This window comes from Paracoccus chinensis (assembly GCF_900102885.1).
Taxonomy (GTDB): domain Bacteria; phylum Pseudomonadota; class Alphaproteobacteria; order Rhodobacterales; family Rhodobacteraceae; genus Paracoccus; species Paracoccus chinensis.
In genome coordinates this window covers 1-55630 of sequence record NZ_FNGE01000009.1, presented here as the reverse complement: position 1 = coordinate 55630, position 55630 = coordinate 1, and the positions used below count along the sequence as shown (strand labels likewise).

Genomic DNA, 55630 nt, shown 5'->3' with positions numbered 1-55630 from the left:
ACGGGACAGAGGGGCGACACGGCAGCGGCGGGACCAGCCGCGCCCGACCTTTGCCGGCAAGTTTCAACGGACCCGTGACAGGCAAGGTTCAATGGCCGAGGTGTCGATCGTGGCCGGAAACTTCTTAGGGCTGCGGAGCGCGCGCCCCTGCATGAAGGAGCAGCCGAGACAGACCCTCCACCAGATCGAGCCGCCGGTCCGCTACAGGCCCTTGCCGCCCTACTTCGCCGCATCGACCGCATGGGCGCGCAGCAGTTCCAGCGGCACGATCTCGGTCGCCCGAAGGTGGGTCGAGGCGAGGACCACCTGCGGCGCCGCAAATTCCTGCGCGGCCTGAAGGAAGCGGCCCGCGCAGACGCACCAGCGATCGCCTGCCTTCAGCCCGGCGAAGCCATATTCGGGGCGCGGCGTGGACAAGTCGTTGCCAAGATATTTCGAGAAGGCCAGGAATTCCTCGGTGGCGATCACGCAGACGGTGTGGCTGCCCCGGTCCTCGGGGCCCGTGTCGCAGCAGCCGTTGCGGTAGAAACCCGTCAGCGGCCGCGTCGAGCAGGGCTGAAGCGGCTCTCCCAGGACGTTCAGCGAGGGTTCCATGGCAGGCTCCTTCCTCAAGGCCGGGGCTCTGCCCCGGACCCCGGGATATTTGAACGAAGAAGAACCGGCTAGCGAAAACGGTCGCCCAGCGCGCGGAGGCGGTCGGCCATGCTGAGCGGCTCGGGTTCGGATGTTTTCTCGGCCGCAGGAGCCTTCTCGGAGACGCGCGGTTTCCTGGGTGCGGGCGCCACCCGGGCTGCCAGCGCCGTGCCGAAGGCAGCGCCGTCACCCCGCGCCAGCGCCGTGGCGCCGTCCGAGATGCCGCGCAGCAGGTCCTCGACCATGCCCTCCTCGGATTTGGCGAAGTCGGACAGGACATAGCCACTGACGCGATCCTTGTGGCCGGGATGGCCGATGCCGATCCGAAGGCGCCGGTAGTCCTCTCCGATATGCTGGTGGATCGAGCGCAGGCCGTTGTGGCCCGCGTGCCCGCCCCCGCTCTTCAGCCGGCAGGTGCCGGGGGCAAGGTCGAGTTCGTCATGCAGCACCACGACCTCGGCGGGCATGAGCTTGAGGTAGCGCATCGCCTCGCCCACCGACTGGCCCGACAAGTTCATGAAGGTCTGCGGCTTCAGCAGGGTGACGCGCAGGTCTCCCAGCCGCCCCTCGGCCACCAACCCCTGGAAGCGCGCCTTCCAAGGCGAGAAGCCGTGGTCGGCCGCGATCCGGTCCAAGGCCATGAAGCCGATGTTGTGCCGGTTACCGGCGTATTTCGCACCGGGGTTGCCCAGTCCCACCATCAACAGCATCGGCAACTCTTTCGCATTCGACCCATCCCTTGCGGTGGACCTCGCCCGTAACTAAGACTCTGTCAAGTTTTCGCCCCTATGACGGGTTCGATCGGGGATGGTCGGCGGCGAATCGAAATCAGCAAGTGACGGGGCGAGATGCAGGATCCGGCAGAATACTACATGAACACGCTTGTCCCGATGGTCGTCGAACAGACCAGCCGGGGCGAACGGGCCTATGACATCTTCTCGCGGCTGCTGAAGGAACGGATCATCTTCCTGTCCGGGCCGGTGCATGACGGGATGGCGACGCTGGTCTGCGCCCAGCTTCTGTTCCTCGAGGCGGAGAACCCGTCCAAGGACATCAGCATGTACATCAACAGCCCCGGCGGCATCGTGACCTCGGGCCTGTCGATCTATGACACCATGCAGTATATCCGCCCGCGGATCTCGACTCTTGTGATCGGCCAGGCGGCGTCGATGGGCTCGCTGCTGCTGGCGGCGGGGGAAAAGGGCGCGCGCTATTCGCTGCCGAACAGCCGGATCATGGTCCACCAGCCCTCGGGCGGGTTCCAGGGGACGGCCTCGGACATCCTGATCCACGCGCAGGAAACCGAAAAGCTGAAGCGCCGCCTGAACGAGATCTATGTCAAGCACACCGGCCGGACGTTGGACGAGGTGGAGCAGGCGCTGGAACGCGACCGCTTCATGTCGCCGGACGAGGCGAAGGACTGGGGACTCATCGACGAGATCCTCGAGGCGCGCGGCAAGGCCGTCCCCGAGGGCTGACCGCCGCATCTCGCTTTTTTTTGTGAGGAAAGCGGGATTGTGACCGACGACCGCCCTATCTAACATGGGCGGACAGAACAAAAGGCGCCTGTCCGGCGCAGGCCGAACCGTGCGGGGTCCGTTTCGACCGCGCGGTCCCTGAAAGGCAAGGATGACGACGATGGCGAACCAGCCCGGCGGCGACAGCAAGAACACGCTCTACTGCAGCTTCTGCGGGAAGAGCCAGCACGAGGTCCGCAAGCTGATTGCGGGCCCGACCGTGTTCATCTGCGATGAATGCGTCGAGCTGTGCATGGACATCATCCGCGAGGAAACGAAAAGCGCCGGCCTCAAGACAGGCGACGGCGTCCCCTCGCCGCGCGAGATCATGGCGGTGCTGGACGACTACGTGATCGGGCAGGAACACGCCAAGCGCGTGCTGTCGGTCGCGGTCCACAACCACTACAAGCGCCTGAACCACAGTTCGAAGTCCGACATCGAACTGGCGAAGTCGAACATCCTGCTGATCGGCCCGACCGGCTGCGGCAAGACGCTGCTGGCGCAGACTCTGGCGCGCATCCTCGACGTGCCCTTCACCATGGCGGATGCCACGACGCTGACCGAGGCCGGCTATGTCGGCGAGGATGTCGAGAACATCATCCTCAAGCTCCTGCAGGCGTCGGAATACAACGTGGAACGCGCCCAGCGCGGCATCGTCTACATCGACGAGGTCGACAAGATCACGCGCAAGTCCGACAACCCCTCGATCACCCGCGACGTCTCGGGCGAGGGCGTCCAGCAGGCGCTGCTGAAGATCATGGAAGGCACGGTCGCTAGCGTTCCCCCGCAGGGCGGGCGCAAGCATCCGCAGCAGGAATTCCTGCAGGTGGACACGACCAACATCCTGTTCATCTGCGGCGGCGCTTTCGCGGGGCTGGACCGGATCATCGCCCAGCGCAACAAGGGCACGGCGATGGGCTTCGGCGCGTCGGTCAAGGAAAACGACGACCGCGGCGTGGGCGAGGTCTTCAAGGACCTGGAACCCGAGGACCTGCTGAAGTTCGGCCTGATCCCCGAATTCGTCGGCCGCCTGCCGGTGATCGCCACGCTGACCGACCTGGACGAGGACGCGCTGATCGCCATTCTGACCAAGCCCAAGAACGCGCTGGTCAAGCAGTATCAGCGGCTGTTCGACCTCGAGGATGTCAAGCTGACCTTCACCGAGGATGCGCTGAAGGCCATCGCCCGCCGCGCGATCAAGCGCAAGACCGGCGCCCGCGGCCTGCGGTCCATCATGGAGGACATCCTGCTCGACAGCATGTTCGAACTGCCGGGCCTGACCAGCGTGACCGAGATCGTGGTGAACGAGGAAGCCGTGGACAATCCCTCGGCGCGGCCCCTGCAGATCCACGCGGACTCCAAGAAGGAGCCTGCGGCAGCGGGCTGAGCCTTTCCTTGCATAAGCTTCATGAGGCGACCTGCACCCCGTGCAGGCTGTCTCTTCATGTTCATGCGCAACTTTCGATCGGCAGCCTGAGCAAGGGGCATGGAGCCAGAAGTGGCACCGGACCCGGGCTCCGGCCGGGCTTGCGCGGGGACATGCTCCGGCAGCGGCTCAGCCCGCAAACTCCATCTCGGCGCTCATGCGGCCTCCTGGTCCTCCGCTGAGACGCCGCGCAGGGTTGGAGCCCTTCGGCACAAGCACGGGCATGCGCCAGCCTGTCCTTTTCTGCCCCACCGCTGCGGTTACTCCGCCAGCCGCTCTGCCGCGGCCATCCTCAGTCCGAGAAGGCCCCGCACCTCGGCGGAAATCCCGGGGGCGAGATACAGATACTCGGGCGAATAATGCCCCACGCGCGCCAGTCCGACCAGATTGCCCAGGCGCACGATCCCGTCGGACAGGGTACACAGCCCGTCCAGCCGCAGCTCTCCCAGCAGCCGGTTGATATGGACCGAGGTCATCCCGTTGATCTCGGCCAAGTCGTTCTGCGACAGCGGCAGCTCGTAATGCGTGGTGCTGCAAAGGCCGCGGGCGTAAAGGCGCACGAACATCTCGGTCAGGAAGTTGGCGACCCGCGCCTTTCCGGCCAGCCGCCCCAGGCGGAAGATCCAGTAGCGGTCGATCGAGGCATCGATCAGCGAAATCTTCCAGAGCTTGTTGTACAGGTCCGGCCTTTCCAGCGCGAGGTGGCCGAGCTGGCCGTGGCTGGTCGGCCGGATCTCGCAGGCGGACAGCGCGTCGATGTCATGGTCCAGGTATGTCAGCAGGTAGGCCGCAAGGTCGAAATAATCGCCCGCGATCTGGATGCCCACGAACTGCCGCCGTCCCTGGCGGTCCATGCTGTAGCGGCCCAGCATGCCCCGCGTCAGGTAGAGGCTTTGGTCCAGGATCACGTCGGCACGGATGATCCTGGTGCGGCTGCGCGCGACGGACGGCGGTCCCAGCATGTTGGCAAGCAGCTGAGCCTCGGGCTCCGAGAAGATGTCCGGGTAGGCGCGGTTCAGCAGCATGAGGACCCCTTGCGTTCAGAAGGCACCTGGCGGCGATCCCGGGCCCGGGACCAGCCGGGAACTACCGGCTCTTAACTATGTTATCACTTTTGGATGATGTAAAACCTGCCACCCCCTGTTCTAGTCCCTGGTTATGAGTACTCGCAAGTTGCACGGCAGCACCGCTCCACTCGGTTGCACCTTATCGGCCGGCTCCGGGTTCATCGGGCTTTGATCGTGTCGGATCGGGCCTTGTCTCGGGCAGTTCGGGGAGAGGCTTCGGACTTCGCGGCTAGGATACTGATTTTTCAGAAAAGGCGTGATCTCGGGGCCAAGGGCCCTTGGACGAGGTGGCGCCGATTTACAACACTCGGCACGGCGCCAGCCGTTGTCGAGCAACCGTCAGGAACCATTCATCACCGACCCGGCTTGTCCGGATCGCCAGCCGCTCAGCCGGCCCTCGCCGCTGCGCCCGTAAAGGATAGATGATGCACGACGTCTCCCCGATCGCTCCCGTTCTGTCGCCAGCCTTTGCCGACGATCACGGCGCGCATGTTCCCCTGATCTGCTTCTCGCATCTGCGATGGGATTTCGTCCTGCAGCGACCGCAGCATCAGATGAGCCGTTTTGCACGGACGCGGCGCGTTCTGATGTGGGAAGAGGCGATCCCGACGAACCACCACCTGCCCTATCTGGAATTCCACGCCTTCGAGGGCACGACCGTCCAGTCCATCCGCCCCCGCGTCCCCGACCGCTGGAGCCGCGAGCAGCAGGAGGCGGCGCTGGCGCGGCTGCTGGACCAGATGCTGGCGCTGACGGGCATCCACAAGCCGGTGCTGTGGTTCTACACGCCGATGATGTGGCCGATCGCGCGCCATGTGGACGCCGCGGCCGTTGTTTATGACTGCATGGACGAGCTGTCGTCCTTCCGCTTCGCCCCCCCCGAGCTGCGGCAGCGCGAGGATGAGCTGATCGCCGCCTCGGACGTGGTCTTCACCGGCGGCTGGTCGATCTGGGAAGCCAAGCGCAACCGCCACGACAACATCCACCCCTTCCCGTCTTCAGTGGACACGGCGCATTTCGCCTCGGCCCGGCGTCCGCAGGGGTCCGAGCCGCATGACCTGGCCTCCATCCCCCGTCCGCGCCTGGGCTATTACGGCGTCATCGACGAGCGGCTGGACTTCGGCCTGATCGCCGCCGTAGCGAAGGCCCGGCCCGACTGGCAGATCGTGATGGTCGGCCCCCTGGCCAAGGTGTCCGAGGCCGACCTGCCCCGCGCCCAGAACATCCACTGGCTGGGCCAGAAGAACTATGCCGAACTGCCCGCGTACCTGGCCGGCTGGGACGTGGCGCTGATGCCCTTCGCGATCAACGAGGCCACGCGCTTCATCTCGCCCACCAAGACGCCGGAGTATCTGGCGGGGGGGCGGCCGGTTGTCTCGACGCCGGTGCGCGACGTGCTGCGCCATTATGGCGACCTCGCGGCGGTGCATGTGGCGGACGGACCCGGGGCCTTCATCGCGAGATGCGAGGCCGCCATGCAGCAGTCCCGCAAGCCCGGCGCCTGGCGGGACGAGGCGGACCGCACGCTTGCCTCGATGAGCTGGGACGCGAGCTTCGCAGCCATGGCCGCGCAGGTGGCCGCCGCCGCCCGCCGCCGGGTCGAGCCCGCCCCGGTGGACCGCTTCCCCGCCCCCGGCATCCGCCGTGGCGCGCGCGGCTATGACGTGACCATCTGCGGCGCGGGCTTTGCGGGGTCGGTTCTGGCGCGCAAGCTGGCCGAGGACTCGGGCCAGCGGGTGCTGGTGGTGGACAAGCGCGAGCATATCGCCGGCAACGCCTATGACCATCGCGACGCGGCAGGCATCCTCGTCCATCGCTATGGACCGCACATCTTCCACACCAACAGCGACGAGGTGGTGTCCTTCCTGTCCCGCTTCACCGAGTGGCGCCCCTATGAGCATCGGGTGCTGGCGCAGGTGGGCGACAAGCAGGTGCCGATGCCCATCAACCGCACCACGCTGAACCAGCTTTACGGGCTGTCGCTGTCCACGGACGAGGAGGCTGCGGCCTTCCTTGCCTCGCGGGCCGAGCCGGTGGCGGACATCCGCACCTCGCGCGATGTGGTGGTGAACGCGGTCGGACGCGAGCTCTACGAGACCTTCTTCCAGGGCTATACGCGCAAGCAGTGGGGGCTGGACCCCAGCCAGCTGGACAAGACCGTGACCTCGCGGGTGCCCACGCGGACGAACACCGACGACCGCTATTTCACTGACAAGTTCCAGGCGATGCCGCGCGAGGGCTTCACCCGGATGTTCGAGCGGATGCTGGACCATCCCCGCATCGACATCGCGCTGTCCACGGACTTCCACGGGCTGAAGGGCGCGGACCGGGGGGCGCTGACGGTCTATACCGGGCCGATCGACGCCTATTTCGGCCACCGCTTCGGGCACCTGCCCTATCGCAGCCTGGCCTTCCGGCATGAAACGTTGCCGATGCGGAAGATGCAGCCGGTCGCAGTGGTGAACTATCCGGCCGAGGACGTGCCCTGGACGCGGATCACGGAATACAAGCACCTGACGGGGCAGGTGCATCCGATGACCTCGGTCACCTACGAATACCCCTCGGCCGAGGGCGAGCCCTATTATCCGATCCCGCGCCCCGAGAACCAGGAGCTGTTCCGCCGCTATGACGATCTTGCCCGCGCGGAACGCGGCGTGATCTTCGCAGGCCGCTTGGGCAGCTACCGCTACTACAACATGGACCAGGTGGTCGGGCAGGCTCTGGCGGTTCACCGCCGGATCGCGGCCGAGCTTCGTCCCGCGGCGGCGGCGGCGCTGGGGGCGGAATAAGGCTTGCGCGCACTGCTGGTGACGGACAGCCCCGAGCCCTCGGGGGTGGGTGAACACATGCTGACCTTGGCCGCCGCACTGGCGGCCGAGGGCGTTTCGGCGGAACTGGCATTTCCCCATCACCCGGCCGGCCGGCGGCTGGCCGAGCGCGCCCTGGCGCAGGGGATCGCCGCGCGCACGGTCGGCGGCTGCTGGCGCAAGGCCATCGCGACCACGGGGGTCGATCTTGTCCATGTCCATGCGGGCATCGGCTGGGAAGGCCACGGCCTGACCGCCGCCGCCCGCGCGGCCGGCGCCGCGGTGATCCGCACGGAACATCTGCCCTGGCTGCTGACGGACCCCCGGCAGGTCGCGGAATACGCGGCGGCCTCGGACCACGTCGACGCGGTCATTGCCGTGTCCGCCGCAGCAGGCGAGGGCTGGCGCCGGGCGGCGCGGCGGATGCCCGGCCCCCGCCTGCCGGTGACCGCCGTGGCGAACGGGATCGCGCCCGCGCCCCTGCCCCGCCGCAAGGGCAAGGGCGCCGCGCCCGTGATCCTGTGCGTCGGGCGCTTCACCGCGCAGAAGCTGCATTGCACATTGATGCTGGCGCTTGCCCGACTGCACAAGGGCGGGCTGCCCGCGCGGCTGCAGCTTGTCGGCTCGGGCCCCCTGCAGCCGCGGCTGGAACGTCTGGCCGAACGGCTGGACCTGATCGGCGCGGTCGAGTTCCTGGGCCGCCGCGACGACGTGCCAGGGCTGATGGCGCAGGCCGACCTGCTGGCCCTGCCCTCGGCTTTCGAGGGGCTGCCGCTGGTGCTTCTGGAAGCCATGGCGGCGGACCTGCCCATTGTTGCCACCCGCATCGGCCCCAGCGTCGAGGCGCTGGGCGCGGACCATCCGTGGCTGGTCCCGCCGCGCCGCTCGCGGTATCTGGCCGAGGCGCTCAGGGACGCCCTCGACAATCCTGAAAGGCGCGCCATAACTGCCCGCAGGCAGGCGTCGCGCTTTGCCGAGCGGTTCACGGCCGGACGCATGGCCGCCGATACAGCTCGCATTTATCGCGCCGCCTTGCGGCACAGAACCGGGGACAGAATGGACAGACTGAGACTGGGTTTCATCGGCGCAGGCGGCATCGCCCATCGCCATTTCGGCGTTCTGGAGACCATGCCGGACGTGGCCGTGGTCGCCGTCACCGACCCCGACGCGGGCCGCGCCGAGGATGCCGCCCGCCGCATGGGCGCGCGCACCTACCCCGATCACGAGTCGATGCTGGCCGAGGAAGAGCTGGACGCCGTCTATATCTGCGTCCCTCCCTTCGCGCACGGCCCCGCCGAACGCGCCTGCATCGCTCGCGGCCTGCCCTTCTTCGTTGAGAAGCCGATCACCCTGGACCTGGACCTGGCCGAGGAGATCGCGGCCGAGGTCGCCGCCGCGGGCCTGATCACCGCTGTCGGCTATCACTGGCGCTATCTCGACACGATGGACGAGGCCCGCGCGCATCTGGCGCAGAACCCCGCCCAGCTGATGCAGGGCTTCTGGATCGACCAGACACCGCCCCCCGAATGGTGGTGGCGCGAGGACCGCTCGGGCGGACAGGTCGTGGAACAGGCGACCCACATCATCGACGCCGCGCGCTTCCTTGCGGGCGACGTGACCGATGTCTTCGGTCTGGCCTCGCACCGCGAGCGCGGCGACTTTCCCGGCCTGACCGTCCCGACCGCGACGGCGGCGACGCTGCGCTTTGCCAGCGGGGCCGTGGCGAACCTCGCCTCGACCTGCCTTCTGCGCTGGAATCACCGCGTCGGCCTGCATGTCTTCTCGGACGCCATGGCGCTTGAGATCACCGACCACGACCTGATGGTGGACGTGGGCCAGGGCCGCCCGGTGCGCCGCGCCGAAGGCGATCCCGTCTGGCGCGAGGACCGCGACTTCGTCGAGGCGGTCATGGGCCGCCAGAACCGCATCCGCTGCGATTATGCCGAGGCACTGGAGACCCACCGCGTGGCCCTTGCGATCACCCGTTCGGCCCAGGCGGGCGCCCTTGTGAAGATGGAGGGGCTGCGGGCTGACCCGCAGCCCATCTTTCGTTCATCCGTTGCGTAAGATGCCGACCCTGCCGCATCAGCACCGCACCATCCGCAGCCTCGGGATCGAGCGCCAGGGCGAGCCCTTCTTCTTCCACTATGACGAAGGCCCGACCGACCACGGCCGCGTCCGGCTGGACCTTCTGTACACCGGCCTGTCCGCAGGCACCGAACTGACCTTCATGAAGGGGACGAACCCCTATCTGCACAGCCGCTGGGACGACTGGCAGGGGCTGTTCATTCCCGGCGAGCCCTCGGCCCGCTTCCCGGTCAACTTCCTGGGCTACATGGAATCGGCCCGTGTTGTGGACGCCCGCGCGCCGGGCTTCGGCCATGGCGACCTGGTCGGCACGACCTTCGGCCACAAGACCGGCCACACGGCCGACCCGGCCCATGACCTGCTGCTGAAGCTGCCGCGCGCGATGGACCCGATCCTGGGGATCTTCGTGGCACAGATGGGCCCCATCGCCGCGAACGGCATCCTGCACGCGGATGCCGAGCAGTTCGGCGCCAACGTCCCCTTCCTCGGCGCAGGGGTCGAGGGGCGGCCGGTGCTGGTCTGGGGCGGCGGCACGGTGGGCCTCTTCTGCGCGATGTTCGCGCGCATGGGCGGGGCTTCGGACATCGTGGTCGTGGACCCCTCGCCCTTCCGGCAGGAGATCGCGCGGCGCATGGGCTTCGAGGCGATGGGCGAGGACGACGCCGTGCGCCACGCCAAGACGCTGTGGCACCACAAGATCGGGGGGCGCGGGGCGGAATATGTCTTCCAGACCCGCGCGCGGCCCGACAGCCTCAACCGCTGCCTGCAGGCGCTGCGCCCTCAGGGGACGGTGATCGACCTCGCCTTCTATCAGGGCGGCATGGACGGGCTGCGGCTGGGGGAAGAGTTCCACCACAACGGGCTCTCGATCCGCTGCGCGCAGATCAACCGGATGCCGCGCGCCGTGGCCCAGGCCTGGGACCAGCGCAGGCTGGCGGCGGAAACCATCCGCCTGCTGGAACGCGAGGGCGAGGCCATCCGGGCCCACATGATCACCCATGTGGTGCCCTATGACGACGCGCCGAACTTCCTGCGCCATCTGGTGCATGAACGGCCCGAGTTCCTCCAGATCGTGTTTGACGCGACATGAGCCTGCGCGAGGAACAGGACGCGGCGCTGCTGACCGACGCGCCGGACGCGGGGGCGGAACCCACGCCCCATCACGGCGCCCATGCGCCCGAACCCGTGTGGGGCGGCATTCCGCCCCACCACTTCCCCCAGCCGCACCCGGATGCGAACAAGATCCGCATCCTTTTCGTCTTCGCCTGGCTGGTCGTCGGCGGCGAGGAGACCGAGGTGCGGCTGCTGGCGCGCCACCTGCCGCGCGACCGTTACCGCATCGACGTCGTCGCCTGCTTCCGCAAGGAAGGGATGCCCGACCAGACCCACGACCAGTTGCGGGCCCTGGGCATCCATGTCGACACCGCGCCCTACGACATGAGCTTCGACGACACGGTCGATTACCTGCGGCGCAAGCTGCCGGGCTTCGATGTGGTCGTGTCCTGCCAGGACGTGGCCGACATCTATCCGGCGCTCGAACGGCTGAAGCTGCGCCCGCCGCTGATCGAGCATGGCGGGCTGGTGCGCGAGGCGCTGTCGGGGCCCAAGCACTTCACCTCTCGCTATGTCGGCGTCTGCGACAGCATCCGCGAGGCCGCCGCCTCGAAGATGCCCGACCGGCGGCACCATGCGCGGGAAATTCCGTCGATGGTGGACCTGTCCGAGTTCCGCCCCGAGGCGCGAGAGCCGATGCGCCACGCACTGGGTGTCGCGCCAGACGAGGTGCTGATGGGCTGGGTCGGGCGCCTGGACCGCAAGAAGCGAGTCGAGGACTTCATCGACGCCGCCGCCCGTGTTGCGGCCGCCGAGCCCCGCGCGCGCTTTGTCGTCGTGGGCGGGCCGGACGCCTTCATGCCGGAATACGCGCATGAACTGCATGGCCGCGCCCATGCGGCGGGCGTGGCGCATCGGATGATCTTCATCGGCGACCGCCGGGACGTGCCGGACCTGATGGCGGCGATGGACGGGCTTTGCTGGCTGAGCGTCGGCGAGGGGATGCCCCATGTCATCGCCGAGGCCGGGGCCGCGCGTCTGGCCGTGATCGCCACGCCCGACAACGGCGCCTGCGAGCAGATCGTGGACGGCCGGTCGGGGCTGTTCGTGCCCCACGAGAACCCGGACGCGGTGGCCGAGGCCATGCTGCGGCTGATCCGCGACCCGGCCTTGCGCGGGCGGCTTGGCGCGGGCCTTCGCGCCCATGTCGAGGCGACCTATTCGACCGAGGTCGTGATCCCGCAATGGCAGGCGCTGATCCACGAGGTGCTGGACGAGATTCCCGCCGCGCCCCCGCCCTCGCTGTTCCGCAGCTTCGTTCTGGGTGGCTGGGAGTGTTCGACGCATCGGCGCGGCTGGGGTCCGCACCGCGACATCATGGCCGCGGTCGGCCATGACCGGCACGCGGCGCAGGACTACCGCCAGCTCGGCGCGCTGGGCATCCGCAGTTGCCGGGACGGCGCGCGCTGGCACCTGATCGACCGGGGCGGCGCCTATGATTTTTCCAGCTTCACGCCCATGGTCGAGGCAGCGCGGGATAGCGGCACCCAGGTCGTCTGGGACCTGCTGCATTACGGCTGGCCCGAGGACATCGACATCTACCGCCCCGAGTTCGTCCATCGCTTCGCCCGCTATGCCCGCGCCGTGGCCGAGCATGTCCGGGGGCTGACGGACGAGGTGCCCTTCTGGTGCCCGGTGAACGAGATCAGCTTCCATGCCTGGGCAGGCGGGGACGCGCGCTATCTCAATCCCTATGGCGCCGGGCGCGGCTGGGAGCTGAAGTGCCAGCTTGCCCGTGCCTCGATTGCCGCCATGGTCGAGCTGCGCGCCGTGGACCCTCGCGCCCGCTTCGTCCATGCCGAGCCGCTGATCGCCATCCACCATGTGGACTGGTCCGGCCGTCCCCGGTGGGAGGCCCATGGCTGGCACGACGCCCAGTTCCAGGCCTTCGAGCTGCTGGGCGGCTGGATGTGGCCGCAGATCGGCGGAGATCCGTCCTTCCTCGATATCGTCGGCGTCAACTACTACTGGAACAACCAGTGGAACCACGGGGGGCAGACGGTGGACGTGGACGACGTGATCTATCGCCCGCTTTCGGACCTGCTGTTCGAGGTCTCGGCCCGCTATGGCCGTCCCATGCTGATCGCCGAAACGGGAACCGAAGGCGACCGGCGCGGCGCATGGTTCGACTACGTGGCCGCCGAAACCGCCCGCGCCCGCGCCCGGGGCGTGCCGGTCGAGGGGATCTGCCTTTACCCGGTGGCCGACCATCCAGGCTGGGACGACGACCGGATGTGCCCGAACGGGCTTCTGGGCATCGACCCGTCGAACGGCGGGCGCAGCGTCGATCCGGGGCTGGCGGCGGCCATCCGCCGCTCGGGCCTGGTCGTGCGCCGCTGACTCAATTGGCCGCGCCCTGCCCGGGCGCGGCCGCTTGTCTCACTTGAGCCTGGTCCAGGTCTGCGACTTGCAGATGAGCCCGCCCGCGACGCAGCCCGACAGCTTCATCGAACCGCCGCTGACCTGCGCCTTGCCGTTGTAGGTCTTGTTGTCGGCGGGCCGCAGGACCTTGCCCGCATAGGCGCCGCCGCCCGAGGGCGCCATGCCGATCACGATCTGCTTGCCGAGGTTGGGGGACTTGTATTCCTCCTTCCCCTTGAAGGTCTTGACGATGGTTCCGCAATAGGCGCCGCCGCAGGGCGCGATCTGGACCAGCGCAACCGCGCCCTCGTCGGGCTGGGTCTGCCAGATGCCCTCGATCGGGTCGGCGGCCAGCGCTGTCCCTGCGGCCAGCGCGAAGGCGGCGGCGAGCGTGATGGTTCTCATGGGGTCCTCCCTTGTCTCCCTGCCCGCGATTGGTGTCGGGGACGGGCCGTCGGGCAAGCGTGACGTGAAGTCAGGGCGCACTTTCCCCGCTGCCCCGCCTGTGGCATGGGGAGGCCGACTGCCCAAGCGGAGCCTGAACGATGATCCTTTACCCCGCCATCGACCTGAAGGACGGCGCCTGCGTGCGGCTTCTGCGCGGGGACATGGAGGCGGCGACCGTCTTCGGCACCGACCCCGCCGCGCAGGCGCGGGCCTTCCGGGACGCCGGCGCGCGCTGGCTGCATCTCGTGGACCTGAACGGCGCCTTCGCGGGTCAGCCGGTGAACGGCGGCGCCGTCCGCGCGATCCTTGCCGCGGTGGACATCCCCGTCCAGCTGGGCGGCGGCATCCGTGACATGGCCACGATCGAGGCTTGGCTGAAGCATGGCGTCCGGCGCGTGATCCTGGGCACCGTCGCGGTCGAGAACCCCGCGCTGGTTGACGAAGCGGCCCGCCGCTTCCCCGGACAGGTCGCCGTCGGCATCGATGCGCGCGCAGGCCGCGTGGCGACGCGCGGCTGGGCCGAGGAAACCGAGGTCATGGCGACCGACCTCGCCCGCCGGTTCGAGGACGCGGGCGTGGCGGCCATCATCTACACCGACATCGACCGCGACGGGGCCATGCAGGGGCCGAACGTCCCCGCGACGGCGGATCTGGCGCGGGCGGTGTCGATTCCCGTCATCGCCTCGGGCGGGGTGTCGCGGCTGTCGGACCTGATCGAACTGCGCGACACCGGCGTGATCGCGGGGGCGATCTCGGGGCGGGCGCTTTACGACGGCGCGCTGGACTTGGCCGAGGCGCTGGCGGCGCTGGGCTGAAAGGGTCACGGTGTGCCCCATACGGGTAGCGGGTCAGGAAAATGACCCTCGCGTTCCGTGACGTGACCGCTCGGCCGGAATGCACCGGCAGCCCGAGCGGCGGCTTGCCTTCCGGCAACCCCGTGCCTAGATAGGCGCGTTCCGAAACATAAGGCTGCCGCCCGTGGAAAACGTCGTCCTGACCGTGCATCTCATCCTCGCCCTTCTGCTGATCGGCGTGGTCCTGCTGCAGCGGTCGGAAGGGGGCGGTCTCGGCATGGGGGGTGGCGGTGGCGGTGTCATGACCGGCCGCCAGGCTGCGAACGCCCTGACGCGCGGAACCTGGATCATCGCCTCGGCCTTCCTGGTCACCTCGATCGCGCTGACCGTCATCGCCGCGCGCAACTCGGTCGGCGCCTCGGTCGTGGACCGGATCTCGCCCGCGCGCGAAAGCGCCCCGGCGGGCCTGCCGACCCTGCCCACCTATACCCCGCCGCCGGGCGTGGGCCAGCCGGTCCTGCCGCCGGGCGCCGCCCCTGCCGCGACCGCGCCTGCTGCGCCGGCAGAGGCCCCGGTGACGGCCCCTGCGGCGGCAGAGCCGGCCGCTTCTGCCCCTGCGCCCGCAACGGCCCCGGCGGCTGAACAGCAGACGCAGGCGCCTGCCGAGGCTTCGGGCAACGTCATCACGCGGACCGTGCCGATCACCCCGGCGCCCGCGAACTGAACCACCAGAACCCGTGGCGCGCGGCACCCGCGCGCCCACAACACATCGCGGGTCCGTTGCGGCGTCGCGGAGAATCGGCTATGTCCCGACTCCCGTGATGGCGGTTGCGGACCGTTGCCGCATTGCCGAACTCACGGGGGCTTTCTCATGGCGCGTTACATCTTCATCACCGGCGGCGTGGTGTCCTCTCTGGGCAAGGGCCTCGCCTCGGCGGCACTGGGCGCGCTGTTGCAGGCGCGCGGCTATACGGTCCGGCTGCGCAAGCTGGACCCCTATCTGAACGTCGATCCGGGGACGATGTCGCCCTTCGAGCACGGCGAGGTCTTCGTCACGGACGACGGCGCGGAAACCGACCTCGACCTCGGCCATTACGAGCGTTTCACCGGCGTGTCCGCCCGCCGCACCGACACGGTCAGCGCCGGCCGCGTCTATTCCAACGTGCTGGAAAAGGAGCGCCGGGGCGAATACCTGGGCAAGACCATCCAGGTGATCCCCCACGTCACCAACGAGATCAAGGACTTCCTGGCCATTGGCGAGGATGAGGTCGATTTCATGCTGTGCGAGATCGGCGGCACGGTCGGCGACATCGAGGGCCTGCCCTTCTTCGAGGCGATCCGCCAGTTTTCGCAGGACCGCCCACGCGGTCAGTGCATCCTGATGCACCTGACGCTGCTGCCCTGGCTCGCGGCCTCGGGCGAACTGAAGACCAAGCCGACGCAGCACTCGGTCAAGGAACTGCGCTCCATCGGCCTGCAGCCCGACGTGCTGGTCTGCCGGTCCGAACAGCCGATCCCGGATCGCGAGCGCGCCAAGATCGCGCTGTTCTGCAACGTGCGGCCCGACGCGGTGATCCCGGCCTATGACCTCAAGTCGATCTACGAGGCGCCGATGGCCTATCACCGCGCGGGCCTGGACCGCGCCGTGCTGGACGCCTTCCAGATCAGCCCCGCCCCCAAGCCCGACCTGCGGCGCTGGGAGGACGTGATGGACCGCCTGACCAACGCCGAGGGCGAGGTCCGCGTCGCCATCGTCGGCAAGTACACGCAGCTTGAGGATGCGTATAAGTCCATCTCCGAGGCGCTGACCCACGGCGGCATGGCCAACCGGGTCCGCGTGCGCCCCGAATGGATCGCGGCCGAGGATCTGGAAAAGGAAGACGGCATCCATCTGCTGGACGGCTACCACGGCATCATCGTCCCCGGCGGCTTCGGCGAGCGCGGGACGGAAGGGATGATCGCCGCCGCGAAATACGCCCGCGAGAAGCACGTCCCCTACCTGGGCATCTGCCTCGGGATGCAGATGGCGGTGGTCGAGGCCGCCCGGAACCTCGCCGGCATCAAGGACGCGGGGTCGGAGGAGTTCGACCACGAGGCGGGTGCCGACCGCTTTACCCCCGTCGTCTATCACCTCAAGGAATGGGTGCAGGGCAACTACACCGTCCAGCGCAAGCTGACGGACGACAAGGGCGGCACCATGCGTCTGGGTGCCTACACGGCCGTCCTGAAGCCCGGCAGCCGCGTCTCCGAGGTCTACGACGGCGCGACCGAGATCGAGGACCGCCACCGCCACCGCTACGAGGTGGATGCGAAATACCGCGAGAAGCTGGAATCCTGCGGGCTGATCTTCTCGGGCATGTCGCCCGACGGCCGCCTGCCCGAGGTGGTCGAGATCGAGGGCCACCCCTGGTTCATCGGCGTCCAGTCGCACCCCGAGCTGAAGTCCAAGCCCTTCGCCCCCGCGCCCCTCTTCGCTGATTTCGTCCGCGCCGCGAAGGAACAGGAGCGGATGGTGTGATCCCTTTGCGAGGGGACAAGCCGCGCCTGGTTTGACCCCTCGCGATCCGGAAGACACGCCCGGCCTTAAGGCCCTCATTCATGCTGAACAACGGCGGCAGGCGCAGCAGGCTCGTGACGCTGCAGCCTGCGGGAATACACGCCGCATCTGCGATATCTCTGGCCGGTCGCCACGATCATCCCGTGCGCTCACCTGTCTGCCTGGTCTTGAGAGGCCTGAAAGCATCTCTAGACTGAAGACATGAAGAATCCGTCAGCATCGAGCCTGATCGCCACCCTGCTGGTCTTCGCCTGGGCCGTCCCGGCCCTGGCGGACGCGCCGCTGTTCGTGGTTGATCCCTCGCAGGTGCCCTTTGACCTGGGCCCCGGCGCGCCAGCGAACCAGCCGTCGCATCGCGCCAACCTGCCCGGCGCACCGGGCAACAGCGGCAGCGCGCCGGGCAACGGCTCGGGGCTGCGGGCGAACGCGCCGGACAACCCCGCCAACGGCCCGGATGGCGGGCGGGGGATCTGGGCGGGCGACGAGATGGTGGGCTACTACACCCGCAACGGTGGGACGCTGAACCTGTTCGACCGACAGGGGCGGCGCGTGGCCTACCGGCCCGGCGGAGGGCACACGCGCTCGCTGTTCTCGCCGGACGGGCGCTGGTGCGGGACCGTGGCGGACACGGGCGGCGGCATGGCCTTCGGCATGACGCAGGCCTGCGCAGGACGGTTCTTCCGCTGAGAAGGCCCGAGGCCGTCACGTTCCGCTCCGTTGACGGGCAGCGGAACCGGATCATGCTTTCTACATGGTGCCGTTGGCAGAATCCGGTTTGGGTCGCCTGCCCCGCGTTTCCTCAAGGCGTTACGGCTCTCCGGCTGCGTTCCGGGGATCGGCGGCCTCGCTCATCTTCGTCGGGTCGACTTCGTGGCGATGAGGGGCGGCATCCGGGGCGCTCTGCTCAGCTCCAGCGTCCTCCCGGCTTCTTCGGCGTGCCCGGACGCGAGACTTGCGACCAGCGGGTGCGGCCCGCCTCGCCCTGCTTCGAGGCGGGCTTGCCTGACGCGACGCTGCGGGCCTGCTTGGCGAGCGGCTGCGCAGGACGGGTCTCGGCCTTGACCTCGGGGCGGGCGGGGGCAGGCTTTACCGTCGCCGGTTTCCCGGCGGGAAGTGCAGCCGGCTCCGCCTTTCCGCCCGACTTGATCTTTGCCGCAAGCTCCTTGGCCACGGCGAAGGCGCCCTTGATGCGGTCGGCCTCGGTCGGCCAGGGACGGCTGACGACCAGCTTGTTGTCGCTGATCCGCGCGGCGCCCTTCTGCTCGTTCAGGAATTCGACCAGCCCGGCCGGGTTCGGGAACTTGTCCTGGTGGAACTGGATCGTGGCCCCCTTGGGCCCCGCGACCAGCGAGGAGATGTTCGCGCGCTTGGCCATCGCCTTGATGCGGATGACCAGAAGCAGCGTGTTCACCTCGCGCGGAAGCGGGCCGAAGCGGTCGATCAGTTCGGCCGCGAAGCCTTCCAGTTCCACCTTGGTGGTCAGCTGGGCCAAGCGGCGATACAGGTCCAGCCGCACATCGAGGTCCGGGATATAGCTTTCGGGGATCGTCACCGGGACGCCGAGGTTCAGCTGCGGCGCCCATTCGTCGTCGGGGGTGCCCTCAAGCTCGCCCGACTTCAGCTTGGCGATCGTTTCCTCCAGCATCTGCTGGTAAAGTTCGAAGCCGACTTCCTTGATATGGCCCGACTGCTCCTCGCCCAGCAGGTTGCCCGCCCCGCGTAGGTCGAGGTCCTGGCTGGCGAGGTTGAACCCTGCTCCCAGCGAGTCGATGGAACCAAGGAACTTGAGCCGCCGGATCGCCTGCGGCGTCAGCGGCACGCGCGGCTTGGTGGTCAGGTAGCAATAGGCGCGGGTCTTGGACCGGCCCACGCGGCCCCGGATCTGGTAAAGCTGGGCGAGGCCGAACATGTCCGCGCGCCAGACGATCATCGTGTTGGCCGTCGGGATGTCGAGGCCCGATTCCACGATGGAGGTCGCCAGCAGCACGTCATGGCTGCCGTCGTAGAAGGCGTTCATCCGCTGGTCGAGGTCGCCCGCCGCAAGCTGGCCGTGGGCGACGATGGTCGAGACCTCGGGGACATGCTCGCGCATCCAGTCCTCGACCTCGGGCAGGTCGCTGAGGCGCGGGACGACGAAGAAGCTCTGCCCGCCGCGATATTTCTCTCGCAGCAACGCCTCGCGGATGGTGACGCTGTCGAACTCGGACACGTAGGTACGGATGGCGAGTCGGTCCACGGGCGGCGTGCCGATGACCGACAGGTCGCGAACACCCGTCAGCGACAGTTGCAGCGTGCGGGGGATCGGCGTCGCTGTGAGCGTTAGGACGTGGATGTCCGAGCGCAGTTCCTTCAGGCGTTCCTTGTGGGCCACGCCGAAATGCTGTTCCTCGTCGATGATGAGCAGGCCGAGGTTCTTGAACTTCACCTGTTTCGCCAGCACCGCATGAGTGCCGACGACGATGTCGACGGTGCCATCGGCCAGCCCCGTGCGGGTCAGCGCCGCATCCTTGGCGGACACGAAGCGCGAAAGGGGCCGCACGTTGATGGCGGTGCCGCGGAAGCGTTCGGCAAAGCTGCGGTAATGCTGGCGGGCGAGCAGCGTCGTCGGTGCCACGACGGCGACCTGCATCCCTTGGCTCGCCGCGATGAAGGCGGCGCGCATTGCGACCTCGGTCTTGCCGAAGCCCACGTCGCCTACGACAAGCCGGTCCATCGGGCGGCCGGCCGAGAGGTCCTCGGCCACGTCGGCGATGGCGGCGGCCTGGTCGTCGGTCTCGGTATAGGGGAAGCGGGCGGCGAAGGCCTCCCATTCGTGGTGCTCGGGCTCCAGCACGGGGGCGTTGCGCAGCAGGCGCTCGGCCGCGACGCGCATCAGGCGGTCGGCGATCTGGCGGATGCGTTCCTTGAGCCGCGCCTTGCGGGCCTGCCATGCGCCGCCACCGAGCTTGTCGAGCAGGCCTTCCTCGTGTCCGTAGCGGGTGAGCAGCTCGATGTTCTCGACGGGCAGGTAAAGCCGGTCGCCGCCCGCGTATTCCAGCGCCACGCAGTCATGCGGCACGCCGAGCGCCTTGATCGTTTCCAGTCCGGTATAGCGACCGATGCCGTGTTCGACATGGACCACGAGGTCGCCGGGGCTCAGCGAGGTCGTATCTTTCAGGAAGTTCTCGGCCCGCCGCCGCTTCTTTGCGCCCCGGATCAGGCGGTCGCCCAGAACGTCCTGCTCCGAAATGACCGCGAGCGGCCCGGTCGCCTGACCGTCCGTGACGAAGCCTTCCTCCAGCGGCCAGACAGCAAGGCCCAGCGCGCCCTTGGTGTCCGGCAGACCCCGGATGTCGTCAACGGGAACGCCGGTCAGTCCCTCGTCCGACAGCAGGCCGGTCAGGCGTTCGCGTGCGCCTTCGGAAAAGCTGGCGATGACCACGCGGCGGGTCTTCTGCAACTCGCGGACATGGGTTGCCAGCGCGGCAAAGAGGTCGGTCTTCTCGGCCTGCCGCTCGGGCGCGAAGTTGCGGCCCACGCGCCCGCCCGCGTCCAGAACGCCCGGCCCCGGCGGATGGGCGAGGACCGACAGCGCGATACTGCGGTGCGCGGAGAGCCAGCGGCGCCATTCGGCTTCGTCGGCGAACATCGCGGTCGGTTCGACCGGGCGATAGACGCTGTCCGCGCCGCGCTTGCCCATCGCCTCGCGCCGGGCGTCGAACTGTTCCGAAATGGTCTCCCAGCGGGCGGCGCGGTGCTGCTCGATATGGTCATCCAGCACCACCGAGGCGCCGGGCAGGTAGTCGAAAAGGCTGTCGAGGCGTTCATGGAACCACGGCAGCCAGTGTTCCATCCCCGCGACCTTCTGGCCCGCACTGACGGCCTCGTACAGCGGGTCGTTCGCGCCGCCGCCATAGGCCGCGCGATAGTTCTGGCGGAAGCGGGTAATGGCCTCCTCGCCCAGAATCACCTCAGACATGGGCGCGATTTCCACGCGGTCGAGTGCCCCAAGGCTGCGCTGGCTGTCGGGATCGAAGCGGCGGATGCCGTCCAGCACGTCCCCGAACAGGTCCAGCCGCACCGGCCCGCCCGGCCCCGGAGGATAGATGTCGATGATCCCGCCGCGGATGGCGTAGTCGCCGGGCTCGGTCACGGTGGGTGACTGGGAAAAGCCCATGCGGGACAGGAAGCCGCGCAGCTGCGCCTCGTCCAGCCGCTCGCCGACCTTGGCCATGAAGGACGCCGCGCGGACGGTGTCCGCCGCGGGCAGGCGCTGGACGGCGGCGTTGACCGTGGTCAGCAGCACGAAGGGCGGCTTGATCGCCCCGCTCGCCAGCGTTGCAAGCACCTGCAGACGCTGCGCCATGATCTCGCCCGAGGGCGACACGCGGTCGTAGGGCGTCGTGTCCCAGGCGGGCAGTTCCAGCACCGCCAGATGCGGCGCGAAGAAGGCCAGGGCCGCGCGCATGGCGGCCATCCGGCGGTCGTCGCGGGCGATGTGGATGACGGGCGCGCCGCGGTCGGCCTCGCGTGCGATCAGCGCGGCGTCGAAGCCTTCGGGCGCGCCGGAAAGGATCAGGGTTTCGGGCATGGAGGCTGAGGTAAAGTGCGAGGGCGTGATGTCAAGCGGCCCTGCCCAACGCCGTCACAGCCCGTTCGGATGCGCGGCCATCCAGATCGTCCCCCAGATCGCTGCCGTGGCGACCGCCACGCCGGACAGCACCAGCGTGGCCCGCATATGCGCGGTGATCCGCGCGGCGATCTGCGCCGCCGCTTCATCGACCGAAAGACGTGCTCCCTCCGCCTCGGCCAGCGTCGCACGCAGGCGCGCCGCCAGCTGCAGGCGCAACCAGCCCAGCAGCATCAGGGGCGCCATCATCAGCAGCAGCGCCTGTGCCAGTTCCAAGCCGTAAAGGAAGCCCAGCCCCGCCAGCATCGACAGCACGAAGGAGGCCACGCCCAGCAGCACCACGCCGTCATCGCGCATCAGCTGCCAGCGCGGCGCCACCAGTGACACCCAGTCGAGCAGCCGAAGCGCGGCGGAGTTGTCGGCCTGCCCCACCCCGCGACGGTTCAGGCTGCGGACCAGTTCGGGCGGGATGCCCAGCGCGCCCCGGCTGACCCAGGTCCAGGTGACGGTCAGCATCAGCCAGTACCACACCGATGAAAAGGACCGCGTGTCCAGCGCCTCGATCAGCCCTGCCGTCCCTCCCATCAACCGTCTCTCCCCTGAAACCGCCGATCACCCTAGCCACGGGGAACCCGCGGCGGCAAGCCGGGCCGGTTGCACGAGGCGGCGCGGTCGTGGCAAGCAGGCCACTGTCCCGACAGGAGGCCCCCATGCCCGCCACCCCGATCATTGCGCCCTTTCCCGCCACGCGCCTGCGCCGGCTGCGCCGCACGCCTGCCCTGCGCGCACTGACGGCGGAACGCCATGTTTCGACCGAGAACCTGATCTGGCCGATCTTCGTGACCGAGATTCCGGGTGGCGAGGGCGAGATCCCCTCGATGCCCGGCGTGGACAGGCTGACGCTGGACGGGGCGAAGCGCGCGGCCGAACGGGCGATGAACCTGGGCATCCCCGCGATCTGCATCTTCCCGCACTCGGACCCCGACCTGAAGACCGAAGGATGCGAGCGCGCCTGGGACCCCGAGAACATCGGCAACCGCGCCATCCGCGCCATCAAGGAGGTCGCACCGGACCTCGCGGTGATGACCGACATCGCGCTCGACCCCTACAACATCAACGGCCACGACGGGTTTGTCCGAAACGGCGTGATCCTGAACGACGAGACGGTCGAGGCGCTGGTCCGCATGGCGCTGGCGCAGGCCGAGGCGGGGGCCGACATCCTCGGGCCCTCGGACATGATGGACGGGCGCATCGGGGCCTTGCGCCGCGCGCTGGAACAGGCGGGCCACAAGGACGTGGCGATCCTGTCCTATGCGGCGAAATACGCCTCCGGCTTCTACGGGCCGTTCCGGGATGCGGTCGGCGCCTCGGGGCGGCTGGTGGGCGACAAGAAGACTTACCAGATCAACCCCGCGAACCGGGACGAGGCGCTGCGCTGCGTGGCCCGTGATCTTGCCGAGGGCGCGGACATGGTCATGGTCAAGCCCGGGATGCCGTACCTGGACATCTGCCGCGAGGTGAAGGACCAGTTCGGCGCGCCCACCTATGCCTATCAGGTCAGCGGCGAATACGCGATGATGGAGAGCGCGATCCGCGCGGGCTGGCTGAAGCGGGAGGTGGTGATGGAAAGCCTGCTCTCGTTCCGCCGTGCGGGCTGCGACGGCATCCTTACCTATTACGCCCCGCAGGTGGCCGAGGCTTTGGCGCAACGCTGAAGCCTGGCCCGCAGCCGGGGACAAGGGCGCACCTGTCATAACATTTTTTGGCATGCTAGCGCGGCGGGATGAGATTTCCCTGCCTCGCTGGACCCTATCGTGCTTGATCCCGCTGTCCTTGACGCCGCCCTCGATCCTGTCAGAACAAAGGGCTCCTCTCCCCTGCCGACCCCTGGCGGAGTGCAGAAATCCCGTCCCTCGCGGATCGTCGCCATCTCGGACTTCTGCTCGCAGGTCCCGCCCGAGCCCTGCGCGCCGCGCGAGCCCGCCCCGGGTGCCCTGTCCCCGCCCGCGGAGCGCGCGCAGGTCCGCGTGACCGGCGGCTACCTTGAGCGCCTGCCGCTGGCGGCGGTGGCCTCGGGGCTGGTGGATGCGGCGGAAATCTGGAGCTTCGCGGGACGTGACGGGGAAGCCGACGCCGCCTGCGCCCGCCCCTGCGGCACGCCCGATTCTGCGCGCCCCGGCCTGACCCGGCGCGTCTTCCGGGCGGATGGTCCTGCGCCTTACGGTTCGGCCGAGGCGCTGGCCCATGTGGCGGCGCATGGCGCGCCGGACGTCCTCTGCGTCTGGGGCCTTGGCGTGGATGCGGCACTGATGGAGGCCTGCAAGGGCGCGATCACGATCTACAACTCGATCGACGCGCCCGCGCTGCGGCTGCCCGACGACGTGGCCCGCCGCTTCGACCTGTTTCTGACGGGGGCCGAGTGGCAGTCGGACGAGATCCGCGCCCGCATCCCCGGCGCGCGCTGCCTGGTGCTGCCCATCGGCCCCGAGTTCGCCTCGGGCGAGACCTTCCACCCAACCGGCGCCCCCAAGGACCGGGACGTGGTCTATGTGGCCTGCACCCAGCCCTACAAGCGCCACGACATCCTGTTCGATGCCTTGGAACGCCGCCCCGGTACCTCGGCGCTGCTGGTCGTGGGCTACGGCCACATGACCGAGGAGTTGCGCGCGGATGCCGCCCGCCGCGGGCTGGACGTCGAGATCGTGGGGCCGGTGCCGCATGACGAGGTGAACCGCCAGATCAACCGCGCCCGCATCGGCGTGGTCTGCGGCCAGCATGACGGCGCGCCCGCGATCCTGACGGAATACCAGTTGGCCGGGCTGCCGGTGCTGGCGAATGCGGACCTCGTCTGCGGCCTGCAGTACGTCACGCCCGAAACCGGCCTTGCCGCCGCACCAGGCGAGGATTTTGCCGCCGCCATGACCCGGCTGATCGAGCGTCACGCCGACTATGACCCCCGCCCCCATGCCCTGGCGCATTGGGGCTGGCCTGCCAGCATCGCCCGGTTGAAGGCCGAGATCGACGCGATCCGGGCGGGACGCTGAACGAAAAAGGGCCGCCCTCGGCGGCCCCGGCAGTCGCGATGGCGTCGGCGGCTCAGCCTCCAGCGATGATGCGGACGTAGTTGCGCGTCTCGCGATAAGGGGGGATGCCCTTGTGCTTGGTGACGGCGCCCGGCCCGGCGTTATAGGCCGCCAGCGCCAGCCGCCAGTCGCCGAAGGTGTTGTACATCATCCGCAGATAGCGCGCGCCGCCGTCCAGGTTCTGCACCGGGTCATGCGGGTTCACGCCCAGCTTGGCGGCGGTCGCGGGCATCAGCTGCGCCAGCCCCGTCGCGCCCTTGTGCGAGCGCGCGCCCGCGTTCCAGCCCGATTCCTGCTGCACCAGGCGCAGGAACAGGTCCTCGGGGATGCCGTGCTTGCGGGCGGCCGCGCGCGCATGGGGCAGGTACTTGCTGCGCTGGTTGCCGGTATAGCGCGGGATCGCCCCGTTCGAGGTCGAGGCGCGGCCGTCCAGGCTGATGACCGTCACGGTGCGCGACTTGCCCGTTTCCGGCCGCAGCTTCTGCGAGCGCTGGTATTGCGCGGCCAGCCGGGTGTCCATGAGCTGGGTCTGGCGCTGGAACTGCGTCGTCCTCGACTTCGAGGACGCGCCCCCCAGCCTGAGCCCCTCGGCCTGCGCGGGAACGGCCACCGCAAGGCCGGCAAAGGCCAGCGTGGCGACCTTGGCCAGCCGCGCCACGTTCACGATCACTGCACTCATCCGGGAAGCTCCCTCGCCGTTTATCGTTTTGAGGAGAACGATACCCGAAACGAGCCGCACCGCCAGTCGCCGCGTCCCATCGCGGCAGGAAGGCTGTGCGCCATCGGCAACATTCTGCCGACCGGCGCACCTCTCCTCAGAAGGGGATTTCGTCGTCGAAATCCGGCGCGCCGCGACCTGCGCCGCCCCCGCCCGAACCCGAGCGCGCACCGCCGCCGCCCGAGCCGCCGCGGTCGTAGTCGCCGTAGCCTTCGTTATAGCCGCCGCCCTGGCCGCCGCCGCCGCCGCCTTGGCCGCGGCCGTCAAGCATCTGCAACTCGCTGCGGAAGGGGCGCAGGGCAACCTCGGTCGAATAGCGGTCGGCGCCCGACTGGTCCTGCCATTTGCGGGTTTCCAGCTGGCCCTCGATATAGACCTTCATGCCTTTCTTCAGGTACTGCTCGGCCACGCGGACCAGCGGTTCGGAATGGATGACGACCGAATGCCATTCGGTGCGCTCGCGCCGCTCGCCCGAGTTGCGGTCCTTCCACTGCTCGGACGTGGCGATGCGCAGGTTGGCGATCTTGCCGCCGTTCTGGAAGGTGCGGATTTCCGGGTCCTGGCCCAGATTGCCGACCAGGATGACCTTGTTGACGCTGCCTGCCATGTGCGGCTCCTTCAGGGGTATCGAATCCGCTCTTACTAGCGCGATGGTTAACGGGCGGTAAAGCCGATCATCGGGCCTGCGAAAGCGTGGCGGCGATTGCCGCCGGATCGATATCCGAGGCGACGAAGGCCTGCCCGATCCCACGCGCGAGGATCAGCCGCAGCCGCCCATCCACGACCTTCTTGTCCTGCCCCATCAGCGCGATCAGCCCCGCATCGTCGGGCAGATCGCCCGGAACGTCGGACAGCCGCGCGGGCATCCCCATTGCCCCGAGATGCGCGCCAACGCGGCTCGGGTCCTCCTGGGGACAAAGCCCCAGCCGCGCCGACAGGTCGAAGGCCAGAGCGCAGCCGATGGCCACGCCCTCGCCATGCAGCAGGCGGTCGGAATAGCCCGTCGCGGATTCCAGCGCATGGCCGAAGGTGTGGCCAAGATTCAGTAGCGCGCGGTCGCCCTGCTCGGTCTCGTCGCGGGCCACGATGGCGGCCTTCATGGCGACGGAATGGGCGACGGCGTGGATCAGGGCGTCGCGGTCCTGCCGCAGGCGCGGCCCGTTCTCCTCAAGCCAGGTGAAGAACCCGGCATCCCCCAGCAGCCCGTATTTCACGATCTCGCCATAGCCCGCGCGGAAGTCGCGGTCGGGCAGCGTCGCCAGCACGTCGATGTCGGCCAGCACGAGGCTCGGCTGGTGGAAGGCCCCGATCAGGTTCTTGCCTTGGGGCGAATTGATTCCCGTCTTGCCGCCCACGGAACTGTCCACCTGCGCCAGCAGTGTCGTCGGCAGCTGCACGAAGCGCACGCCGCGCCGCAGGATCGCCGCCGCGAAACCGGCCAGGTCGCCGATCACGCCCCCGCCCAGCGCGATCACGATATCGCGCCGCTCGATCCGCTCGGCCAGCAGCCACTCGACCGCGCGGCCGAGGTGGTCCCAGCTTTTCGTGGCCTCGCCGGCGGGCAGCGCCAGCGCCGAGGAGGCAATGCCCGCGCGGTCCAGCGCCGCCGTCAGCGCGGGCAGGTGCAGAGACGCGACCCGCTCATCCGTCAGGATGGCCACACGGGGACGCGACAGCAACGGCGCGATCTCGTCGCCCGCGCGGGCGATCAGGCCGGGGCCGATGCGTACCTCGTAGGAACGGTCGCCCAGCGCGACGGGAACGGTGCGGATCATGCGGGCTCCAGGATGTCGGGGCGGTGGGCGCGGAGCGCGTCGAGCACCCGCGTCGCGGTGGCCTCGACCGAATCGCTGTCCTGCACGGCCACGGTGATGTCGGCCAGCGCATAGACGGGCGCGCGCTCGGCCAGCAGGCGTTCCAGCGTCCCGCGCGGGTCGGCGGTCTGCAGAAGCGGGCGCGTGGGCTTCTGCTTCACCCGGCGCCACAGGGTCGAAAGCTTGCAATCGAGCCAGACCGACACCCCCGCCTCGGCGACAAGGGCGCGGTTCTCGGGGCGCATCCAGGCGCCGCCCCCGGTCGAGACGATGCCGGGCGGGCCGCGCAGCACGCGGGCCAGCACCTCGGATTCGCGGGCGCGGAAGAAGGCCTCGCCGTCGCGGGCAAAGATCTCAGGGATGGTGGCGGCAGCGGCGGCCTGGATCTCGGTGTCGGTGTCGCGCACGGGCACGCCCAGGCGGCGGCCGAGCTCGGCCCCTACCGCCGACTTGCCAGCCCCCATCATGCCGATCAGCACGATGCTGCTTTTCACCGATCCCGCTCTGCCTGCGCCACTCATGCCCGCTGAATGACGCGAGTTTTATCGAAACGCCATATGGTTTTCGCCACACCACCCCGGTCCCTGTTGGGGTCGCGGCTTTCGCCCGGGCGCGCGAAAGGGTATCGAGGATGGAAAAAGACCCTTCTCCCACGAGGCGGGGGGCTGCGGACGAAAGGACAGACCATGCGGCTGCTGAAACTGATCGCCTTCCTTGTCGTGGCGGCTTTGATCGCGCTGGTGGGCTATGCCTATTTCGGCGACATGGCCGCGGATTCGCGGCAGATGCGGGTGCCGGTGGAACTGGACCTCGACCTGCCCGCCGCGGCACCTGCCGCCGCCACCCCGGCGCCTGCCGCGCCCGCCTCCGACACCCCGGACGAGCCGAGCGATCCCGATGCGCTGGACTGACCTGACCCTTCTGGCGGCTCTGGCCGCCCTGCCTTCGGGCGCGGCACTGGCGCAGGGGGCAAGGGAACCTGCCGCCGCCAGCGACTGGCTGATGGGCACCGCCCCCGCCAAGCCCCCCGTGACCGGCTGGCGTCCGGGCGACAGCGTTCCCTTCGAGGCGCAGCGCCTGCGTCCCGTGGCGCCGGTCGCCCGCCCCGCGACCCTGAAGCCGCCCCGCGCGCTTGCCACGACCGCCGCCCCGCCCCCTGTGGGGGTCACGCGGCTGTCGGACGGCAACCCCGACACCAAGGGCGCCATCCGGGCCGAGGCCGCGCGCCTGCCCCGCGACCTCTGGGGTGCCGCCCCCGCGGGCCAGGTGGCCGAGGCGATCGCTGCCGCCAACCCGCGCCTGGCCGCAAACCGCGCGCTGCTCCAGCGCATCCTGACGGCACAGCTTGCGCCGCCCGCCGGCGCCGCCGGAGACGAGGGCCGGCTGTTCCTGGCCCGGGTGGACAGGCTGATCGCGGCCGGACGGCTGGAGGACGCCGAGGCGATGCTGCAATCGGCAGGCTGGACCGACGGGCCGCGCTTTGCCCGGCGCTTCGAGATCGCCCTTCTGCGCGACACCACCGACGAGGCCTGTGCCGTGATGGGCCAGCGCCCCGGCCTTGCCCCGGACCTGGGCGCGCGCATCTATTGTCTCGCGCGGGTGGGGGACTGGAGCGCAGCCGCCCTGACGCTGCATGGCGCCCGCGCCGCCGGCCTCATGGAGCCGCAGACGCTCGCGCTGCTGGAACGCTTTCTGGACGACGGCTCGGCGGACCTGAGCGACGCGCTGCCCGACCCGGCGCAAGTCACGCCCCTCGAGTTCCGGCTGTTCGAGGCGATCGGCCAGCCCCTGTCCACGGCCGAGCTGCCCCTGGCCTTCGCCTGGGCGGATCTGAACGGCAATGCGGGCTGGAAGGCGCGGCTGGATGCGGCCGAGCGGCTGGCTCGCGCAGGCGCCATGGACCCCGCGCCGCTGGCGGCGGCCTATCTGGACCAGCGCCCGGCCGCCTCGGGCGGTGTCTGGGACCGCGCGGCCGCGTTCCAGCGGATCGAGGCCGCGCTGGATGCAGGCGACACGGCGGCGATCTCGGCCGAGCTGCCGCAGGCGGCCTCGCTGTTCCTCGAGGCCGGGCTGATCGTTCCCTTCGCGCGGCTGGTGGGTCCCGGCCTGTCCGGCCTGACGCTGGACCCCGAGGCCGCGGAAACGGCCGCGCACCTGCGCCTGCTGGTCGGGTTGCCGGAAACACCGGGTGCCGACCTGCCCACGCCCGACCGCGCGCTGATCGCGCTGGCGGCGGGCGATCCCGACGCAGCGGCGGCCTTTCCGCAGGGCAGCGCGGGCGCCGCCCATGCCGAGGCGCTGGCGGCCGAGCCCCTGGCCGAGGCGCCGCCCGAGGGGCGCGGCCTTGCCCTGCTGGCGGCGATGGCCGACGTGGACGCAGGGCTTGACGGCGACATTGCACGGGCAAGCGCCGGCCTGCGCCGGATGGTCGAGCTTGGCCAGCCCTCGGACGCCCGGCAGGCGGCAGTCGAACTGCTGCTGACCGAGCACATGGGCGGCCCGCGCAGGTGAGCACGCAGCGCCGCCCCGGCCGTCCACCCACACGACAGGACAAGGGCCGCGCCGAGGATCTGCGCCGGGTCGAGGCTTTTCTGGACGCTCAGGCGGCCGAGGCAGGGGCCGCGCGCAACACCCTTCTGGCCTATGGCCGCGACCTGGCCGACCTGGCCGCCTGGGCCGCGCGGCACGGCCTGACGCTGGCCGCGATCACCCGCGACGACATCGAAGCCTACCTGTCGGCCTGCGAGGCCGAGGGCCTGTCCCGCGCCACCCGCGCCCGGCGCCTGTCCGCCATCCGCCAGTTCACCCGCTTTTCCCTGGACGAGGGCTGGCGCGACGACGACCCGGCGATCCGCTTGTCCGGCCCCGGCCGCAGCCAGCGCCTGCCGAAGGTGCTATCCCAGGCCGAGGTCGGCCGCCTGCTCGACGCCGTCCAGACCCACGGCGCGACGCCCGAGGACCGTGCCCGCAATACCGCCGCGATGGAGCTGATCTATGCCACGGGGATGCGGGTCAGCGAACTGGTGTCCCTGCCCGTCGCTGCAGTGCGCGGCGACCCCGAACTGCTGCTGATCCGCGGCAAGGGCGGAAAGGAACGCATGGTTCCCCTGACCGGCCCCGCCCGCGCGGCACTCGCCCGCTGGCTGGCGCTGCGGGACGGCGCCCCGGCCGACAGTGCCTTGGGCAGGCTGGTCGCGGGCAAGGGCGCCCGATGGCTGTTTCCGGCCGCCAGCGCGGCGGGGCACATGACCCGGCAGGCCTTCCACGGGATGCTCGCCAACCTCGCCGCCGCCGCGGGCCTGCCGCCCGGCAAGGTCACGCCCCATGTCCTGCGCCATGCCTTCGCCACGCATCTGCTGGAAGGCGGCGCCGACCTGCGCGCGATCCAGACGCTGCTGGGCCATGCCGATCTCGGCACGACGGAAATCTACACCCATGTCCTGGATGAACGGATGCGCGAGCTGGTGCTGAACCATCACCCCCTCGCACAGCCGCCGCTGTCCAAGGATACCCAGGCCCCATCTTCTGCGTGAAAATATTCCGGGCGTCCGGGTGCCTGGAGAACAGTCCGGTGGACTGTTTTCCGCGAGGAAGCGGCGAAGCCCGAGCGGGGCACGTCCCCGGTCCACGCCGCCGCGTCAGCACGCCCGTTTGCCTTGCAACCAAGCCGGCCTCTGCCTATCACCCGCCCTGACATTCTTCCCCGGAGCCGCCCCATGCCCCTCACCGCGCGCCGCCTTGCCGATCCCGATCATTGGAGCCTCGCCAGCGCGATCCGCGTGCTGTCGATGGATGCGGTCGAGGCCGCCAATTCCGGCCACCCCGGAATGCCCATGGGCATGGCCGATGTCGCCACCGTGCTGTGGCGCAAGCACCTCAAGTTCGATGCCTCGGCCCCGAACTGGTTCGACCGCGACCGTTTCATCCTGTCGGCGGGCCACGGGTCCATGCTGATCTATTCGCTGCTGCACCTGACGGGTTTCGAGCAGATGACGCTCGACCAGATCCGCAACTTCCGCCAGTGGGGTGCGGCGACGGCAGGCCATCCGGAATACGGCCATGCCGAGGGCGTGGAAACCACGACCGGCCCGCTGGGCCAGGGCCTTGCGACCTCGGTCGGCTTCGCCATGGCCGAGGCCAAGATGCGCGCCGAGTTCGGCGAGGAATTGTGCGACCACCGCACCTGGGTCATCGCCGGCGACGGCTGCCTGATGGAAGGCATCAGCCAGGAGGCGATCACCCTTGCCGGTCACCTGCGCCTCGGCCGCCTGATTGTCCTGTGGGACGACAACAGGATCACCATCGACGGCGCCGTGTCGCTGTCGGATTCGACCGACCAGCTCAAGCGCTTCGAGGCGGCGGGCTGGCGGACGCTGTCTTGCGACGGACATGATCCGGCCGACATTGACCGCGCCCTGACTGCCGCTAAAGAAGACGACGGCCGCCCGGTGCTGGTCGCCTGCAACACGACCATCGGCTATGGCTCGGCCAAGAAGGGCGGCACCTCGGGCGTCCACGGCTCGCCGCTGGGGGCCGAGGAGATCGCAGCGACCCGCCTCGCCTATGCCTGGGAGCACGAGGCCTTCGAGCTGCCCGACGAACTCGTCGCCCGCTGGCGCGAGATCGGCGCGCGCGGCAAGGCCGACCGCGAGGCTTGGGCCGCCCGCGTCGATGCCCTGCCCGACGCCCAGCGCAACGTCTTCGCCTCGCGCGTGGCAGGAGAGCCGACCGAGGCGCTCGCACCCGCCATCGCCGCGCTGAAGGAAAAGGCCAGCGCCGACAAGCCCAAGGTCGCGACCCGCAAGGCCTCCGAGATGGTGCTTGAGGTCGTGAACCCGATCCTGCCCGAAACCATCGGCGGCTCGGCGGACCTGACCGGCTCCAACAACACCAAGACCCGCGATCTCGGCATCTTCGACGCGCAGAACCGCGCCGGGCGCTACGTCCACTGGGGCATCCGCGAACACGGCATGTCTGCCGCGATGAACGGCCTTGCCCTGCACGGCGGCTTCCGTCCGTATGGCGGCACCTTCCTCGCCTTCACCGACTACGCCCGCGGCGCGATGCGCCTGTCGGCGCTGATGGGCGTTCCGGTCGTCTACGTGATGACCCACGACTCGATCGGCCTGGGCGAGGACGGCCCGACCCACCAGCCGGTCGAGCACCTGGCCATGCTGCGGGCGACGCCCAACACCTGGACCTTCCGTCCCGCCGACGTGGTGGAAACCGCCGAGGCTTGGGAACTGGCGCTGACCACCGACTCGACTCCCTCGGTCCTCGCGCTGTCGCGGCAGAACCTGCCGACCGTCCGCACCGAGCACACCACCGAGAACCTGACGGCGAAAGGCGCCTACATCCTGCGCGAAGCCTCGGCCGAGCCGAAGGCGATCCTCATGGCCTCGGGCTCCGAAGTGGAGATCGCACTGAAGGCCGCCGAGGCGCTGGAAGCCGAGGGCACGCCGACCCGCGTCGTCTCGGTCCCTTGCATGGAGCTGTTCCGCGACCAGCCCGAGGACTACCGCGCCGAGGTTCTGCCCGAAGGTCCGGTCCGTGTCGCCATCGAAGCCGCCGTCCGCCAGCCCTGGGAGTGGCTGCTTCTGGGCGAGCGCGGCAGCTGGAAGCGCGCCGATTTCGTCGGCATGACCGGCTTCGGCGCCTCGGCCCCGGCCGACCGTCTTTACAAGGAGTTCGGCATCACCCCCGAGGCCACGGTGGCAAAGGTCAAGGCGCTGCTGTGATCCCCGCGACGCAGCCCTGCCGCATGGCTCCTCGCGCGGCAGGCTGTCTTTCGGCCCCAACCATCCCCCGGGGAGCGTCCGGCCGTGAAGCCGGGCGCATGGGTCCGCCCTGATGACGACCCTGCAATCCGAAACGGTCAGGATCGCGAAGCCGCGGTACTCGCAGCAATCGCTGGGCATTCTCACGCTGCTCGGCTCGGTCTTCCTGTTCACGCTGATGGACGCGACCGGCAAGCACCTGACGCAGGCTGGCTATCACCCCGGCCAGATCGTCTGGTGCCGCATGGCGCTGAACCTGATCATCGTCACGGTAGTGCTGGCCCCACGCCTGAAACAGGTCGCACGCTCGGCCTCGCCCTTGCTGCAGGTGGGCCGGGGACTAACGCAGCTTGCCTCGATCGGGCTGTTCTTCACGGCGCTGCCCTTCATCGGGCTCGCCGAGGCGACGGCCATCATGGACATCAACCCGGTCCTCATCACGTTGGGCGCCGCGCTGTTCCTGGGTGAACGCATCGGCCCGCGCCGCATCGCGGGCATCACCGTGGCGCTGGTGGGCGCGATGATCGTGATCCGCCCCGGCGCGGGCGTCTTCCAGCCCGCCGCCCTGCTGCCCCTGCTGGGGGCCGTCACCTATGCGGCGGGCGCGATCATGACGCGCATGGTGCGGGGGGACGGAACCGCGACCTCGATCCTGTGGGCCACGGGGGTGGCGACGCTAGGCGCGTCCCTGGTCGCTCCCTTCGTCTGGCAGCCCATTGCAAGCGGTGACCTGTGGGCTTTCGCGGCGATGGGGCTGCTGGGCACGCTGGCGCAGGCGCTGCTGATCCGTGCCTTCGCCATGGCCGAGGCCGCTGCCATCGCCCCCTTCGGCTATACCGGGCTGATCTGGGCCGGGCTCTGGGGCTGGCTGTTCTTCGGCGCGGTGCCGGATGGCTGGACGGTTCTTGGCGCCATCGTCATCGTGGCCGCGGGCCTTTACGTCTGGGCGCGCGAGGCGCAGGCCATGCAGGAACCGCAGCGATGACACGGGGTGACGAGGAGCCGATCCCGCTTGCCGACCGGCTGAGCAGTGGCGCCTTCCGCCTTCTGGTGGGGCTGTTCCTGCTGATGCCGTATCGTCGCCGGGTGCCTGCGATGGGCTGGACCTTCGCCCATGTCGTGGCGCCCCTTGCAGGTTGGCGCAGGCGCATCCGCGACAACCTCGCGCTGGCCTGCCCCGACCTGCCCGCCGCGCAGGTCCGCGGCCTGACCCGCGCCGTCCCGGACAACGCGGGCCGCGCCCTGATCGAGATCTACTCGGGCACCGAGTTCACCGCCCGCGTCGGAGCCGAGGACCGGTTGTCCGGGCCCGGCCTGCCCGCCTTGGAGCAGGCGGCGGCGGCGGGGCGTCCGGTGATCCTCGCCTGCGCTCATTTCGGGAATTACGACGCCATGCGGGCGGCGCTGGCGGCGCGCGGCTGGAAGGTGGGGGCGCTTTATCGCCCCATGAACAACCGCGCCTTCAATCGCCATTATGTTCCCGCCATCGAGGCCATAGCGCAACCGCTGTTCCCGCGCGGGCGTGCCGGGCTGGCGGGAATGCTGCGCTTCCTCAAGGGCGGCGGGATGCTGTGCCTCGGCTTCGACCAGTTTGACCGCCACGGCGCGACGCTGCGCTTCTTCGGCCTGCCCAGCCAGACCGTGCTGACCCCGGCAGAGCTTGCCCTGCGCTATCATGCGCTGCTGCTCCCCGTCGCGGGCATCCGCCAGCCCGACGGCCTGAGCTTCCGGGTCGAGGTGGGCGAACCCGTCGCCCCCGACGATCCCCAAGCGATGATGCAGGCGCTGAACGATGACCTGGAAGGGCTGGTCCGCGCCCACATGGACCAGTGGTTCTGGGTCCACCGGCGCTGGAAGGACCTGTCGGGGCGCCCCGACGCGGACGATTCCCCGAACCTCGGGGCGCAGGGCCCTTCGACCGCGCCGCCCGAAACGGTTTCCCTTGCCCCGCGCGAGGGTTTATAACGCCCGGCGAAAACGCCGCGACCCCAGAACGGCCCAAAGGCAGAGAATTAGATGAGCGAGAACGACCAGACCCGGCACCACGCGGGCGACACCGCCTTCATCCAGGCGCTGGCTGAGCTTCTGAACCGCAACGAGCTGACCGAGATCTCGGTCAAGCGGGAATACGGCGAGAACGACCGCCTGACCGTGTCGCTGTCAAAGCATGGCAAGCAGGTCATCGTTCAGGGCGCGCCTGCGCCGATGCAGGCGCTGCCCGCGCCGGCGGCTGCCGCCCCCGCCGCTGCTGCCGCCGCACCTGCGGCGGGCCTCGACGATCCGGCCAGCCATCCGGGCGCCGTGACCTCGCCCATGGTGGGCACCGCCTACCTGTCGGCCGAGCCGGGCGCCGCGCCCTTCGTCACCATCGGCCAGCAGGTCGCGGAAGGCGACACGCTGATGATCGTCGAGGCGATGAAGACCATGAACCACATCCCCGCCCCCCGCGCCGGGACCGTGCGGCGCGTCCTGATCGACGACGGCACCCCCGTCGAGTTCGGCACTCCCCTGATGATCGTCGAGTAGGGCCCGCCCATGTTCGACAAGATCCTGATCGCCAACCGCGGCGAGATCGCGCTGCGGGTCATCCGCGCCTGTTCGGAAATGGGCATCGCCTCGGTCGCGGTGCATTCGACCGCCGACAGCGACGCCATGCATGTCCGCATGGCCGATGAGTCGATCTGCATCGGCCCGCCGCCCTCGTCGGCCTCGTACCTGTCGATGCCCGCCATCCTGTCGGCCTGCGAGATCACGGGCGCGCAGGCGATTCATCCGGGCTACGGCTTCCTGTCGGAAAACGCCCAGTTCGTGCAGATGGTCGAAGACCACGGCATCACCTTCATCGGCCCGCGTGCGGAACATATCCGCATGATGGGCGACAAGATCACCGCCAAGGAAACCGCCAAGGCGCTGAGCATCCCGGTCGTGCCGGGCTCGGACGGAGGCGTCCCCGACATCGAGACCGCGCGCCGCGTCGCGGCCGGGATCGGCTATCCGGTCATCATCAAGGCCACCGCCGGCGGCGGCGGTCGCGGGATGAAGGTGGCGCAGGACGAAGCCTCGCTTGAGGTCGCCTTCCGCACGGCGCGGGCCGAGGCCAAGGCGGCCTTCGGCAACGACGAGGTGTATATCGAGAAATACCTCCAGCGCCCGCGCCATATCGAGATCCAGGTCTTCGGCGATGGCCGCGGCAATGCCATCCACCTGGGCGAGCGCGACTGCTCGCTGCAGCGCCGCCACCAGAAGGTGTTGGAGGAAGCGCCCGGTCCCGTCATCACCCCCGAACAGCGCGACCGCATCGGCAGGATCTGCGCCGACGCCGTGGCGCGGCTGCAATACGCGGGCGCGGGCACGATCGAGTTCCTGTTCGAGGACGGCGAGTTCTACTTCATCGAGATGAACACCCGACTTCAGGTGGAACATCCCGTGACCGAGGCGATCTATGGTGTGGACCTCGTGCGCGAGCAGATCCGCGTCGCCGCGGGCGAGCCCATGAGCCTGCGCCAGGACCAGCTGTCGATTCGCGGCCATGCCATCGAGGCGCGGATCAACGCCGAGCGGCTGCCGAACTTCGCCCCCTCTCCGGGCCGGATCAGCCAGTATCACGCGCCGGGCGGCTTGGGCGTGCGGATGGATTCGGCGCTGTATGACGGCTATGTGATCCCGCCCTATTACGACAGCCTGATCGGCAAGCTGATCGTTCACGGACGCGACCGGGCCGAAGCGCTGGCGCGGCTGAACCGTGCCCTGAACGAGCTGATCGTGGACGGCGTGGACACGACCATCCCGCTGTTCTGCGACCTGCTGAAGGAACCGGACATCCAGCGCGGCGACTATTCGATCCACTGGCTGGAACGCTGGCTGGAACGCGAATACGGCAACTGAAGCTAGCCGGGCGGTTGTGCTGCCCGGCGATCCGCGCTTAGCTTTCCCCGGTTTTGTCTGGACGGGGGAAGCTGCCCATGCCGGGAACGCCTGACGGATGCGCATGTCCATGCTGACGGCGGCGATGCTGCTGCGGGGCTATGCGAATGGCGTCTTCCCGATGGCCTATTCGGCCGACGACCCGCAGCTTTACTGGTTCGACCCGCCCCGGCGCGGCATCCTGCCGGTGGGCGGCGTCCATGCCTCGCATTCGCTGCTGCGCAGCCTTGCGCGAGGCGGGTGGAGCGCCGATGCACGCCCCGATTTCGACGTGATCGTCGAGGCCTGCGCGGACCGCCCCGAGACCTGGATCAACGCCCCCCTGCGTGACCTTTACGCAGAGCTGCACGGGCTGGGCCACGCCCATGCGCTGGCGGTCATGCAGGAGGGCCGTCTGGCGGGCGGCATCTTCGGGGTGACGCTGGGGGGCGCCTTCTTCGGGGAAAGCATGTTCTCGACCCGGACGAACGGGTCGAAGATGGCGCTGGTCTGGATCTCGGACCATCTGGCGCGCTGCGGCTTCACGCTGTTCGACACGCAATACCTGACGCCCCATCTGGCGAGCATGGGCGGGCGAGAGATCAGCCGTCTCGACTACCAGTCGCGGCTGGGGCGCGCCCTGCGCCGGGCCGCCGACTTCCACGCGCAGCCGCTGCGGTCGGCCGAGGCGCTGCTGGCCTTGCTGCGTCAGCCCTCGGCGTCCTCGTCCTCGACAGGCGTGAAGTCCCCGTCCGGGCCCATGCCCTCGCCGCCCTCGGGCACGGTCGTGTCGGGCTCGTAGGTCAGGTCTGGCCGCGCGGTCCCGGTGCCGTCGTTGCAGCCCACCACCCAGACGTCGTAGCGTGCGTCGTCCAGCGCCGACAGCGCGGGCGACGACGCGATCATCCAGCCGGTGAACAGGGCCGTGCGGCTGCGCAGGTCGGTAATGGTCAGCTGCGCGAAGGCGTCCGATTCGGGGTCGTCGGCAGGATAGCGGCATTCGCCCAGCCGCACCTCGAGCCGGCCGAAGGTGACGGCCTCGCCCACGTTCAACGGCAGGTCCGTGCTTTGCCCCGACACCTTGTCGAGGCCCCGCAGCAGCGCCCCCTGCCCCTGGCCGACCCGACCCTCGATCAGGGGCGCCACGGTCTCGGCGCGGGTGCCAGGAGCCACGTCGGTGCTGCGGCTTGTCTGGGCCAGCGCCGGAACCGCCGCGGTCAGCGCAAGGGCAAGGCCAAGGCGGATCACGGCTGATCCTCCGCGTTGTCCCCGCCCGCCTGCGAATCCACGAATTTCATCATCAGCCCCAGCAGGCTGACTGCGCCCTGCACGTCCTCGATCTCGTCTCCGGGACCCAGGGTCTCCATCGCGCCGCCCGGCCGCAGCTCGATGTAGGAGCCTCCCAGCAGCCCGTCCGACTGGATCAGCGCGGCGCTGTCGGTGGGCAGCACGATGCTCTCGGGCACCCGCAACTCGGCCTCGGCGTAATAGGTTTCGGGGTTCAGCCGCACGTCCGAGACGCGGCCCACGCGCACGCCCGCAAGACGCACCTCGGTTCCCCGCTCGACCCCGTCGACATTGGGAAAGGACGCGACCAGCGGATAGGTGCCCTGCCCGCGCTCGCCCCAGCCGCCGACCGACCAGGCCAGGAAGCCCGCCGCCACGGCCAGCACGGCGGCGCCGACGACCAGCTCGGCCCGTTCCGCGCGTTCGGACATGGCCTTACTCGGGCTGCCAGGCGTCGTAGTCGCGCCGGGCCACCGGCTCGGCCCGGTACAGCGAACCCGCCGGGTGATAGGCGGCCGGAGTCCCCGTCATGTTCGGCACATGCGGCTTTTCCCAGGCCTTGCGCGGCAGCGGCGCCTTGCTGGGCGGCTCGGCATAAGTGTGGGTCAGCCAGCCGCGCCAGTCAGGCGGCACGCGGCTTGCCTCGGCCTCGCCGTTGTAGATCACCCAACGCCGCTTGCCGCCGGGGGTCTGGTAGTAAACGTTGCCCAGTTCATCCTCACCGACACGGGTTCCATGGCGGGCGGTCCAGACCTGGGTGCCCAGGGTCTGGCCGTTCCACCAGGTCAGCACTCGATCGACGATCCACATGGGGCAGCTCCGCTTGAGGCGCGCAATTCGGGCCTTGGTATCGCCGATCCCGGCCCCGAGGTCCAGCGCCTTGCATCCTCGTGAAGCACCCTTGCGCGCGGCACGGGCTTAGGCAAATCCTGCGCCACCGACGGCAAGGGGGAATTGCACAGTGACCGAGGTTCTGATCGCGGGCGGCGCGGTGATGGGCGCATCCGTGGCCTTCTGGCTGACCCGGCTGGACCCCGCGCTGCGGGTGACGGTGGTCGAGCAGGACCCGACCTATGCCACCTGCTCGACCGCGCTGTCGGCGGCGGGCATCCGTTCGCAGTTCACCAACGAGATCAACGTCGCCATCAGCCGCTTCGGGATCGAGTTCATCCGCGATTTCACCCGCTGGACCGGGCCCCAAGGCGGCGTTCCGGACCTCGGGCTGCGCGAGAACGGCTACCTGTTCCTGACCCAGACCGAGACGGGTGCGGTGCAGCTGGAAAGCCTGGCCGCCATGCAGCGCAGCCTTGGCGCCGCGACCGAGGTGCTGGACCGCGCGGGTCTGGCGGCGCGCTTTCCCTGGATGCAGCTCGACGACATCGTGGCCGGTGCCTTCGGCCCGCGGGACGAAGGCTTCTTCGACAACATGGGCCTGCTGTCGGGGCTGAAGAACGCCGCGCGCGCGGCGGGCGCGGTGTGGGTGACCGACCGCGTGACCGGATTCGAGCGGGATGGCGACCGCATCCTGGCCGCGCATCTGGAGAAGGGCGGGCGGCGGCCGGCCGACGTCTTCGTCAACTGCGCGGGGCCACGGGCGGCGGGGCTGATGCGCTCGATGGGCCTCGACCTGCCGGTCGAGCCGCGCAAGCGCACGATCTTCGTGGTCGATGCACCCGAGGCGCGCCATCCCGATGCTCCGCTGATCATCGATCCCTCGGGCATCTGGATGCGGCCCGAGCATGGCCAGTGGCTGGCCGCGACCGTTCCCGCCACCGACGGCCCCTGCGACGAGGACGACTTCGTTCCCCAGTCCGAACTGTGGGAGGATCACGTCTGGCCCGCCCTTTATGCCCGGGCTGAAGGCTTCGGCGCCGCCCGCGTGATCCGCGAATGGGCGGGGCATTACGCCTACAACACGCTGGACCAGAACGCGATTCTCGGGCGCAATCCGCAGGTGCCGAACCTTTACCACGCCAACGGCTTTTCCGGGCACGGGCTGCAGCAGGCCCCGGCCGTGGGCCGCGGCATTGCCGAACAGATCGTGCATGGCGACTGGATGACGCTGGACCTGTCGCCCCTGGGCGTGCAGCGGGTGCTGGACGGCCAGCCCTTCGCCGAGGCCGCCATCGTCTGAGCCCCGCCACCGGGAAGGCCCGGCTTCTCTCGGGCCGCCCCCTGTGGCAAGAGAGGCCGACCTGCAGCCGGAGAATGCCCATGCCCTTTACCATCGCCATCGACGGACCGGCCGCTTCGGGCAAGGGCACGATCGCGCGGGCTCTGGCGCAGCGCTTCGGCTTCCTGCACCTGGACACGGGGCTTCTGTATCGCGCGGTCGGTGCGCTCGGCGGCGATCCGGTGGCGGCGGCCAGGGAACTGACGCCCGAGGACCTGCTGCGCCCCGGCCTGCGCTCGGCCGAGGCGGGTCAGGCCGCGTCGCAGGTCGCCGCCATTCCCGAGGTGCGCGCCGTGCTGGTCGATTTCCAGCGCCGCTTCGCCGCGCAGGAACCGGGCGCGGTGCTGGACGGGCGCGACATCGGCACGGTGATCTGCCCGGGCGCGCAGCTCAAGCTTTACGTCGTGGCAGAGGACGAGACCCGCGCCGCCCGCCGCGCCGCCGAACTGGGAACCGATCCGGCCGCGATGCTGGCGCAACTGCGCGAGCGCGATGCCCGCGACGCCGCCCGCGCGACGGCCCCCCTGCGCGCCGCGCCCGATGCGGTCGTCCTGGACACGACAGCCCTGACCATCGACGAGGCCGTGGCCCGTGCCGTCGCCCTGGTCGAGGAACGACTGTCCACCTGACCGGCACCGCGGGACGGGTGCCCGGTCAGCCCGGCACCCGTTCCTTTTCATGAAAATACCACGGGGGCCGCAGGCAGCGCCCCCGGTCTTCCTTCAGCCCATCAGCCGGGCCTTGACCAGCGCGCCTGCCGCGCCGAAGTCCATCTGCCCCGCGTGACGCTCGCGCAGCGCGCCCATGACCCGGCCCATGTCGCGCACGCCCGTGGCGCCAAGCTCGGAAATGGTCGCATCGATCGCCGCCTCGATCTCGGCGGGCGACAGCTGGCGCGGCAGGAACTCCTGGATGACGCCGATCTCGGCCTGCTCGCGCTCGGCCAGTTCCAGCCGCCCGCCCTCTTCATAGGCGCGGGCGGATTCCTGGCGCTGCTTGACCATGCGCGACAAGAGCGCGACCAGGTCCTCCTCGGTCAGCGCGCCGGCGGCATCCTCGCCGCGCTTGGCGATCTCGCGGTCCTTGACTGCCGCCCCGATCAGGCGCAGCGTGGACAGGCGCTGTCCGTCGCGGGCCCTCATCGCCTCTTTCGTCGCCGCCTGGATGCGCTCGCGCAGTTCCATGTCGTTCCTCGCTGTCTTGGGTCGGGCCACGCTTGCCCTTGCGGCAGGCACGGGTCAAGCCTTGACCCCATCCGCCGCATCCCTTAGCTCTCGCCCGATTTTCCGGGGGTTCGAGATGGAACAGAAACCGACCGCGTGCCTGGCTCTGGCCGACGGGACGATCTTCTATGGCCGAGGCTTCGGTGCGGCGGGCGAGGTCGTGGCCGAACTGGTCTTCAACACCGCCATGACCGGCTATCAGGAGATCATGACCGACCCCAGCTATGCAGCCCAGGTCGTCACCTTCACCTTCCCCCATATCGGCAACACCGGCGTCACGCCCGAGGACGACGAGGCGCCCGACCCGGTCGCGGCCGGCATCGTCGTCAAGTGGGACCCGACCGAGCCCTCGAACTGGCGCGCCGCCTCGGACCTCGCCGCCTGGATGGAACGGCGCGGCCGCATCGGCATCGGCGGCGTGGACACCCGCCGCCTGACCCGCGCGATCCGCCAGCAGGGCGCACCCCACGTGGTGCTGGCACACGACCCGGAGGGCAACTTCGACATCGAGGCGATGGTGGCCCGCGCCCGCAACTGGCCGGGGCTGGTCGGCATGGACCTCGCCCGCGAGGTCAGCTGCACCCAGAGCTATCGCTGGGACGAGGGGATGTGGCGCTGGCCCGGCGGCTTCGGGTCCGAGCGTCCCGAAAAGCCCCTGCGCGTGGTGGCGCTGGACTACGGCGCCAAGCGGAACATCCTGCGCTCGCTGGCCGAGGCGGGGGCCGATGTGACCGTCCTGCCCGCCACCGCCACCGCCGAGGAAGTGCTGGCCCACGATCCCGATGGCGTCTTCCTGTCGAACGGCCCGGGCGACCCGGCCGCGACGGGCGAATATGCCGTGCCGATGATCCAGAAGCTTCTGGACCGCGACCTGCCGATCTTCGGCATCTGCCTTGGCCACCAGATGCTTGCGCTGGCCCTGGGGGCGAAGACCGTCAAGATGAGCCACGGCCACCACGGCGCGAACCACCCAGTGCGCGACAAGGAAACCGGCAAGGTCGAGATCACCTCGATGAACCATGGCTTCGCGGTGGATGCGCAGACCCTGCCCGAGGGCGTGATCGAGACGCATGTCAGCCTTTTCGACGGGTCGAACTGCGGATTGAAGGTCGCGGACCGGCCGGTCTTCTCGGTCCAGTATCACCCCGAGGCGAGCCCCGGCCCGCAGGACAGCGCCTACCTGTTCGAGCGCTTCGCCGAGGCCATGCGCGAGCGCCGGCAGGGCTGACGCCCCGTTAACGGTGGTTTAAGCATTTCGGACCATCAAGGGGCAGGTTTCGACAGCCCCCAGGTGCCCGATGTCCGTCACGCCGATTCGCCGCAAGCTGCCGGGAACTCCTGCTGCGCCCGAGGCTGAGCGGGCGCCGGTTCCGTTCCGCCCGCGCGTGGCCCGACCCGACGACCGGCCCGCGCTGCGCCCTTCCGGGCGCGACAGCCGGCCCTTGGGGCAGATCCTGCTGGACGAGGGCGCGGTCGATCCGGGCAATCTGCTCAAGGCGCTGGTCATGCAGCGGCGCGAGACGGCGCGGCTGGGCGAGATCCTGCTGGCGCGCGGCTGGGTCACGCCGCAGGCGCTGTTCCGCGCCCTGTCGCGGCAATGGCGCACCAGCGTCATCGACCTCGCCGCCCTGCCCCCCGACGCGCGGCTGATCGACGAGATGGGCGCGGACTGGTGCCTGACCCAAGGCGTCGTGCCCTGGCGACGGACCGGCGGCGTGACTTTCGTGGCCGCCGCCTGGCCCGAGCGGTTCGAGGCCCTGCGCGGGCAGCTCGAAAAGCGGCTCGGTCCCGTGCGGATGCTGCTCTGCCCGGAAACCGACTGCATCCAGGCGCTGCTGGCCACCCGCCGCACCGCGCTGATCCGGCAGGCCGAAACCTGCGTGCCTCCCGAGTTCAGTTGCCGCACCCGGAACGAGGGACGGCTGGGTCGCATCCTGCTGGCGGTGATGGCCGCGTTGACGCTGGGGCTGTGGCTGGCCCCGGTGATGGTGCTGGCGCTGGTGAGCCTTCTGGCGATCGGGACGCTGGTGGCGACCACGGTGCTGAAGGCGCTGGCTTTCCGCGCAACGCTGCGCGGGCTGCGCAAGGCCGAAGCTGTCCATCCGGATGCGGGGATGGAGGAGAAATGGCCCGTGATCTCGGTCATGGTTCCGATGTTCCGCGAGGAGGACATTGCCGACCGGCTCGTCGGCCGCCTCGCCCGGCTGAACTATCCGCGCGAACTGACCGACATCCTGCTGGTGGTCGAGGAAACCGACACCGTGACGCGCCACGCGCTGGAGGGCGTGACCCTGCCCTTCTGGATGCGCGTCGTGACCGTGCCCGACGGCCCGATCCGCACCAAGCCGCGGGCGCTGAACTATGCGCTGAACTTCTGCCGGGGCGAGATCATCGGCGTCTGGGATGCCGAGGACCGGCCCGAGCCCGACCAGCTGCACAAGGTGGCCCGCCACCTGCATTTCGCCCCGCCTCAGGTCGCCTGCGTACAGGGCGCGCTGGATTTCTACAACCCGCGCACCAACTGGCTCGCCCGCTGCTTCACGCTGGAATACTCGGCCTGGTTCCGGGGCGTCCTGCCGGGGCTCGCGCGCATGGGACTGGTGGTGCCCTTGGGCGGGACGACCTTCTTCATCCGCCGCACAGCGCTGGCGCAGGCGGGTGGCTGGGACGGCTGGAACGTCACCGAGGACGCCGACCTTGGCGTGCGCCTTGCGCGCCTCGGCTATCGCACCGAGATCGTCGCGACGACGACGCATGAAGAGGCGAACTGCCGCGCACTTCCCTGGATCAAGCAGCGGTCGCGCTGGCTCAAGGGCTTCGCGATGACCTGGGGCGTCCACATGCGCGCGCCAAGCCGGCTGGTGCGCGAGATCGGCTTCTGGCCGACGGTCGGCTTCCATCTGCAGATGTTCGCCACCGTCCAGCAGTTCATGCTGGCGCCCGTGCTGTGGAGCTTCTGGCTGCTGACCGTGGGCCTCGGTCATCCGCTGGGGCCGCTGATGGACGGCTGGCTGGGCACGGCGGTGATCGCCACGTTCCTTTTGTCCGAGGCGCTGAACGTGGTCGTGGCGATCTGGGCGGTGCGGCGCACTCATCCGCATCTGATGCCCTGGGCGCCCACGCTGTATCTCTATTTCCCGCTGGCCTGCCTTGCCGCCTGGAAGGCCGCCTACGAGATCGTCGCCAAGCCCTTCTACTGGGACAAGACCACCCATGGCGTCTTCGACCATGCCGTGGATGAAAGCCTGGACGCCCTCCCCGAAGGCGCGCTGATCCCCGTGCTGAACAGTTCGCCACCCGAAAGCAGCGAAGCGCCTGCGGCAACCATGCCGCTGCGTGTCAACGGCTCGATTGGTTGAGGACCGGAGAGCCTACCAAGGCGCCTCGCAGGACCGCTGTCTTGCAACGGTCCTTGCGCCCTTGCGACATGGATTGGGCCTACAATTCCTTAGCCCCGAAGATGCAATCTGGACCCGCCTCCTGCGGTCTCTCGGCGTTTACGGCACCGCCTCGGCCGCCTGGGTCAGTGCGTCGATGATCCGGCCCGCCGAGTCGACCGTCGCATCGAGCCGCGCCGCCAGCTCGTCCAGCGTGGCACAGGCCGTTTCCCGCAGCAGGAAGTCCTGCCCGCCCCGGCCCAGCGCCTCCATGTCCAAGGGCCGGTCGGTCAGCAGGCGGCCCGCGCAATGCAGCCGCCACAGGAAGCGATGCGCGACGGTCAGGTTGGTCGCGTCCTCGGTCCCGATCAGCCCGGCGCGGCGGCCTGCGCGGATCTGCATCCCCGCCCCGCGCGAGGGCGAGGCGCTGCGCAGCGCCAGAGACTGAGCGAGGAGTTCGATGTCCTGCAGGCGGCCTCGGCCGATCTTGGCCTCCCACCGCCCGTCCGGCGCCTTGGCCGCGAAGATCCGCTGCCGCATCTCCTCAAGATCGGGAATGACGCGCGGGTCCGTCCCGCGCACCGCCAGCACCTCGCGCCGCAGGGTTTCAAGGCGAACCGCCAGCGGCGCCTGCTCCTCGGCCTCCGGCCGCGGCTCAGTCTGATCCGGCGAATCGGACAGGGTGCCCGACAGCACCGCAATGACGCGGGCGCGGGTCAGGGCCAGATGCTCCCAGGTCCAGGCCTCCTCCATCTGGTAGGTGCGGAAGGATTCGAAACCCGTCGCCACCGGCCCCTGCCGCCCCGAGGGGCGCAGCCGCATGTCCACCTCGTAAAGCCGGCCCGCCGCCGTGGGCGCGGTGACGGCGGTCAGCAGCGCCTGCGTCAGGCGTGCGTAATAAGCCCGTGTTGCCAGCGGCTTCGGCCCGGAGGAACCCTCGGCCCCTGCCGCGTCATAGATCACGATCAGGTCCAGGTCCGAGGCCGCGTTCAGCTGCCGCGCGCCCAGCGAGCCCATGCCCAGCACCGCCGCCCCATGCCCCGGCGGCGGGCCGTGGCGGCGCGCGAACTCGGCCGTGACCAGGGGCGCCAGCGCCGCCAGCGCCGCATCGGCGATGTCGGCGTAATGCTGGCCCGCTTCCTCGGCCTCGACCAGCGCGCGCAGGTGGTGGACGCCCACGCGGAACTGCCATTCGTGCGCCCAGCGCCGGGCAGCATCGAGCGCCCGTTCATATCCTCCGTCGGGCGCGGCCATCGTGCGGTCAAGCGTTGCCGACAGTTCGGACCGCATCGCCTCGATGCCCGGCCAGGGGGCAAAGAAACTGCCCGCCAGCACCGCATCGAGCACCTCCGGGTGACGTGCAAGGTAGGTGGCAAGGCCCGGCGAGGTCGCGCAGATGTCGCCCAGCAGGTCGATCAGGGAGGGGTTCGATTCGAACATCGAGAAAAGCTGCACGCCCGCCGGAAGCCCGCGCAGGAAGCTGTCGAAGCGGCCCAGCGCCTCGTCGGGACGGCCCGAGCGAAACAGGCTGGACAGGACACGCGGCTCGATCCGGGCGAAGACCTGCTGCGCGCGGGCGGACCTGAAGGCCGGATAGCTCTGCCACCCCTCGACCACCGCCGCCTGCTCGGCGCTGAGCCGGGGACGGTCGGCGGCGGTTCCCGGCTCGAACAGGTCGCCGGTCAACTCCTCGACGCGGTGCAGGCGCGCCTCCAATCGCGCGCACCAGTCCTCAGTTTTGGGCTCGCCTGCCAGCCGCGCCACGAGGCCCAGGGCCTCGGGCGTCGAGGGCAGCGCGTGGGTCTGGGCATCGTTCACCATCTGGATGCGATGCTCGATCTCGCGATGCGCGCGGTAATGAGCTGAAAGCTCCTCGGCGACCTCGGCGGGGATCCAGCCCTTGTCGGCCAGCGCGGCCAGCGCATCGACGGTGCGGCGCGCACGTAGGTCGGGATCGCGCCCGCCCGCGATCAGCTGGCGGGTCTGGGCGAAGAACTCGATCTCGCGGATGCCGCCGCGGCCCAGCTTGATGTCATGGCCCAGCACGCGGATGCCGTGCAGTCCCTTGTGGTCGCGGATGCGGCGGCGCATCTCGTGCGTGTCCTCGACAGTGGCGAAGTCGAGGTGCCGCCGCCAGACGAAGGGCCGCAGCGCGTCCAGGAAGCGCTGCCCCGCCGAAAGATCCCCCGCGCAGGGCCGCGCCTTGATGTAGGCGGCGCGTTCCCAGCTGCGCCCCTCGGCCTCGTAATAGCCCAGCGCCGCGCTGGCCGAGATGCAGACCGGCGTCACCGAGGCGTCGGGCCGCAGCCGCAGGTCGGTGCGGAAGACATAGCCTTGCGCGGTCAGGTCCGACAGCGTGGCCGCGGCCTTTCGGGTGGCGCGGATCAGGGCCGCGCGGACCTCGTGCTGGTCGGCGGGGGCATAGGCCGCGTCGTCGTAAAGGACGATCAGGTCGATGTCCGAGGAATAGTTCAGCTCGCGCGCGCCCATCTTGCCCATGGCCAGCGCGAAGATTCCGGCCGCGTCGGGCGTGGCCCCCGCCAGGGGCGCGGGCAGCTTGCCGCGCCGCGCCTCCTCCGCGACATGGGCCCGCAGCGCAAGATCGGTCGCGCGGTCTGCCAGGTCGGTCAGAACGCCTGTCACCTCGTCCAGTGACCAGACGCCGCCCAGGTCGGCCAGTGCGGCATAAAGGGCCACGCGCCGCTTGGCCTGCCGCAGCGCGGGGCCAAGCTCGGCAGGGGACAGCGCCTCGAGGCCTTCGGTTTCGGCGAAGGCCAGCCAGGCGGCGGTCGGGTCGCGGTTCAGCGCCCCGGCCAACCAGCTGGCTTCGCGCTCGATCAGCCCCGCCAGATAGGGGCTGGAGCCTGCGGTCCCGCGCAGCAGGTCGGTCAGCCGGGGGGCGAGTCCCGGCAGCAGGGCGGCAGCGGTGACGCCACGGTTCTCGTCGGTCGGAAGTGGCAGGCGGGTGATGCGTTCGGCGAAGCTCATGTCCCAAGCCTAAGGCCCGGGGACGCCGCGTCAATGCGAGGCGACACCAGCGAAGTTCCGCTTATGTTCCGAAGCCCGCGACCAAGCTCCGGCTTGCACTCGGCAAATCGCGCCCTAGGTCCTTGGCGAGTGCATCTTCTGTTGCTACCGTCCACGCAATTCCCGTCCTCGAGGCGAAGATCCGGCTGCCGCGCATGATCCCTGTTTTTCTCCGCTTCTCCGGTCCTGCGCCTTCCGCGGCCCCCGGCCGGAAGGGGGAATGATGCGCCACACCCCGTCCAGCGCGCCGCAGTTCTACGTCACGGCGCCCCAGCCCTGCCCCTACCTGCATGGCCGGGCCGAGCGGAAGCTGTTCACCGCCCTGACCGGCGAGCGCGCGCGCGACCTGAACAACGCCCTGTCGCGGCAGGGCTTCCGGCGGTCGCAGAACGTCGTCTACCGGCCAAGCTGCGAAAGCTGCGTGGCCTGCATGTCGGCCCGCATCCGGGTCCGGGACTTCCAGCCCAGCCGCAGCCAGCGCCGGGTGATGCGACGCAATGCCGGCCTGCAGCGCCTGGGCACCAGCGCCTGGGCGACCGAGGAACAGTTCGACCTGTTCCGCCGCTACCTGGACCACCGCCACGCGGATGGCGGGATGGCCGACATGGACATCTTCGAATTCGCCGCGATGATCGAGGAAACGCCCGTCCGCACCCGCGTCTTCGAATATCGCGCCCGCACCGAGGAGGGCGAGCCCCTGGCCGCCGTCTGCCTGACGGATATCCTCGATGACGGGCTGAGCCTCGTCTACAGCTTCTACGACCCCGCGCGGATCGCCGACAGCCTGGGCACTTGGATGATCCTCGACCACATCCAGATGGCGCGCGAGGCGGGGCTTCCCTATGTCTACCTGGGCTACTGGGTGCCGGGCAGCCGCAAGATGGCCTACAAGGCCAGCTTCGGCGCGCTGGAGATCCACAAGGGCGGCGTCTGGCAGGATATCGGCCGCCCCGAGGACCACGAGGGCGAGACCCATCCCCTGTCCATCGACCCCATCGTGGAACAGGTCGCGCGTATCCACCTGCCGCAGGACTGAAATCCGGGCTGCGCAACATTGTTGCGTTTTGCTCTGGTAGCCCGACATTTTTCTTTTGGTGCCATTGACCCTCGCTGCACTGCCGCCTAGCTTGCGGCGGCGCAGCAGAGCACTCGGCTCTGCCGCAGGTTTTCCGCGAACAGGGGGTCGGAGATGTCCCGAAGCATGACGGGTGCAAGGATGGTGGTCGAGGCGCTGCGCGATCAGGGCGTCGATACCGTATTCGGCTATCCCGGCGGCGCGGTTCTTCCCATCTACGACGAGATCTTCCAGCAGAACGACATCCAGCACATCCTGGTCCGCCACGAGCAGGGCGCAGTCCACATGGCCGAAGGCTATGCGCGATCGACCGGCAAGCCGGGCGTCGTGCTGGTGACCTCGGGTCCCGGCGCGACCAACGCGGTGACGGGGCTGACGGACGCGCTGCTCGATTCCATTCCGCTGGTGGTTCTGTCGGGGCAGGTTCCGACCTTCATGATCGGCACCGACGGCTTCCAGGAGGCCGACACCGTCGGCATTACCCGCCCCTGCACCAAGCACAACTGGCTGGTGAAGGACACCGATAGCCTGGCCGAGACGCTGCACCGCGCCTTCCACGTGGCGACATCGGGGCGGCCGGGGCCGGTCCTGGTGGACATTCCCAAGGACGTGCAGTTCGCGACCGGCACCTATGTCGGTCCGAAGCAGGTCGAGCCCGCCCGCTACCAGCCGCCGCGCAAGGGCGATGTCGGCGCAATCACGCGCCTGGCCGAGCTGATCGAGCGCGCCGAGCGGCCGATCTTCTATACCGGCGGCGGCGTCATCAACTCGGGGCCGGCGGCCAGCCAGTTGCTGACCGAACTGGTGGAAGCGACGGGCTTTCCGGTGACCTCGACGCTGATGGGTCTGGGGGCTTATCCGGGCAGTGGCAAGAACTGGCTCGGGATGCTGGGGATGCATGGCCTTTACGAGGCCAACATGGCCATGCATGGCTGCGACCTGATGATCAACCTGGGCGCGCGCTTCGACGACCGGATCACGGGGCGCGTGGCCGATTTCTCGCCACATTCGGTCAAGGTCCATGTCGATATCGACCCCAGCAGCATCAACAAGGTGATCCGCGTCGATGTGCCCATCGTGGGCGACGTGGGCCATGTGCTGGAAGACCTGCTGAAGATCTGGAAGTCGCGCGGCCGCAAGACCAACCCCGCCGTCAAGCAGTGGTGGGCGCAGATCGAGCAGTGGCGCGCGCGGAAATGCCTGAGCTACCGGAACTCGGACAAGCTCATCAAGCCGCAATACGCGATCGAGCGGCTGGAGGCGCTGACCAAGGGCCGCGACCGCTACATCACCACCGAGGTCGGCCAGCACCAGATGTGGGCCGCGCAATACCTGCATTTCGAGGGGCCGAACCGCTGGATGACCTCGGGCGGGCTGGGCACCATGGGCTACGGCCTGCCCGCCTCCATCGGCGTGCAGGTCGCCCATCCCGAGGCGCTGGTCATCAACGTGGCAGGCGATGCCTCGTGGCTGATGAACATGCAGGAGATGGGCACGGCAGTGCAGTTCCGCGCGCCCGTCAAGCAGTTCATCCTGAACAACGAGCGGCTGGGCATGGTGCGCCAGTGGCAGCAGCTTCTGCACGGCGAGCGCTACAGCCAGTCCTGGAGCGAGAGCCTGCCCGATTTTGTGAAGCTGGCCGAGGCCTTCGGCTGCAAGGGCCGGCAGGTCAGCGACCCGGCGAGCCTCGACGACGCGATCCGCGAGATGATCGACTACGACGGACCCTTCATCCTGGACGTGCTGGTCGAGAAGCACGAGAACTGCTTCCCGATGATCCCGTCGGGCAAGCCGCATAACGAGATGTTGCTGGGCGACCTGGAGGCGGCCGAGGACATCGGCACCGCCATCCAGTCCGACGGCGCGGTCCTGGTGTAAGGGGGGATAGCCATGTCGGCACTGAAACTGGAACGCGGCGCATCCAGCCATTCGGCCTACGACCTGCGCGACTATCACGCGGCGGGAGAGGAGCGGCACACGCTCGCCGTCATCGTGGACAACGAGGCGGGGGCGCTGGCCCGCGTGATCGGGCTGTTCTCGGGTCGCGGCTACAACATCGACAGCCTGACCGTGGCCGAGGTGGACCACACCGGCCACCGTTCGCGCATCACGCTGGTCACCCGCGGCACGCCCGCCGTGATCGAGCAGATCAAGGCGCAGCTTGGCCGGATCGTACCGGTCCACGAGGTCCACGACCTGACCGTGGAAGGCCCCTCCGTCGAGCGCGAACTGGGGCTGTTCAAGGTCATGGGCGGCGGCGAGAAGCGGGTCGAGGCGCTGCGGATCAGCGACATCTTCCGCGCCAAGGTCGTCGACTCGACGCTGGAAAGCTTCGTCTTCGAGATCACCGGCACGCCCGAGAAGCTGGATGCCTTTGCCGACCTCATGCGGCCGCTGGGGCTGGCCGAGGTGGCGCGGACCGGTGTCGCGGCCCTGTCGCGCGGGCGCTGAGAAAGGACCGCCGGACAGCCGGATTGAACCGCCGCACCGGGGGCTTCGCGCCCCCGGACCCCCGCGGGATATTTGGGCAAAGAAGAAAGACGTCGGGCCGCGCGTCCGTCGCGCCACATGAACAGGGATCACGCGGGACGTGCCGACGCCGCCAAGCCGGCCGTCCCTAGCGCGTACGGCCTGCGGACACGTCTGCCACGGCCTGCGCCACCCGCGCCTGCCGCTGCGCGCGCGAGGGATGGGTGCCCAAGATCTTGTCGCCGGGATCAGGGATGCGGGCAAAGAACTCGGCCCCCCGCACGGGGTCGTAGCCCGCGTTCAGCGCCACGATCGCGCCGAGGTAATCGGCCTGAAGCTCCCAGTCGCGGGAATAATAGCGCGCGCCCACCGAGGCGCCCATCTGCTGCGCCGCCCGGACCGAGGCCGGGTCCCCGCCCGAGGCCGCGACGATGCCCGACAGGATCGCAGCCCCCGCCGTCGCCGCGCCCGTGCGCTGGTCGATATGGTTGAGGATGTGGTGCGAGGCCTCGTGCCCCACCGCGAAGGCCAGTTCGTCCGCGTTCTGCGCCACCGCGATCAGGGACAGGGTGAAGCCGATGATCGGGCGGCCGGTGCGGTCCAGCGTCTGGAAGGCATTGGGCTCGAGCCCCGGGCGGTCGTCCACCACGAACTGGAAATCGCAGTTGATGGGCGAGCGGCGGCGCTGGACGCATTCGTTCTCGATCACCGGCTCCATCGAGCGGATCACGGCGGCAAAGGTCATCGCCGCGCCTTCGGGCGTGCGCGGATAAACGGGCGCAGCGGCCCGGACCACCGCGGCAGAGGCGGCGGGAACGCCCTCGGCCGGCAGCGGAACGCCCGGCTGCACGGCGCAGCCGGCCAGCACCGACGCGGCCGCCACGGCCAGGGACAGGGCCTTCCAGGGGCGGACCGTCGCATCGCTGGCTGCCATCGGCTTCATCGTCATGTCGTCCACGCTGTCCCAAATGCCTGCCTGTCGGGCGCAATCTATCGACGAAGCCGCCTTCCTGCAAAGCCACGGGCTTGCCGACGCCCCGGTCTCACGCGAATGTTGCCTCTTGCGCAACACTCGCCCGGGGATCGCCCATGTTCACCATCGAGCACGACTTCGACGCGACGGTCATCACCCTGGTCGACGAGGCCCCGCCCGGAACCCGGCCGCTGAACGAGGACGTTGTGATCCTGTCCTTCGACGACCGCATCGTGATCGAGCAAATGGAGCCCGGCGGCGACGGCGTTTCGCGGATCGTCCTGACGATCGAGCAGCTGAATGAACTGCGCGCGGCGCTGAACCTGCCCGAGGGCAACTATCGGCTGGAACGCGGCTAGTCGATCCGGAACAGCTTGTCGCGCGAGGTGGCACCACCCACCAGCGTCAGGCGGGAGGGCGCGATGCCCAGGGCGCGCGCCAGCAGCTTGCGGACGGCGGCATTGGCGCGGCCGTCCTCGGGCGGGGCGGTCACGCGGACATGGATGGAACCCGCCTCGTCCAGCACCAGCGCATCGCGTCCGCCGCGCGGCGTCACGCGCACCGCGATGCGGGTGCCGGGATGGACAAGGTGGGACAGGTCGGGCGGGCGGTTCATGGGTCCCTGCCTGCCGCCCTGCATCCTCCGGGTCAACCGCGGCTTTCCCTGCGCCTTCCCGGCGGCTATGGCTTTGCCCGAACCCGGCCCCAGCGGAGCAGACCGATGCAGACCAGCAATCCCGACGTCCTCGAGTTCCTCAGCCGCCGCCGCTCGCACCCGCCGAAGACGCTGACCGGCCCTGGCCCCGATCGTGAGCAGCTGATGCAGCTTCTGACCATCGCCGCGCGGGTGCCTGATCACGGCAAGCTGGAGCCTTGGCGCTTCGTGGTGCTGGAACGCGCGACGCTCGACCGCCTGGCGCCCCGGCTGGCGCAGCATGTCCGCGACAACGGCGGGGACGAGGCGGCGGCGGAAAAGGCGGCCAGCGCCTTCGCCTCGCCCGTCATCGTGGCAGTCGTGTCTGCACCGGTGGACAGCCCCAAGATCCCGCGCTGGGAACAGGAGCTGTCGGCAGGCGCGGTCTGCCTGTCGCTGCTGAACGCGGCGCTGGGCGCGGGATGGGGCGCGGCCTGGCTGTCGGGCCCGGCAACGGACGCCGCCTTCTCGACGGCGCACCTGGGCGTGCGCGAGGGCGAGCGCGTCGTCGGCATGATCCACATCGGCAGCCGCACGGGCGAGGTGCCCGACCGGCCCCGGCCCGACGTGCCCTCGAAGACGGTGTTCCTGTGATCTCGGCTGTCCGGGCGCTGGCGCTGGGCATCCTCGACCTGTTCCGTCCGCGCATCTTCGCGGTCGTGGCGACGGGGGTGGCGCTGACGCTGGGGCTGTTCATTGCGCTTCAGGTGCTGGCCTTCTGGGCCCTGCGCGCCTGGGGCCCCGAGTCGATCTCGTTGCCATGGCTCGGCAGTGTTCCCATTGGCGAGGCGCTGTCCTGGGGCTCGCTTGCGCTGTTCCCGCTGATGAGCCTGTTTCTTGCCGCACCGGTCGCGGCAAGCTTCGCGGGCCTGTTTTCCGAACAGGTTTCGGAACGGGTCGAGGCCGCGCATCTTTATCCGCGCGGGCGTGGCCTGGGCTTCCTCGAGGGCCTGAGCGATTCGCTGGTGGTGCTGGGCGCGGTCGTGCTGGTCAGCATCGCGGTGCTGGTGGTGACGCCCTTTGTCGGCCCTCTGGCGCCGGTCCTGCTCTATGGCGCGAACGGCTGGCTACTGGGGCGGGAGTTCTTCCACATGGCCGCCCGCCGCCACCTGCCGGCCGAAGGGGCCGATGCATTGCGGCGCGACCGGGGCGGTGCGGTCACGGCCCTGGGGATCGGCATCGCGCTGCTGCTGACGGTGCCGCTGCTGAACATCGTGGTGCCGGTGCTGGCCGCAGCGGCCTACACCCACCTGTTCCACATCGTCAGCGCGAAACGCGGTTGAAGTTCATCATGTCCTGCCGGGTGATGAAGCCCGCGTCCAGGAACAGCCAGACCCCGCCCACGATGGCCGCCGCGATCACCGCCGCCCAGATCGCCTTGCGCCCGAGCAGCGGGCGCTCGGGCGCGCCCACCGGCGTGCCGGGCACGACCTGACCCGCCTCTTCCTGGCTGCGGTGACCGATCGGCAGCAGCAGGAACATGACCAGGAAGAACAGCGTCGCGAAAAGGACCAGCCCGCCGGTGAGGGTCATCAGACCTGCTCCAGCTCGATCAGGCAGCCGTTGAAATCCTTGGGATGCAGGAACAGCACGGGCTTGCCATGAGCGCCGATCTTCGGCTCTCCGGTTCCAAGAATGCGAGCACCCTGCGCCTTCAGCGTGTCGCGGGCAGCCAGGATGTCCTCGACCTCGAAGCACATGTGGTGGATGCCGCCCGAGGGGTTCTTGTCCAGGAAGCCCTGGATCGGGCTGTTGTCGCCCAGGGGATGCAACAGCTCGACCTTGGTGTTCGGCAGCTCGATGAAGACAACGGTCACGCCGTGATCGGGTTCTTCCTGCGGCGCGCGGACGACCGCGCCCAGGGTATCCCGGTATTGCGCCGCCGCGGCCTCAAGGTCGGGCACGGCGATGGCGACATGGTTCAGGCGTCCGATCATGAGGGCCTCCTTGCGTTGGGCCTTATCTAGTCGCCGCAGGGGCCAAGGGAAAGTCCGAAGCCATTAACCACGCATTAGGAAGGCGGGCGTAGCCTGGTCTCATGCGCGATTCGAGGGGACGACGCCATGCACCGGAACAACACCGCAGTTCACGATGAGATCCCGCTGTGGCGCGCCGCGCCGCCGGGCCGGCCGCTGACGGGTCTGACCGTCCTGGTGGTCGAGGATTCGCGCTTCGCGTCCGAGGCGATGCGCCTTCTCTGCCTGCGCTCGGGCGCGCGCATCCGCCGCGCCGATTGCCTGCGCACGGCGGCCCGCCACCTGCAGATCTATCGCCCCGCCGTGGTGATCGTGGACATGGGCCTGCCCGATGGCAGCGGCGCGCAACTAGGTCCTGTCTGACGGCCGCTGCAACGAGTGGAGGTGTGGGCAGTTGCCTTGGTGAGCGTCACCATGGCGGAGGTCTGCAATGCGACGGCACGAACTCAGCGATGCGCAGTGGGAGTTGATTGCGGACCTCATGCCCCGTGGCGGTCTGCGTGGTGGCGGCCGCTGGCGGGACCACCGGCAGGTGGTGAATGGGCTCATGTGGAAGCTCGCCACAGGCGCACAGTGGCGAGACCTGCCGGAACGCTATGGCCCCTGGCAGACTGTCTACGAGCGCTTCAGCCGCTGGCGACG

General features: G+C 69.4%; 51 protein-coding genes and 1 pseudogene. 33 read left to right on the top strand and 19 right to left on the bottom strand.

What is annotated here, in order from left to right; genetic code table 11:
- Window positions 1-219 precede the first annotated feature (219 nt).
- Both BLQ03_RS10775 and pth read right to left on the bottom strand, forming a co-directional pair.
- Window positions 220-594: a DUF2237 family protein gene (locus BLQ03_RS10775; RefSeq protein ID WP_090755819.1), complete on the bottom strand. Its 375-nt coding sequence runs from the start codon at window positions 592-594 to the stop codon at window positions 220-222.
- Between the two features lie 68 nt (window positions 595-662).
- Complete coding sequence (gene pth / locus BLQ03_RS10770) at window positions 663-1343, bottom strand: aminoacyl-tRNA hydrolase (protein WP_090755816.1); 681 nt, start codon at window positions 1341-1343, stop codon at window positions 663-665.
- Window positions 1344-1481: 138 nt separating this feature from the next.
- Here pth and BLQ03_RS10765 point away from each other — a divergent pair, with 138 nt between their 5' ends.
- Window positions 1482-2111 carry an ATP-dependent Clp protease proteolytic subunit gene (locus BLQ03_RS10765; RefSeq protein ID WP_090755814.1) on the top strand — a complete coding sequence of 210 codons (630 nt, stop codon included), beginning with the start codon at window positions 1482-1484 and terminating at the stop codon, window positions 2109-2111.
- A gap of 160 nt (window positions 2112-2271) precedes the next feature.
- Window positions 2272-3537, top strand: coding sequence for an ATP-dependent Clp protease ATP-binding subunit ClpX (clpX, locus tag BLQ03_RS10760; RefSeq protein ID WP_090755811.1), 1266 nt, complete (start codon window positions 2272-2274; stop codon window positions 3535-3537).
- A gap of 299 nt (window positions 3538-3836) precedes the next feature.
- Here clpX and BLQ03_RS10755 read toward each other — a convergent pair whose 3' ends face one another.
- Window positions 3837-4601: a Crp/Fnr family transcriptional regulator gene (locus BLQ03_RS10755; RefSeq protein WP_090755809.1), complete on the bottom strand. Its 765-nt coding sequence runs from the start codon at window positions 4599-4601 to the stop codon at window positions 3837-3839.
- 596 nt (window positions 4602-5197) lie between these two features.
- On the opposite strand from BLQ03_RS10755, the gene glf reads away from it, so the two are divergent.
- Genes glf through BLQ03_RS10740 form a run of 4 tightly spaced genes read left to right on the top strand, consistent with a single transcriptional unit; the run spans window position 5198 to window position 12991 of the window.
- Window positions 5198-7432 carry a UDP-galactopyranose mutase gene (gene glf / locus BLQ03_RS10750; protein ID WP_090756113.1) on the top strand — a complete coding sequence of 745 codons (2235 nt, stop codon included), beginning with the start codon at window positions 5198-5200 and terminating at the stop codon, window positions 7430-7432.
- Window positions 7433-7435: 3 nt separating this feature from the next.
- Window positions 7436-9517, top strand: coding sequence for a glycosyltransferase (locus tag BLQ03_RS18590; protein ID WP_217629704.1), 2082 nt, complete (start codon window positions 7436-7438; stop codon window positions 9515-9517).
- A gap of 1 nt (window position 9518) precedes the next feature.
- The gene (locus BLQ03_RS18585) at window positions 9519-10628 is read left to right on the top strand and encodes a zinc-dependent alcohol dehydrogenase (RefSeq protein WP_217629703.1); all 1110 of its coding nucleotides are present in this window, start codon (window positions 9519-9521) and stop codon (window positions 10626-10628) included.
- A complete protein-coding gene (locus BLQ03_RS10740; protein ID WP_090755806.1) occupies window positions 10625-12991 on the top strand; it encodes a glycosyltransferase family 4 protein in 2367 nt (788 codons plus the stop codon). The genes BLQ03_RS18585 and BLQ03_RS10740 overlap by 4 nt, the downstream gene beginning before the upstream one ends.
- Window positions 12992-13030: 39 nt before the next feature.
- Here BLQ03_RS10740 and BLQ03_RS10735 read toward each other — a convergent pair whose 3' ends face one another.
- On the bottom strand, window positions 13031-13417 hold the full coding sequence (locus BLQ03_RS10735; protein ID WP_090755804.1) for a DUF2147 domain-containing protein: 387 nt from the start codon (window positions 13415-13417) through the stop codon (window positions 13031-13033).
- 140 nt (window positions 13418-13557) lie between these two features.
- On the opposite strand from BLQ03_RS10735, the gene hisA reads away from it, so the two are divergent.
- The 4 genes from hisA (at window position 13558) to BLQ03_RS10715 (ending at window position 17497) form a co-directional block, all read left to right on the top strand.
- Window positions 13558-14274 carry a 1-(5-phosphoribosyl)-5-[(5-phosphoribosylamino)methylideneamino]imidazole-4-carboxamide isomerase gene (gene hisA / locus BLQ03_RS10730; protein WP_090755801.1) on the top strand — a complete coding sequence of 239 codons (717 nt, stop codon included), beginning with the start codon at window positions 13558-13560 and terminating at the stop codon, window positions 14272-14274.
- A gap of 163 nt (window positions 14275-14437) precedes the next feature.
- A complete protein-coding gene (gene secG / locus BLQ03_RS10725) occupies window positions 14438-14977 on the top strand; it encodes a preprotein translocase subunit SecG (protein ID WP_090755799.1) in 540 nt (179 codons plus the stop codon).
- 147 nt (window positions 14978-15124) lie between these two features.
- Entirely contained in the window at window positions 15125-16771 is a 1647-nt protein-coding gene (locus BLQ03_RS10720) for a CTP synthase (RefSeq protein WP_090755797.1), read from the top strand.
- A gap of 240 nt (window positions 16772-17011) precedes the next feature.
- Window positions 17012-17497: a hypothetical protein gene (locus BLQ03_RS10715; protein ID WP_090755795.1), complete on the top strand. Its 486-nt coding sequence runs from the start codon at window positions 17012-17014 to the stop codon at window positions 17495-17497.
- A 217-nt stretch (window positions 17498-17714) separates the two neighbouring features.
- On the opposite strand, the gene mfd is transcribed toward BLQ03_RS10715, so the two are convergent.
- Both mfd and BLQ03_RS10705 read right to left on the bottom strand, forming a co-directional pair.
- The gene (gene mfd, locus BLQ03_RS10710) at window positions 17715-21380 is read right to left on the bottom strand and encodes a transcription-repair coupling factor (protein ID WP_245688838.1); all 3666 of its coding nucleotides are present in this window, start codon (window positions 21378-21380) and stop codon (window positions 17715-17717) included.
- Window positions 21381-21434: 54 nt separating this feature from the next.
- Complete coding sequence (locus tag BLQ03_RS10705) at window positions 21435-22004, bottom strand: hypothetical protein (RefSeq protein WP_090755793.1); 570 nt, start codon at window positions 22002-22004, stop codon at window positions 21435-21437.
- A gap of 125 nt (window positions 22005-22129) precedes the next feature.
- Here BLQ03_RS10705 and hemB point away from each other — a divergent pair, with 125 nt between their 5' ends.
- The gene (gene hemB, locus BLQ03_RS10700; protein ID WP_090755790.1) at window positions 22130-23134 is read left to right on the top strand and encodes a porphobilinogen synthase; all 1005 of its coding nucleotides are present in this window, start codon (window positions 22130-22132) and stop codon (window positions 23132-23134) included.
- A 99-nt stretch (window positions 23135-23233) separates the two neighbouring features.
- Entirely contained in the window at window positions 23234-24463 is a 1230-nt protein-coding gene (locus tag BLQ03_RS18580; protein WP_217629702.1) for a glycosyltransferase, read from the top strand.
- Window positions 24464-24515: 52 nt separating this feature from the next.
- Here BLQ03_RS18580 and BLQ03_RS10690 read toward each other — a convergent pair whose 3' ends face one another.
- From BLQ03_RS10690 to BLQ03_RS10675, 4 genes are all read right to left on the bottom strand, one after another.
- The gene (locus BLQ03_RS10690) at window positions 24516-25181 is read right to left on the bottom strand and encodes a lytic transglycosylase domain-containing protein (RefSeq protein ID WP_090755788.1); all 666 of its coding nucleotides are present in this window, start codon (window positions 25179-25181) and stop codon (window positions 24516-24518) included.
- A 136-nt stretch (window positions 25182-25317) separates the two neighbouring features.
- Window positions 25318-25827, bottom strand: a complete 510-nt coding sequence (ssb, locus tag BLQ03_RS10685; protein WP_090755785.1) for a single-stranded DNA-binding protein — start codon at window positions 25825-25827, stop codon at window positions 25318-25320.
- A gap of 67 nt (window positions 25828-25894) precedes the next feature.
- The gene (gene aroB, locus BLQ03_RS10680; RefSeq protein WP_090755782.1) at window positions 25895-26995 is read right to left on the bottom strand and encodes a 3-dehydroquinate synthase; all 1101 of its coding nucleotides are present in this window, start codon (window positions 26993-26995) and stop codon (window positions 25895-25897) included.
- Window positions 26992-27528, bottom strand: a complete 537-nt coding sequence (locus BLQ03_RS10675) for a shikimate kinase (protein WP_090755779.1) — start codon at window positions 27526-27528, stop codon at window positions 26992-26994. The genes aroB and BLQ03_RS10675 overlap by 4 nt, the downstream gene beginning before the upstream one ends.
- Window positions 27529-27720: 192 nt before the next feature.
- Here BLQ03_RS10675 and BLQ03_RS10670 point away from each other — a divergent pair, with 192 nt between their 5' ends.
- The 9 genes from BLQ03_RS10670 (at window position 27721) to aat (ending at window position 37516) form a co-directional block, all read left to right on the top strand.
- The gene (locus tag BLQ03_RS10670; protein ID WP_090755776.1) at window positions 27721-27945 is read left to right on the top strand and encodes a hypothetical protein; all 225 of its coding nucleotides are present in this window, start codon (window positions 27721-27723) and stop codon (window positions 27943-27945) included.
- The gene (locus BLQ03_RS10665; protein ID WP_090755773.1) at window positions 27932-29545 is read left to right on the top strand and encodes a hypothetical protein; all 1614 of its coding nucleotides are present in this window, start codon (window positions 27932-27934) and stop codon (window positions 29543-29545) included. The genes BLQ03_RS10670 and BLQ03_RS10665 overlap by 14 nt, the downstream gene beginning before the upstream one ends.
- Entirely contained in the window at window positions 29542-30567 is a 1026-nt protein-coding gene (locus tag BLQ03_RS10660) for a tyrosine recombinase (protein WP_090755770.1), read from the top strand. The genes BLQ03_RS10665 and BLQ03_RS10660 overlap by 4 nt, the downstream gene beginning before the upstream one ends.
- 183 nt (window positions 30568-30750) lie before the next feature.
- Window positions 30751-32772: a transketolase gene (tkt, locus tag BLQ03_RS10655; protein ID WP_090755767.1), complete on the top strand. Its 2022-nt coding sequence runs from the start codon at window positions 30751-30753 to the stop codon at window positions 32770-32772.
- Between the two features lie 112 nt (window positions 32773-32884).
- Complete coding sequence (locus BLQ03_RS10650) at window positions 32885-33796, top strand: DMT family transporter (RefSeq protein WP_090755764.1); 912 nt, start codon at window positions 32885-32887, stop codon at window positions 33794-33796.
- Window positions 33793-34776, top strand: coding sequence for a lysophospholipid acyltransferase family protein (locus tag BLQ03_RS10645; protein WP_090755762.1), 984 nt, complete (start codon window positions 33793-33795; stop codon window positions 34774-34776). The genes BLQ03_RS10650 and BLQ03_RS10645 overlap by 4 nt, the downstream gene beginning before the upstream one ends.
- Before the next feature lie 51 nt (window positions 34777-34827).
- Window positions 34828-35337: an acetyl-CoA carboxylase biotin carboxyl carrier protein gene (gene accB / locus BLQ03_RS10640; protein WP_090755759.1), complete on the top strand. Its 510-nt coding sequence runs from the start codon at window positions 34828-34830 to the stop codon at window positions 35335-35337.
- 9 nt (window positions 35338-35346) lie between these two features.
- Window positions 35347-36696: an acetyl-CoA carboxylase biotin carboxylase subunit gene (accC, locus tag BLQ03_RS10635; RefSeq protein WP_090755756.1), complete on the top strand. Its 1350-nt coding sequence runs from the start codon at window positions 35347-35349 to the stop codon at window positions 36694-36696.
- A gap of 103 nt (window positions 36697-36799) precedes the next feature.
- The gene (aat, locus tag BLQ03_RS10630; RefSeq protein ID WP_090755753.1) at window positions 36800-37516 is read left to right on the top strand and encodes a leucyl/phenylalanyl-tRNA--protein transferase; all 717 of its coding nucleotides are present in this window, start codon (window positions 36800-36802) and stop codon (window positions 37514-37516) included.
- Here the strand turns inward: aat and BLQ03_RS19120 are convergent.
- Genes BLQ03_RS19120 through BLQ03_RS10615 form a run of 3 tightly spaced genes read right to left on the bottom strand, consistent with a single transcriptional unit; the run spans window position 37423 to window position 38811 of the window.
- A complete protein-coding gene (locus tag BLQ03_RS19120; protein ID WP_090755751.1) occupies window positions 37423-37962 on the bottom strand; it encodes a DUF2155 domain-containing protein in 540 nt (179 codons plus the stop codon). The genes aat and BLQ03_RS19120 overlap by 94 nt on opposite strands.
- Complete coding sequence (gene mlaD / locus BLQ03_RS10620; RefSeq protein ID WP_090755748.1) at window positions 37959-38432, bottom strand: outer membrane lipid asymmetry maintenance protein MlaD; 474 nt, start codon at window positions 38430-38432, stop codon at window positions 37959-37961. Before mlaD ends, BLQ03_RS19120 begins: the two co-directional genes overlap by 4 nt.
- 4 nt (window positions 38433-38436) lie before the next feature.
- Window positions 38437-38811 carry an NADH:ubiquinone oxidoreductase subunit NDUFA12 gene (locus BLQ03_RS10615; RefSeq protein WP_090755745.1) on the bottom strand — a complete coding sequence of 125 codons (375 nt, stop codon included), beginning with the start codon at window positions 38809-38811 and terminating at the stop codon, window positions 38437-38439.
- 151 nt (window positions 38812-38962) lie between these two features.
- Here BLQ03_RS10615 and BLQ03_RS10610 point away from each other — a divergent pair, with 151 nt between their 5' ends.
- Both BLQ03_RS10610 and BLQ03_RS10605 read left to right on the top strand, forming a co-directional pair.
- On the top strand, window positions 38963-40135 hold the full coding sequence (locus BLQ03_RS10610; protein ID WP_245688836.1) for an NAD(P)/FAD-dependent oxidoreductase: 1173 nt from the start codon (window positions 38963-38965) through the stop codon (window positions 40133-40135).
- 80 nt (window positions 40136-40215) lie between these two features.
- Window positions 40216-40803, top strand: a complete 588-nt coding sequence (locus BLQ03_RS10605) for a (d)CMP kinase (protein WP_090756106.1) — start codon at window positions 40216-40218, stop codon at window positions 40801-40803.
- A 93-nt stretch (window positions 40804-40896) separates the two neighbouring features.
- On the opposite strand, the gene BLQ03_RS10600 is transcribed toward BLQ03_RS10605, so the two are convergent.
- Window positions 40897-41358, bottom strand: coding sequence for a GatB/YqeY domain-containing protein (locus BLQ03_RS10600; RefSeq protein WP_090755742.1), 462 nt, complete (start codon window positions 41356-41358; stop codon window positions 40897-40899).
- Window positions 41359-41473: 115 nt separating this feature from the next.
- Here BLQ03_RS10600 and carA point away from each other — a divergent pair, with 115 nt between their 5' ends.
- Complete coding sequence (gene carA, locus BLQ03_RS10595; RefSeq protein WP_090755739.1) at window positions 41474-42625, top strand: glutamine-hydrolyzing carbamoyl-phosphate synthase small subunit; 1152 nt, start codon at window positions 41474-41476, stop codon at window positions 42623-42625.
- Between the two features lie 70 nt (window positions 42626-42695).
- Entirely contained in the window at window positions 42696-44756 is a 2061-nt protein-coding gene (locus BLQ03_RS10590) for a glycosyltransferase family 2 protein (RefSeq protein ID WP_090755737.1), read from the top strand.
- 138 nt (window positions 44757-44894) lie between these two features.
- Here BLQ03_RS10590 and BLQ03_RS10585 read toward each other — a convergent pair whose 3' ends face one another.
- Window positions 44895-47762 carry a [protein-PII] uridylyltransferase family protein gene (locus tag BLQ03_RS10585; protein ID WP_090755734.1) on the bottom strand — a complete coding sequence of 956 codons (2868 nt, stop codon included), beginning with the start codon at window positions 47760-47762 and terminating at the stop codon, window positions 44895-44897.
- 262 nt (window positions 47763-48024) lie between these two features.
- On the opposite strand from BLQ03_RS10585, the gene BLQ03_RS10580 reads away from it, so the two are divergent.
- The 3 genes from BLQ03_RS10580 to ilvN all read left to right on the top strand — a co-directional run bounded on the left by BLQ03_RS10580 (window position 48025) and on the right by ilvN (window position 51327).
- A complete protein-coding gene (locus tag BLQ03_RS10580) occupies window positions 48025-48837 on the top strand; it encodes an arginyltransferase (RefSeq protein ID WP_090756104.1) in 813 nt (270 codons plus the stop codon).
- Window positions 48838-48990: 153 nt separating this feature from the next.
- On the top strand, window positions 48991-50754 hold the full coding sequence (locus tag BLQ03_RS10575) for an acetolactate synthase 3 large subunit (protein WP_090755732.1): 1764 nt from the start codon (window positions 48991-48993) through the stop codon (window positions 50752-50754).
- 12 nt (window positions 50755-50766) lie between these two features.
- Window positions 50767-51327, top strand: a complete 561-nt coding sequence (gene ilvN, locus BLQ03_RS10570) for an acetolactate synthase small subunit (protein WP_090755729.1) — start codon at window positions 50767-50769, stop codon at window positions 51325-51327.
- A gap of 166 nt (window positions 51328-51493) precedes the next feature.
- On the opposite strand, the gene BLQ03_RS10565 is transcribed toward ilvN, so the two are convergent.
- Entirely contained in the window at window positions 51494-52294 is an 801-nt protein-coding gene (locus BLQ03_RS10565) for a M48 family metallopeptidase (protein ID WP_245688834.1), read from the bottom strand.
- A 140-nt stretch (window positions 52295-52434) separates the two neighbouring features.
- Here BLQ03_RS10565 and BLQ03_RS10560 point away from each other — a divergent pair, with 140 nt between their 5' ends.
- Complete coding sequence (locus BLQ03_RS10560) at window positions 52435-52677, top strand: hypothetical protein (protein WP_090755727.1); 243 nt, start codon at window positions 52435-52437, stop codon at window positions 52675-52677.
- Here the strand turns inward: BLQ03_RS10560 and BLQ03_RS10555 are convergent.
- Window positions 52674-52934: a DUF167 domain-containing protein gene (locus BLQ03_RS10555; protein ID WP_090755725.1), complete on the bottom strand. Its 261-nt coding sequence runs from the start codon at window positions 52932-52934 to the stop codon at window positions 52674-52676. The genes BLQ03_RS10560 and BLQ03_RS10555 overlap by 4 nt on opposite strands.
- Before the next feature lie 105 nt (window positions 52935-53039).
- Between BLQ03_RS10555 and BLQ03_RS10550 the strand changes: the two genes are divergently transcribed.
- Both BLQ03_RS10550 and BLQ03_RS10545 read left to right on the top strand, forming a co-directional pair.
- Window positions 53040-53606: a nitroreductase family protein gene (locus tag BLQ03_RS10550; RefSeq protein WP_090755722.1), complete on the top strand. Its 567-nt coding sequence runs from the start codon at window positions 53040-53042 to the stop codon at window positions 53604-53606.
- The gene (locus BLQ03_RS10545) at window positions 53603-54295 is read left to right on the top strand and encodes an EI24 domain-containing protein (RefSeq protein WP_245688832.1); all 693 of its coding nucleotides are present in this window, start codon (window positions 53603-53605) and stop codon (window positions 54293-54295) included. The genes BLQ03_RS10550 and BLQ03_RS10545 overlap by 4 nt, the downstream gene beginning before the upstream one ends.
- On the opposite strand, the gene BLQ03_RS10540 is transcribed toward BLQ03_RS10545, so the two are convergent.
- Both BLQ03_RS10540 and mce read right to left on the bottom strand, forming a co-directional pair.
- Entirely contained in the window at window positions 54276-54545 is a 270-nt protein-coding gene (locus BLQ03_RS10540; protein WP_090755719.1) for a DUF1467 family protein, read from the bottom strand. The genes BLQ03_RS10545 and BLQ03_RS10540 overlap by 20 nt on opposite strands.
- Window positions 54545-54949, bottom strand: a complete 405-nt coding sequence (gene mce, locus BLQ03_RS10535; protein ID WP_090755717.1) for a methylmalonyl-CoA epimerase — start codon at window positions 54947-54949, stop codon at window positions 54545-54547. Before mce ends, BLQ03_RS10540 begins: the two co-directional genes overlap by 1 nt.
- 126 nt (window positions 54950-55075) lie before the next feature.
- Between mce and BLQ03_RS10530 the strand changes: the two are divergent.
- Together BLQ03_RS10530 and BLQ03_RS10525 are read left to right on the top strand one after the other, a co-directional pair.
- A pseudogene (locus BLQ03_RS10530) lies at window positions 55076-55339 on the top strand (response regulator); the annotation flags it as partial.
- A gap of 79 nt (window positions 55340-55418) precedes the next feature.
- The coding region (locus BLQ03_RS10525; RefSeq protein WP_139166699.1) for a transposase at window positions 55419-55630 on the top strand (212 nt) is incomplete at its 3' end.

Excerpts from the sequence above, each read along its gene's own strand:
- BLQ03_RS10775 (WP_090755819.1), bottom strand. The coding sequence starts at position 594 with ATGGAACCCTCGCTGAACGTCCTGGGAGAGCCGCTTCAGCCCTGCTCG.
- pth (WP_090755816.1), bottom strand. The coding sequence starts at position 1,343 with ATGCTGTTGATGGTGGGACTGGGCAACCCCGGTGCGAAATACGCCGGT.
- BLQ03_RS10765 (WP_090755814.1), top strand. The coding sequence starts at position 1,482 with ATGCAGGATCCGGCAGAATACTACATGAACACGCTTGTCCCGATGGTC.
- clpX (WP_090755811.1), top strand. The coding sequence starts at position 2,272 with ATGGCGAACCAGCCCGGCGGCGACAGCAAGAACACGCTCTACTGCAGC.
- BLQ03_RS10755 (WP_090755809.1), bottom strand. The coding sequence starts at position 4,601 with ATGCTGCTGAACCGCGCCTACCCGGACATCTTCTCGGAGCCCGAGGCT.
- glf (WP_090756113.1), top strand. The coding sequence starts at position 5,198 with ATGAGCCGTTTTGCACGGACGCGGCGCGTTCTGATGTGGGAAGAGGCG.
- BLQ03_RS18585 (WP_217629703.1), top strand. The coding sequence starts at position 9,519 with ATGCCGACCCTGCCGCATCAGCACCGCACCATCCGCAGCCTCGGGATC.
- BLQ03_RS10740 (WP_090755806.1), top strand. The coding sequence starts at position 10,625 with ATGAGCCTGCGCGAGGAACAGGACGCGGCGCTGCTGACCGACGCGCCG.
- BLQ03_RS10735 (WP_090755804.1), bottom strand. The coding sequence starts at position 13,417 with ATGAGAACCATCACGCTCGCCGCCGCCTTCGCGCTGGCCGCAGGGACA.
- hisA (WP_090755801.1), top strand. The coding sequence starts at position 13,558 with ATGATCCTTTACCCCGCCATCGACCTGAAGGACGGCGCCTGCGTGCGG.
- BLQ03_RS10720 (WP_090755797.1), top strand. The coding sequence starts at position 15,125 with ATGGCGCGTTACATCTTCATCACCGGCGGCGTGGTGTCCTCTCTGGGC.
- BLQ03_RS10715 (WP_090755795.1), top strand. The coding sequence starts at position 17,012 with ATGAAGAATCCGTCAGCATCGAGCCTGATCGCCACCCTGCTGGTCTTC.
- mfd (WP_245688838.1), bottom strand. The coding sequence starts at position 21,380 with ATGCCCGAAACCCTGATCCTTTCCGGCGCGCCCGAAGGCTTCGACGCC.
- BLQ03_RS10705 (WP_090755793.1), bottom strand. The coding sequence starts at position 22,004 with ATGGGAGGGACGGCAGGGCTGATCGAGGCGCTGGACACGCGGTCCTTT.
- hemB (WP_090755790.1), top strand. The coding sequence starts at position 22,130 with ATGCCCGCCACCCCGATCATTGCGCCCTTTCCCGCCACGCGCCTGCGC.
- BLQ03_RS10690 (WP_090755788.1), bottom strand. The coding sequence starts at position 25,181 with ATGAGTGCAGTGATCGTGAACGTGGCGCGGCTGGCCAAGGTCGCCACG.
- ssb (WP_090755785.1), bottom strand. The coding sequence starts at position 25,827 with ATGGCAGGCAGCGTCAACAAGGTCATCCTGGTCGGCAATCTGGGCCAG.
- aroB (WP_090755782.1), bottom strand. The coding sequence starts at position 26,995 with ATGATCCGCACCGTTCCCGTCGCGCTGGGCGACCGTTCCTACGAGGTA.
- BLQ03_RS10670 (WP_090755776.1), top strand. The coding sequence starts at position 27,721 with ATGCGGCTGCTGAAACTGATCGCCTTCCTTGTCGTGGCGGCTTTGATC.
- BLQ03_RS10665 (WP_090755773.1), top strand. The coding sequence starts at position 27,932 with ATGCGCTGGACTGACCTGACCCTTCTGGCGGCTCTGGCCGCCCTGCCT.
- tkt (WP_090755767.1), top strand. The coding sequence starts at position 30,751 with ATGCCCCTCACCGCGCGCCGCCTTGCCGATCCCGATCATTGGAGCCTC.
- BLQ03_RS10650 (WP_090755764.1), top strand. The coding sequence starts at position 32,885 with ATGACGACCCTGCAATCCGAAACGGTCAGGATCGCGAAGCCGCGGTAC.
- BLQ03_RS10645 (WP_090755762.1), top strand. The coding sequence starts at position 33,793 with ATGACACGGGGTGACGAGGAGCCGATCCCGCTTGCCGACCGGCTGAGC.
- accB (WP_090755759.1), top strand. The coding sequence starts at position 34,828 with ATGAGCGAGAACGACCAGACCCGGCACCACGCGGGCGACACCGCCTTC.
- accC (WP_090755756.1), top strand. The coding sequence starts at position 35,347 with ATGTTCGACAAGATCCTGATCGCCAACCGCGGCGAGATCGCGCTGCGG.
- aat (WP_090755753.1), top strand. The coding sequence starts at position 36,800 with ATGTCCATGCTGACGGCGGCGATGCTGCTGCGGGGCTATGCGAATGGC.
- mlaD (WP_090755748.1), bottom strand. The coding sequence starts at position 38,432 with ATGTCCGAACGCGCGGAACGGGCCGAGCTGGTCGTCGGCGCCGCCGTG.
- BLQ03_RS10615 (WP_090755745.1), bottom strand. The coding sequence starts at position 38,811 with ATGTGGATCGTCGATCGAGTGCTGACCTGGTGGAACGGCCAGACCCTG.
- BLQ03_RS10605 (WP_090756106.1), top strand. The coding sequence starts at position 40,216 with ATGCCCTTTACCATCGCCATCGACGGACCGGCCGCTTCGGGCAAGGGC.
- BLQ03_RS10600 (WP_090755742.1), bottom strand. The coding sequence starts at position 41,358 with ATGGAACTGCGCGAGCGCATCCAGGCGGCGACGAAAGAGGCGATGAGG.
- carA (WP_090755739.1), top strand. The coding sequence starts at position 41,474 with ATGGAACAGAAACCGACCGCGTGCCTGGCTCTGGCCGACGGGACGATC.
- BLQ03_RS10590 (WP_090755737.1), top strand. The coding sequence starts at position 42,696 with ATGTCCGTCACGCCGATTCGCCGCAAGCTGCCGGGAACTCCTGCTGCG.
- BLQ03_RS10585 (WP_090755734.1), bottom strand. The coding sequence starts at position 47,762 with ATGAGCTTCGCCGAACGCATCACCCGCCTGCCACTTCCGACCGACGAG.
- BLQ03_RS10580 (WP_090756104.1), top strand. The coding sequence starts at position 48,025 with ATGCGCCACACCCCGTCCAGCGCGCCGCAGTTCTACGTCACGGCGCCC.
- BLQ03_RS10575 (WP_090755732.1), top strand. The coding sequence starts at position 48,991 with ATGTCCCGAAGCATGACGGGTGCAAGGATGGTGGTCGAGGCGCTGCGC.
- ilvN (WP_090755729.1), top strand. The coding sequence starts at position 50,767 with ATGTCGGCACTGAAACTGGAACGCGGCGCATCCAGCCATTCGGCCTAC.
- BLQ03_RS10565 (WP_245688834.1), bottom strand. The coding sequence starts at position 52,294 with ATGACGATGAAGCCGATGGCAGCCAGCGATGCGACGGTCCGCCCCTGG.
- BLQ03_RS10560 (WP_090755727.1), top strand. The coding sequence starts at position 52,435 with ATGTTCACCATCGAGCACGACTTCGACGCGACGGTCATCACCCTGGTC.
- BLQ03_RS10555 (WP_090755725.1), bottom strand. The coding sequence starts at position 52,934 with ATGAACCGCCCGCCCGACCTGTCCCACCTTGTCCATCCCGGCACCCGC.
- BLQ03_RS10550 (WP_090755722.1), top strand. The coding sequence starts at position 53,040 with ATGCAGACCAGCAATCCCGACGTCCTCGAGTTCCTCAGCCGCCGCCGC.
- BLQ03_RS10540 (WP_090755719.1), bottom strand. The coding sequence starts at position 54,545 with ATGACCCTCACCGGCGGGCTGGTCCTTTTCGCGACGCTGTTCTTCCTG.
- mce (WP_090755717.1), bottom strand. The coding sequence starts at position 54,949 with ATGATCGGACGCCTGAACCATGTCGCCATCGCCGTGCCCGACCTTGAG.